Raw genomic sequence first — 54,625 nt, 5'->3', positions numbered from 1 at the left:
GTGTGGGGGTGTGCGCCGGAACGCGTGACCGCCGCTGAATGTATCTGCACGGACGCCCAGCGCAACAGGCCATTCGAGGGAGATTTCTTGAGACCACGATCCGGGCAAACGCCGCACAGGGGAAGGTAGTTGGACCATCCCCCCGGGCCCAAAAGTGCCAACCCGACAATTGGTGCACCAATTTTCGGCACGAGATTTGCGCGATGTGTCGCGAATTCATATGCGCCCGGCACGGGCGGGGGCGGGCGGCGCTCGCCACTTTAGCGTTCCCGTGACACGCGACCGCCCCGGAACACGCGGTTCCGGGGCGGCGGGGGCACCTGGACGGTGCGTTTTCGGACGTGCTCGCCGGACGCGCCGGGAGCGCGCGACGGCGCGCGCCCCCGGCGGGGGTCAGCAGCCGCCGGCGACGGCCGGGATGATCGAGACGCCCGCGCCGTCCGGCGTCGGCGTGGCCAGGCCCTCGGCGAACCGCACGTCGTCGTCGTTCACGTAGACGTTCACGAAGCGCCGCAGCTTGCCCTGGTCGTCCAGCACGCGCCCCGCGATGCCCTGGTGGCTGCGGTCGAGGTCGGCGAGGACCTCCTCCAGCGTGCCGCCCTCGGCGGTCACCTCGGACGCGCCGCCGGTGTACGTGCGCAGGATCGTGGGGATACGGACGGTGACGCTCATGCCAGCCCAGCCTCTCGGAAGGCGTCCAGGTTCGGACGGATGGTCGCGGTAGGACCGGTGGTCGGGGCCACCGCGTCCAGGGTCTTCAGGCCGTCGCCGGTGTTCACGACGACGGTGGTCAGCGAGGGGTCGAGCGCGCCCGCCTCGATCAGCTTGCGGGTCACGCCGAGCGTCACGCCGCCCGCCGTCTCCGTGAAGATGCCCTCGGTCCTGGCCAGCAGCTTGATGGCGTCCACGATCTCGGCGTCCGTGACGTCCTCGACCGCGCCGCCCGTCCGCCGCGCGATGTCCAGGACGTACGGGCCGTCCGCCGGGTTGCCGATGGCGAGGGACTTGGCGATCGTGTCGGGCCGCACCGGCCGCACCACGTCGTGGCCCTCGCGCCAGGCGCGCGAGACCGGGGAGCAGCCCGCGGCCTGGGCGCCGAAGATCCGGTAGGGCCGGTCCTCGACCAGGCCCGTCTCGATCAGCTCCCTGAGCCCCTTGTCGATCTTGGTCAGCTGGGAGCCGGAGGCGATCGGGATGACGATCTGGTCCGGCAGCCGCCAGCCGAGCTGCTCGCAGATCTCGAACGCCAGGGTCTTCGAGCCCTCGGCGTAGTACGGCCGCAGGTTGACGTTGGTGAAGCCCCAGCCCTCTCCGGCCGGGTCGCCGATCAGTTCGCTACAGAAACGATTCACGTCGTCGTAGTTGCCCTCGATGGCCACGACGTCGCCGCCGTAGACCGCCGCCATGACGACCTTGCCCTCCTCCAGGTCGTGCGGGATGAACACGCAGGACCGCAGGCCGGCGCGGGCGGCGGCCGCGCCGACGGCGCCCGCCAGGTTGCCGGTGGAGGAGCAGGAGAGCGTGGTGAAGCCGAAGGCGCGGGCGGCCTCGACGGCGTTCGCGACGACGCGGTCCTTGAAGGAGTGCGTCGGGTTGCCCGAGTCGTCCTTCACGTACAGGCCGCCGGTCACGCCCAGCTCGGTGGCGAGCCGGTCGGCCTTCACGAGCTGGGTGAAGCCGGGGTTCAGGTTGGGCTTGTCGGCGACGTCCGCGGGCACGGGCAGCAGCGGAGCGTAACGCCAGATGCTCTTCGGCCCGGCCTCGATGCGGCGGCGCAGGCCCTCGGGGTCCCCCGTGGGGAGGTCGTAGGCGATCTCCAGGGGGCCGAAACAGGACTCACAGGCGAAGCTCGGGCTGAGCGGGAAACGCTCGCCGCACTCGCGGCAGGAGAGCGCCACGGCGGGGCCGAGATCGACAGTGGCGGCGGGTGACTGGTCGGCTGCGGTCAGCACGGACATGGGTGCGGGAGCCCCTTCTCCTCATCTTCCCCGGGCGTCTCTCGCCACAGGACGGAATTGGCACCTTCCCCACCGGGAGCCCCGCGTACGGACACGGAACCGGCGGAAGGGTTGCCGGGGCTTCAACGGGCCGTTCCCTCTGCCCCTCTGGATGAGCGGTATGCGATTGTCTGCGCGGGGCCCCGATATCCGGAGGACACCTGCGCTGTCCGCGATCGTAACGGACGGCACCGACAATGGCTCGGGCCGTCCGGTCCGCGAGACACAGGGCAAAATCAGGTGGCCGAGCGGGTTGGGGCACCCCAGGAAGGGGCAGATACGGCCATACGGAGTAAAAGTGGCCGAACGCGAACAGGAGCGACATTCGTGCTGGTAGAGGCAGAGGAATGGCTGCACCGCCGATCCTGGACCGCCGCTGACCGCCCGCTGCCGCAGCTGTTGCACGCGAAGCGGACAGCGGGCGCGGCAGGGAGCATCAGCGTGGTCCTCCCCGCGCTGAACGAGGAGGGGACCGTCGGTGCCATCGTGGAAGCACTCCGGCGCGACCTCATGGAGGACGTGCCCCTGATCGACGAGCTGCTCGTGGTGGACTCCGGGTCCACCGACCGCACCTCCGAGGTCGCGGCCGCGGCGGGCGCGAAGGTCGTCCACCGCGACGAGATCCTGCCGCGCATACCCACCGTGCCCGGCAAGGGCGAGGTGCTCTGGCGCTCGCTGCTCGCGGCGAGCGGCGAGATCGTCGCCTTCGTGGACGCCGACCTGAAGGACTTCGACTCGCGGTTCGTCTCCGGCATCCTCGGCCCGCTGCTCACCGAGCCCGACGTGCAGCTGGTCAAGGCGATGTACGACCGGCCGCTCGGCGACAAACCGAACGGCGCCCACCAGGGCGGCCGCGTCACCGAGCTGGTCGCCCGCCCGCTGCTGAACCTGCACTGGCCGCAGCTGGCCGGTGTGGTGCAGCCGCTCGGCGGGGAGTACGCGGCGCGCAGGTCGCTGCTGGAACAGCTGCCGTTCCCCGTCGGGTACGGCGTCGAGCTGGGCCTGCTGATCGACACGCTGCACGTCGCGGGCCTCGACGCGGTCGGCCAGGTCGACGTCGGGGTGCGCAAGCACCGCCACCAGGACGGGCAGGCGCTCGGCCGCATGGCCACCGCCATCATGCGGACGGCGCAGAGCAGGCTGCCCGGCACGGTCCTGCCCCGGCGGGTGGGGCTCACCCAGTTCGAGCGGACGGAGGCGGGCGGCTTCAGCCCGCGGACGCACCCGATCGACGCGGACGAGCGCCCGCCGATGTGCGGGGTCCCGGAGTACGCGGCGCGGCAGGCGGCCTGACCCGGGCCGTACGCGCGCGCCGCCGCGCGGGCGGTGTGACGGGTGACACGTTTCACCGGCCGCGCGGTCGGACAGCATTTCGCGACGGGGGCAGCGCCGCCCCCGGGAACCGGACGGACCGCCCGCCCGTCACGGCAGGCCGCCGAAGAGCCGTCACGCTCCGCAGCGGACGGCGCCGTACAGTCGGTCGCGCCCGCCGGTCCGCTTCCCACCGGCACAGTCCGCCCGGCAGTCGGCACAGTCCGCCCGACAGCCGGCACAGTCCGCCCGACCAGGGAGTCCCGATGACCACCGAGCAGGTCCTCGTCGCATCGAACCGGGGCCCGGTGAGCTACAGCGTGGCCGACGACGGTTCCCTCGGCGCGCGGCGCGGCGGCGGCGGTCTCGTCTCGGGCCTCAGCGCCCTCGGCCCCGAGGCGGGCACCTGGGTCTGCGCGGCACTCGGCGACGGCGACCGCGCCGCGGCGGCGCGGGACGGCGGACGGCTCCCTCTGGCGGACACCGGCGGCCAGGCCGTGCGGATGCTGGACATCCCGGCCGACACGTTCGACGCCGCGTACAACGGCGTCGCCAACTCCGTGCTGTGGTTCGTGCACCACCTGCTGTACCAGACCCCGCTTGAGCCGGTCTTCGACACCGGCTTCGAGCGGCAGTGGTCCGGCTTCGAGGCGTACAGCGCCGCCTTCGCCGACGCGCTCGCCGCCGACGCGGAGCCGGGCGCGGCCGTGCTCGTGCAGGACTACCACCTCTCGCTCGTCCCCGGGCTGCTGCGCGAGCGGCGCCCCGACCTGCGGATCGGCCACTTCTCGCACACCCCCTGGGCGCCGCCGGACCTCTTCCGGCTGCTGCCCGACGCGATCGGGCGGCAGGTGCTGCTGGGCATCCTGGGCGCGGACCGGGCGGCGTTCCTGACGCGGCGCTGGGCCGACGCGTTCGCCGCCTGCTGCGCGGACCTGCTGGGCGCGGCGGTCGGCGACGGCACGGTGACGTACGAGGGCCGCACGACGCGGCTCGGCGTGCACGGCCTCGGCGCCGACGCGGACTTCCTGCGGGAACGCGCCTTCCGCCCCGACGTGGACGAACGGCTCGCGGCGCTGCGCGCGCAGGTCGGCGACCGGCGGACGGTGGTGCGCGTGGACCGTACCGAGCTGTCGAAGAACATCGTGCGCGGCCTGCACGCGTTCCGGCGGCTGCTCACGGACCGGCCGGAGTGGCGCGGGCGCGTGTCGCACGTGGCGTTCGCCTACCCGTCGCGGCAGGACCTGGCGGTCTACCGCGACTACACGGCGGAGGTGGCGCGCGTCGCGGACGGGATCAACGCGGAGTTCGGCGCGGGCGACTGGACGCCGGTGGTGCTCCACGTGAAGGACGACTTCGCCCGCTCGCTCGCCGCCTACCGCATGGCGGACGTCGCGCTGGTGAACCCGATCCGCGACGGCATGAACCTCGTCGCCAAGGAGGTCCCCGTCGTCTCCGAGCAGGGCGTGGCGCTGGTCCTGTCCCGCGAGGCGGGGGCGGCGGCGGAGCTGGGCGAGGACGCGCTGCTGGTCAACCCGTACGACATCGCGGGGACGGCCGACGCCCTGCACCGCGCGCTGACGATGGCGCCCGACGAACGCGAGGCGAGGACGAAGCGGCTGGCGGACGCGGCGACCGCGCTGCCGCCGTCCGCCTGGTTCCTGGACCAGCTGGCGGCCCTGCGCGAGGACTAGGCCGTGTCGTCCGGATCGTGGCGGATCGGTCCGCGTCGTCGGACGCCGTGCGTCGCGAGGCGCCGGATCGCCACGCGTACCGGGCGCGTGCCAGGCAAAATCCGAACGACACGGCCTGGACTCGGCCTGGACACGGTCTGGGGAACGCCGACGGCCTGGCCGTGCAGCACACGCACCACGAGGAGCTTCGCGTGGACCACCGGGACGTCGACGCCGCTGTGGCGGAGATGCTGCGCGTGCTGGGCCCCCATACCGCCGAGGACTGGACGGTCCCGGCGGGGCCGCTCGACTGGACCTGCCGGCAGACAGCGGCACACATCGGCCACGATCTGCTCGCGTACGCAGGCCAGTTGGCGGCACAGCCCACCGACGCCTACCTTCCCTTCGACCTGGGCGTCCGCCCCGCCGCCTCGCCGGCCGAGGTGCTCCGCGTCGTCACCGCCTGCGGCGGACTGCTCAGCAGCGCCCTGGCCACCGCCGACCCGGCCCTGAGGGCCTGGCACTGGGGCCCGTGCGACCCCGAGGGGTTCGCGGCGATGGGCGTCGCCGAAACCCTCCTGCACACCCACGACATCACGCGGGGACTGTCCGTGGACTGGCTGCCGCCGGCACCGCTGAGCGCGGCAGTACTCCGCCGTCTCCTCCCCGCCGCCCCGCACGGAGACCCCACACAGGTGCTCCTCTGGTGCACCGGCCGCGGAGACCTCGACGGCCGCCCCCGCCCCGCCTCATGGCGATGGGAAGCGGCACGACCGGACTGATCGGGCCGTCTCCCGGCGCGCGTTCCCGGTCACAGGACCAGACCCTGGCCCAGGCCGTGTCGTTCGGATCGTTGCCTGGCGCGCGCCCGGTACGCGTGGCGATCCGGAGCCTCGCGACGCACGGCGCCCGACGACGCGGACCGATCCGCCAAGACCCGAACGACACGGCCTAACCGCACAGCGCGTGGTCGGTGAGGCGGCGGGTCGCCGTGTTGCGTGCCTCCTGGCCCTCCGCGTCGGCGAAGCTCAGCGTGTACGTCCCCACCGCGACGGCCGCGCTCCCGTCGTCCGTCACCCCGCCGTCCGACGCCGTGCCGAACGACGTGCCGCCGTGGAACCACACGCCGTCCGCGCAGCCGCGCGCCGGGCGCCACGCGATGCCGAGCCCGTACCGCGTGCCGGACACCGCAGAGAAACCGGGCGCGGGAACGGTCTCCCGCATCGCCGCCAGCTCGCGCGGGCCGAGGAGCGTGCCGTCCAGCAGGGCGCGGTGGAAGGCGGTCATGTCGGCGGCGGTGCTGATGATCCCGCCGTCCGCGCCGCCGTCGACCATCAGCGTCGTGTCGGTCAGCTCCTCCTGCCCGGGGAACTGGAGGTAGGCCGTCGCGGTCGGCTCCGGGACGTACGCGGAGGTGGCGGCCGTGATGGTGTGGCGCAGGCCGAGCGGGGCGATGATCCGCTCGTGCACCTCCTGGGCCCAGGGGTGGCCGGTGGCCTTCTCGACGATCATCCCGGCGAGGATGTAGTTGGTGTTGGAGTACGCCCAGCGCGTCTCGCCCGTTTCCGGGAGCCAGCCGGGGGCGCGCATCATGGCGAGTGCGACCTGCTCCTCGGGCGTGCGGCCCCGGAAGCGGTCGGCGAGGTACGCCTCGGGGGTGAGGTCGGCGGGGTCGGCGTAGAGGATGTCGGTGTAGTTGGTGATGCCGCTGGTGTGCCGGAGGAGGTCGCGGACGGTGACGCGTGAGCCGTCGTTGCCGTTGCCGGTGACGACGCCTGGCAGCCACCGTTCGACCGTGTCGGTCAGCGCGAGGCGCCCCTCGCCGGCGAGCTGGAGGACCACGGCGGCGGTGAACGTCTTGGTGTCGCTGCCGATGCGGTAGTACGCGTCGTGCGGGACCGGGCGCGGGTCGTCCAGGTCCGTGACGCCCGCGGCGGCGCTGCGTGCGCGGCCCGAGGTACCGGTGGCGGCGGCGACGAGGCCGGTGGCCCCGGCGTCCCGCACCGCCTCGGCGTCCCGTTGCAGCCTGCCGCCGTGGCCGTGGCCGTGCTCGTCGGCGGCGCCGGGGCTCGCGCCGCCGGCGAGGGCGAGGGCGCCGAGGGCCACCGCCGCCGCCAGGGTGGCCCGTACCGCCGTGTTCTTCCGTGCTCCGTTCATGCGACCGACGCTACGGAGCGTGCACGCCGCCGCACCATCCGGCTGACCGGAGACTCCGGGGTAGGCGTTCCCCTACCCCAGCCGCTCCGACAGGGCGGTGAGGAACGCGGCGACGCCCGCCGGTCCGTCGAGTTCCAGGTCGGTGACGCTCGCCAGCCGCGCCACCTCGTGGCTGCCGCTGCACACCCGCACCCCGGGGATGCCCACGGCCCGCAGCCGCGCGACGGACTCGAAGGCGGGCAGGTCGCCCAGGTCGTCGCCCGCGTAGAGGACCGACTCGGCGCCGGAGGCGCGGGCCAGGTCGGTGAGGGCCGTGCCCTTGTCCATGCCGGGCGGGCGCAGTTCGAGGACCATGCGGCCGGGTTCGAGGGCGAGGCCGTGCTCGTCGGCGAGGCGGGCGAGGGGGGCCTTCAGCGTGGCGAACGCGCCCTCGGGGTCGGGGGCGCGGCGGGTGTGCACGGCCAGCGCGATGCCCTTGTCCTCGACGTACGAGCCGGTGCGCTCGGCCCAGGAGGTCAGCTCCTCGCGGACGGCGGCGATGCCGGGGGGCGGCGGGGGGGTGCGCAGTTCGCCGGTGGCGGCCTCCCAGCGCTCGGCGCCGTAGGCCCCCAGGACGGTGAGCCCGGACAGTTCGGGGTGGCCGTCGAAGCCGCCCAGGCGTACGGCGACGTCGGCGGGGCGGCCGGTGATGATGGCGACGACGGCGACGCGCGCCGCGATCCTGGCGAGCGCGGGCACGGCGTCGGGGTGGGCGCGCGCCTGCTCGGGGTCGGGCACGATCGGCGCGAGGGTGCCGTCGAAGTCGAAGGCGAGGAGGGCGCGGTCGGGGCGGTCGAGCAGCGCGGCGAGCCCGGTGCGTCCCTCGGCGGTGGCGGGTTCGGGGAGGTTGCCCATGTACATGACTGTAACGGCGGGGTCAGCGGCGGGCGCGGCGGGCGTCCCGCAGACGGCGCAGCCGGTTGACGGTCACCGGGTCGTGGGCGAGGGCGCGGGGGTCGTCCAGCAGGGCGTTGAGCAGCTGGTAGTAGCGGGTGGGGGTGAGGTCGAGGCGTTCGCGGATGGCGCGTTCCTTCGGGCCAGGGCCGCTCCAGGCGCGCCGTTCGACGGCGAGGACGGCGCGTTCCCGCGCGGTCAGCTCACCGGGCCGCGCCGTCTCCCCGTCCGCCTCCGTGCTCACCCCGTCAGTCTAGGCGGGGGGTACGACAGCGCGGCGGCGTGTGTGGGCGGGCGTGGGACGGGCAGTGCTCCCTCACGTCCGCACCGGTCCAGCCGCCGAGGAGCCCCCGCATGACCGAACGTTCCTTCACCGCCGACGAGATCGCGTCCCAGCCCGACTGCTGGCGCCGCGCCGCCCGCGACGCGCGCGCGGCCGTGGACGGCGGCTTCGGCCCGGCGGCGCTGCCGCGCCCCGGCGAGCGGGTCGCGGTGACGGGCTGCGGCACGTCGTGGTTCATGGCCCAGGCGTACGCGGCGCTGCGCGAGGCGGCGGAGCAGGGCGAGACGGACGCGTTCCCCGCGTCCGCGTTCCCCCGCGCGCGGCGGTACGACCGCGTGGTCGCCCTCACCCGTTCCGGGACGACGACGGAGATCCTCGAACTGCTGGCCCGCCTGCGCGACGCCCACCCCGCCACTCCCCTGCTCGCCCTGACGGCCGACCCCACGTCCCCGGTGCTGCGGGAGGCGCAGCACGTCGCCGTGCTCGACTACGCCGAGGAGCGGTCCGTCGTCCAGACGCGCTTCGCGACGAGCGCCCTCGCCTTCCTGCGGGCCGCGCTGGAGACGGGCGGCCCGCTGCCCGCGGGCGTGGCGACCGTCGAACGCGCGGCGGCGGACGCGGCGACGGCCCTCGCCGTTCCGCTGCCCGCGGGGCTGACGGCGGCGGAGCAGTGGACGTTCCTCGGCTCGGGTTGGGCGTACGGGCTGGCGTGCGAGGCGGCGCTGAAGCTGCGGGAGGCGGCGGGCGCGTGGACGGAGAGCCATCCGCTGCTGGAGTACCGGCACGGTCCTGTGTCGATCGCGGCGCCAGGCCGCGCGGTGTGGCTGCTGGGCGGCCCGGCGGGGGGCGGCGGCGACGGCGGCGCCGGGATCGCCGCCGAGGCGGCCGCGGCCGGCGCGTACACCGAGACGGGCGTCCTCGACCCGATGGCCGAGCTGGTACGGGCCCAGCGGCTCGCCGTCGCGGTGGCGCGGGCGCGCGGGCTCGACCCGGACCGGCCGCGGAACCTGACGCGTTCGGTCGTCCTCCCGTGAACGGCCGGGCGCGGCACGCCGTTCCGCAACCCCGTAGTGGACTAGACCTTTTCCCTGGTCGCGGGCGAGACTTACGCGTGTGACTCTCCAGGAGAACGACGACGACACCTACGTGGTCGCCCTCGACGTGGGCGGCACCACGATCAAGGCCGCCCTCTACGGCGCCGGGCACCGCCCGCTGCACGAGGTCCGCAGACCCACCGGCGGCCCCGAGGGCGCGGTGGAGGGCATCCTCGGCCTGGCGGAGGAGCTGTACGAGGCGGGCACCGCCAGGTTCGGCCGCCCGCCCGCGGCGGCGGGCGTCTGCGTGCCCGGCATCGTGGACGCCCGCGCGGGCGTCGCCGCGTACTCGGCCAACCTCGGCTGGCGCGACCTGCCGCTGCGCCGCCTCCTGTCCGAGCGCCTGCGCGGCCTGCCCGTCGCCATCGACCACGACATGCGGACGGCGGGCCTCGCCGAGGCGCGGATCGGCGCGGCGGCGGGCAGGTCCCGTTTCCTCTTCGTCGCGCTCGGCACCGGGATCGCCGGTGCCATCGGCATCGACGGCGTGATCGAGCCGGGCGCGAACGGCGGGGCGGGCGAGATCGGGCACATCGTGGTCCGCCCCGGCGGCCCCGCGTGCGGCTGCGGCCTGTACGGCTGTCTGGAGACGGTCGCCTCCGCCACCGCCGTGGGCCGCGCGTGGGCGGCCGCCTCGGGCGACCGCGAGGCCACCGCCGCGCACGCCGCGCGCGCCGTCGCGGCGGGCGACCCCCGGGCCATCGCCGTGTGGCAGGCGTCCGTGGACGCGCTCGCGGACGGCCTGCTGGTGGCCGTGCGGCTCCTCGACCCGGGCACGGTCGTCGTCGGCGGCGGGCTCGCCGAGTCGGGCGAGCTGCTGCTCGGCCCGCTGCGGGAGGCGCTGGCCGCCCGGGTCACGTTCCAGCGCATGCCAGACGTCCTCCCGGCGGCGCTGGGAGACGCCGCCGGCTGCCTGGGCGCGGGGCTCCTCGCCCAGGACGCACGCCGGCTCCCCACATCGACGGAGGTCCCCCAGCCATGACGAGCCCCACCCGTACCGTGCTCACCGGAGCGCGGGTCGTCCGTCCGTCCGGGGTCGTGCCGGACGGCCGCGTCACCGTCGAGGGCACGCGCTTCGCCGCCGAGCCGCCGGACGCGCCCGACGCCCCCGACGCCCCCGGTACGCCCGCCCTCGACCTGACCGGCCACTGGATCGTGCCCGGCTTCGTGGACCAGCACGTGCACGGCGGCGGCGGCGCCTCGTTCTCCGCCGGGACCGCCGAGGAGGCCCTGCGCGTCGTCGCGACGCACCGCGCGCACGGTACGACGACGATGGTCGCCTCCACCGTCACCGGCGAGCTGGGCGACCTGGCCGCGCAGGCGGGCACGCTGTCCGAGCTGGTCGAGCAGGGCGAGCTGGCCGGGCTGCACTTCGAGGGCCCGTTCATCTCCCCGCACCGCTGCGGCGCGCACGACCCGGCGCTGCTGCGCGACCCGGCCCCCGCCGACATCCGCAAGCTGCTCGACGCGGCGCGCGGCACCGCCCGCATGGTCACGCTCGCGCCCGAACTGCCCGGCGGCACCGACTCGGTGCGCATGCTGCGGGACGGCGGCGTCGTCGCGGCCGTGGGGCACACGGAGGCGTCGTACGAGCAGGTGCGCGCCGCGATCGACGCGGGCGCCTCGGTGGCCACGCACCTGTTCAACGCGATGCCGGTCCTCGGCCACCGCGCGCCGGGCCCGGTCGCGGCGCTGCTTGAGGACGAGCGGGTGACCGTCGAGCTGGTGAACGACGGCACGCACCTGCACCCGTCCGTCGTCGGCCTCGCGTTCCGCTCGGCGGGCGCGGGGCGCGTCGCGCTGATCACCGACGCGATGGGCGCGACCGGCATGGGCGACGGCGCGTACTTCCTGGGGCCGCTGGCGGTGGAGGTGCGGGACGGTGTGGCACGGCTCGCCGAGGGCGGCGCGATCGCGGGCTCGACGCTGACGCTGGACGAGGCGTTCCGCCGGTCGGTGCTGGTGAACGGCCTGTCCGTGCCCGACGTCTCGCGCGCCCTGTCCGGCACCCCGGCGCGGCTGCTGGGGCTCGCCGACCGGGTCGGGGCCATCGAGGAGGGCAAGGACGCGGACCTCGTGGTCCTGGCGGACGGGACGTTCGACGTCGTGGGCGTCATGCGGCGCGGGGAGTGGGTGGTCCGGCCGTGACGCTGGTGCCCAGCGCCCGGTTACTCGGTGCGGCGCGCGCGGGCGGGCGCGCGCTCCCGGCGTTCAATGTGATCACGCTGGAGCACGCCGAGGCGGTCGTGGAGGCCGCCGAGGCGGCGGGCGCGCCCCTGCTGCTCCAGGTCTCGCAGAACGCGGTCGCGCACCACGGCGGCCGTCTCGCGCCCCTGGCCGCCGCGCTGACGGCCCTGGCGCGCGACACCCCCGTACCGCTGGGCCTGCACCTGGACCATGTGACGGACCGCGAGCTGTTACGGGAGGCGCCGGGGGCGGGCTTCGGCTCGGTGATGTACGACGGGTCGCGGCTGCCGTACGCGGCGAACGTCGCGGCGACGGCGGACGCGGTCGCCTTCGGGCACGCGCACGGGCTGCTGGTCGAGTCGGAGCTGGGCCGCGTCGGCGGCAAGCCGGGGGACGCGCACCTGCCGGGCGTGCGGACCGATCCGGGGGAGGCGGCGTCGTTCGTCCGGGCGACGCGGGTGGACGCGCTGGCGGTGGCGGTCGGCAGCAGCCACGCGATGACGGAACGGTCCGCCGTCCTCGACCATCCGCTGATCGGGCGGCTGCGGGCGGCGGCGGGGGTGCCGCTGGTGCTGCACGGCTCGTCGGGCGTGCCGGACGAGGAGCTGCGCCGGGCGGTGGCGGCCGGGATGACCAAGATCAACTTCGGGACGGCGCTCAACACCGCTCTGACCGCCGCCGTACGCGCCCGGCTGGCCGCCACGCCGCCCGGCCGGGTGGACCCGCGTCCCTGGCTCGCCGAGGGCCGCGCGGCGATGCGGGCGGCGGTGGAACACCTCCTCGGCGTCCTGGCGACGGCCCGCCACGGTACGGTCACCCGCGGCTGAGGCGGGGACGGCGGGGCGTCAGCCCTCCTTCTCCTCGGTGAGCCGCATCTGGTCGATCAGCACGTCGCAGGAGCCGGAGCAGGTCAGCTGAATGGTGTTCTCGCCCTCGACGAGGTTGACGTTGTTGTACGTCTTCACCCAGCTCGTCTCCCAGTCGTCGCTGTTCGGGTTCCAGTCCTTGAAGTCGATCGGGTCCTGGCGCGGCTCGCCGTTGACCGAGAAGGCCATCGTCTGGCCGTCCGTGACCACCGAGTAGCCGATGTAGAAGTAGTACTGCTCCAGCGGTTCGCCCTCGATGTCGAACGTCCAGGTGACCGTGGAGTTCTGGGCGTTGCGTACGGCGATGTAGTCGCCGCCGTCGGAGCGTGCGCCCGTCACCGTGTTCTCGACGGCCGCGCCGCCGCCCGGCTGGAGGTCGCCGACCGCCGCGACGGGCAGCTCGGCCTCGTCCTCGGTCTCCTCGTCGGTCGGCTCCTCGCTCGGGTCGTCGCCGCCCGCGTCGTCGCCGCCGGCAGTGTCCTGCGTCGGGGTCGGGTCGTCGGCGGCCGTGTCGTCGTCGCCGCCGCTGCTGAAGACGATGGCCGCCGTCACACCGAGCACCACGGCGACCACGACCGCGACGGCGCCGATCAGCAGCCCGTTGCGCCGCGCGTCACCGCCCGGGGGCCTGCGCCGGTCCGGCGGGCCCTGGCGGTGGCCGCCGCCGCCCGCGCCGGGCATGCCCTGCGTCTCGGGGGCGGCGTAGCGGGCGTCGGGGGACGCCGCCGCGCCGGGCTGGCGGTGCCCCTGGGCCCCGCCGTACGTCTGCTGGCCGCCGTAGGCGCGCTCGCCGACCGGCCGGACCTGGTTGTAGGACGGCTGGCGCGGTCCCTGCTGCCGCGGGGCCTCGCCGTCGGCGGGCCGGTAGAGGTAGGCGAACGGGTCGTCGCCCTCGTCGGGCGTTCCCGCGCCGGTGTGCCCCGAGCTCATCGACTACCGTTCCTTCGGTGACAGGTGTACGGCCGCGAGCCTACCGCGTTCGGGTGACAGAGCGGCCCGTGCGGGCGGCGGCGCGGGAGCCCCGTGCACGGCTCGCGGACGGGCGCCGGGGCGCGCGTCAGCCCGCGCGCCTGCGGCCCGCCGACCGGGACCGCTTCTCGATGTACATGCGCTGGTCGGCGGACTTCAGGATGTCGTCCACGCTGGTGCCGCAGGCGGCCCAGCCGATGCCGAAACTGGCCCCCACCCGCACCACGCGGCCCTCGATCCGCATCTGCGGGATGATCGCGTTCCGCAGCCGTACGGCGAGGTCGGAGGCGTCCGCGGCGCCGAGGCCGTCCGCGAGGACGACGAACTCGTCACCGCCGAGCCTGGCCACCGTGTCGTTGTCCCGCACGCCCTCCTCCAGGCGGCGCGCCACCTCGACCAGCACGGCGTCGCCGCAGACATGGCCGAACCGGTCGTTGATGGACTTGAAGCCGTCCAGGTCGCAGAAGAGGACGGCGAGGCCCTTCCCGTCCGCGCCCGGCGCGTCGGGGGGCACGACGTGCTCGTGGTGGTCGTACGGGCGCCCCTGCGGCGTCCCCAGTCCCCTGAACGGGTCTCCCGGCCGCCCGGCCGCCTTGCCGAACCGCTCGGGCGGCGTCTCGCACACGCGGTCGGCGAGCCGGGCGCGCAGCTCGGCGCTGTTGGGCAGGCCGGTCAGCGAGTCGTGGCTCGCCCGGTGGGCGAGCGCCAGCTCGTGGCGCTTGCGCTCCTCGATGTCCTCGACGTGCGTGAGCTGGACCTGCGGGCCGTCCGCCGCGTCGGCGACGACCGAGTTCCTGAGGTTCACCCACACGTACGTGCCGTTGCGGCGCGCGAGCCGCAGCTCGGCGCGGCCGCCCTCGGCGGAGGTGCGCAGCAGGACGCCGGTGTCCTCGGGGTGCACGAGGTCGGCGAAGCTGTAGCGCCGCAGGACGGTGGCCGGGCGGTCCAGCAGGCGGCACAGCGCGTCGTTGACGCGGATCAGGCGGCCGGGGTTGTCGCTGCCGACCTCGGCGATGGCCATGCCGCTCGGCGCGTACTCGAACGCCTGCCGGAAGCTCTCCTCGCTCGCGCGCAGCGCCTGCTGCTCCCGTTCGAGACGGACGAGGGCGCGCTGCATGTTGCCGCGCAGGCGGGCGTTGCTGATGGCTATCGCGGCCTGGGAGGCGTACAGCTCCAGGGCCTCGCAGCCCCAGGCGCCCGGCCTGCGGCCGTTGCGCGGGCGGTCGACCTCCAGGACGGCCAGCAGTTCGCCGTCGGAGGCGTACATGGGCGCGAACAGGCGGTCCATCGGGTGCCACTCGTCGGGGTAGCGCGGCGCGGGCCCGGTGGTGTGCCACTGCGGCACGTCGTCGTGGTCGAGGACCCAGCCCTCGGTGTACGGGATGAAACGAAGGCCGCCCCAGCGTTCCCCCATCGCCAGGCGGCGTTCCCACGACCCGCGGGAGCCGGTGCGCCCGGCGAGCGCCGCCTCGGCGCGCTCGTCGCCGGCGACGGCGGCCACGAGCAGGTCGCCGTCGGGTCTGACGACGTTGACGGAGGCCAGCTCGAAGCCGAGCGCGGTGACGGCCCCGTCGGCGATGGTCTGGAGGGTGTCCGCCATGCTGCGGGCGGTGGCGAGCTGGGCGACGACCTGGTGCAGCTCCCGCAGCGACGCGAGGCGCACGTACGGCTCGGTCTCCGTTTCCATCACTCCCCCGGATGCGCGAAATGCACGTGCAGATACACAGGCCACTGAATCACAGGGAGCTGCCCACTAGGTACACAGGGTCAGCAATTAGTTGCCTACTGTGATTCTTGTCACACTAAGAGAGGGATCGGTCGCGGGACGTAGGACGTGGTGAGACGCTGTCCGGTTCTCCGGTCCGATGCGCGGGGGACGGCGGTCCGGTTAGCGTTGCTGGCGTGTCCTCCACTCCCCGCCCAGCTCCCCACCCAGCCCCCGCGCCCCTCGACGGGGTGACGGGCGAACGGTTCCGCGGCGCGATGGCGCGGCTGGCCTCGGGCGTGGTCCTGGTGACGGCGCACGACGACGAGGACGGGCCGCGCGGCGCCCCCGCCGGGATGACGGCGACCGCGTTCCTGTCCGTCTCGCTCGCCCCGCCGCTCGTCCTCGTCAGCGTCCGCACCGGCTCGCGCATGGACGAGCTGCTGGAACGGCAGCCGCTGTGGGCCGCCGCGGTCCTCGGTGAGGGGCAGCGCGCGACGGCCGCGCGCTTCGCGATGAAGGGGCGGCTGAGCGATCGCCTGCTCTTCCAGGACGTCCCGCACACGCTCGGCGGCGTCACGGGCGCCCCGCTGGTGGCGGGCGCGCTGGCCACGGTCGAGTGCCGCACGGCGCAGCGCGTCGCGGCGGGGGACCACACGCTGGTCGTCGGCCATGTGCTGACGGCCGACGTGCCGCCGCAGCCGGGCGGCCCGCTGCTCTACTACCGCGCCGCGTACCGGGCGCTGCCCTGACGGGGCGCGTGCCGCGCGGCGCGCTCCCCCCGTACGCGCCTCACTCCCAGTCGCCCCGGCGCCCGCGCCCCCGCTTCACATCGGCCCGGTGGTGCTTGGCCCGCAGGCGCCGCTCGACGACGCCGCGCGGCGTCCTGCGGGCGCGGCGCTCGGGCGGGGGCGGCGCGGTCGCCTCGGCGAGCAGCGCGGCCATGCGCCGGGCGGCGGTGTCGCGATTGCGCCACTGCGAGCGGTGCTCGCTGGCGTATACGACCAGCACGCCGCCGTGCAGCCGCCCGGCGAGCCGTTCGAGGGCGCGTTCCCGCCACACGTCGGGGAGCGCGCGGGTGGCGGCGAGGTCGAAGCGCAGCTCGACCTGGCTGTCGGTGGTGTTCACATGCTGCCCGCCCGGCCCCGACGAGCGGGAGAAACGCCAGTGCAGCTCGGACTCGGGCAGGCTGACGGCGCCGCGGATGGGATAGGGACCGGACATGCGTTCCATGATCCTGCGGCGCGGCCGGCCCCGCATACCGGTTTTCCGCCCCGCCCGGCTTTTTCACCTCCGCGCCAGGAACCCGGGCAGGTGTTGCCTTCGTTGGGGTCGGTAAGAGTAACGTCATCGCAAAGACGATCCTGAGCGAAACGGAACAAGGGGAGCAAACATGGGTGTGAGCCTGTCCAAGGGCGGCAACGTCTCGCTGACCAAGGAGGCTCCTGGTCTGACGGCCGTCACGGTGGGCCTCGGCTGGGACGTCCGCACCACCACCGGCGCGGACTTCGACCTGGACGCGAGCGCCCTCGGCGTGAACCCGGGCGGCAAGATCGTCTCGGACCAGCACTTCGTCTTCTACAACAACCTCAAGACCCCGGACGGCACCATCGAGCACACCGGTGACAACCTGACCGGCCAGGGCGAGGGCGACGACGAGCAGATCAAGGTCAACCTGGCGGCGCTCCCCGCCGACGTGGACAAGGTCGTCTTCCCGGTCTCCATCCACGACGCGGACAACCGCGGCCAGAACTTCGGCCAGGTGCGCAACGCGTTCATCCGCGTGCTGAACCAGGCCGGCGGCGCCGAGATCGCCCGTTACGACCTGACCGAGGACGCCTCCACCGAGACGGCCATGGTCTTCGGCGAGCTGTACCGCAGCGGCACGGACTGGAAGTTCCGCGCCGTCGGCCAGGGCTACGCCTCCGGCCTCGCGGGCATCGCCCAGGACTTCGGCGTCAACGTCTGACGGTCTTCCCGGCCCTGCCCAGGGCGCGCCCCCGCCCTCCTGCGGCCACCGCAGGGGGGCGGCCCGTCCCCGGCGGGCCCGCCGCTCGGCCGGTCCTCGTGCTCACTCCACGCGGACCCCCAGCTGGGCGGCGAAGTGCGGCGCGAGGTCGAGCAGTTGGGACGGGCTGATCACCGCGCCCGACAGGCGGTCCCAACCGCGTGTGATCTCCAGCGCCGCGGCCCCCCGCAGGTCCACGTCACGCAGCGTCGCCGCGTTCAGGTCGGCGCCGCGCACCTCGCAGTCCGTGAACGCGACCCGTTCGAGCCGCGCGCCCCCGAAGTCCGGCTCGACCAGCAGGCAGTTCTCGAAGACCACATCGGTCAGCGCGGCCTGCCGCAGGTTCAGGAAGTCGATCTTCCCGCCGCGCACCCGCACGCGCGTCAGCGTCGCCCCGCTGAGCTGGAGGCCGCCGAGCCTGGCGTCCCGTATCTCGACGTCCCGCAGCTGCGCCTCGCTCAGATCGGCGCCGACGCCCCGCACCTCCTCCAGCGCGCTGTCCACCAGCCGCGCGCGCTTCAGGACCGCCTCGTCCAGCACGCAGCGCCGCAGCGCGCAGTCCAGGAAGTGCGCGCCCCGCGCCCCGGCGCCGCTGAGATCAAGGCCCTCGAACGCGACACCGTCGTAGTCCCCCTCCGTCTCCAGCGCACCGCCGTCGAACGGCCGCAGCTCCGGCAGGGAGAACTGCGGCGCCTTCGGGCCCGCCACCGGTTTCGACTTCCGCGCTTCCACCATGCGGCCATCGTGCCGTACGCCACTGACAGTCACCGGAACGGCGCCGCTTGACCTCAAGCGGGCTTGAGCTTCTAGCGTGGGGCCGCCACGCCCCGCCCTCCCCGTACCGGAAGAGAGCCGCCCATGCGCGCCGTCCGCCTCCACGCCTTCGGTCCCGCCGCGAACCTCCGCGCCGAGACCGTCGAGGACCCGGCCCCCGCCCCCGGCCAGGTCCGCGTCGCCGTCGAGGCGGCCGGGGTCCACCTGATCGACACCGTGCTGCGCGCGGGCCCGCGGGGCGCAGGGGCGTCCCCCCTGCCGTTCCCCGAGCTGCCGACGATCCCCGGCCGCGAGGTCGCCGGCACGGTCGACGCGCTCGGCGACGGCACCGACCCGTCCTGGCTCGGCCGCCGCGTCGCCGCCCACCTGGGCATGGTCCCCGGCGGCTACGCCGAGGCCGCCGTCACCACGCCCGACCGCCTCCACCCCCTGCCCGACGGGCTCCCCGCCGACCACGCCGTGGCGCTCGTCGGAACCGGCCGGATGACGGTCGGCGTCCTGCGCTTCACCGACCTCACGCCCGCCGACATCGTCCTCGTCCTGGCCGCCGCCGGGGGCATCGGCGCGCTGCTCACGCAGTACGCGAAGCACCGCGGCGCGACCGTCGTCGGCGCGGCGGGCGGCCGGGCGAAGGCGGACGCGGTGGCCGCCCTCGGCGCCGACCTGGCCGTCGACTACACCGACCCCGCCTGGGCGGACCGGGTGCGCGCGGCGTACGGCGAGCGGCCCGTCAGCGTGCTGTTCGAGGGCGTCGGCGGCGGCCTCGCGGCGACGGCGGCCGGGCTCGTCGCCCCCGCCGGGACGCACCTGTCCTACGGCAACGCGTCGGGCGGGCCCGAGGACGCCCCAGGACCGGCCGACATCGTCCGCCGCCCGGCCGTCGGCCCGGCACTGCTCGAACGCATCGGCGGCCCGCGGAACATGCGCCTGCTGGAGGAGGAGGCCATGGCGCTCGCCGCCGACGGCACGTTCACGCCACTCGTCACCCGCTTCCCGCTGGCGGAGGCCGCCCGTGCCCACGAGGCGCTGGAGGGCAGGGCGACCACCGGCAAGGTCGTGCTGGTGACGGACCACTTCAGAGACTGAGCGGCAAGGACTGAGCGGCGGGGCGCGCCTCAGACCCGTACGGCCTCGATCAGCACCAGCCCCTCCGGGTGCTGCAACGGCGCCCGCACGCCGACCGCCTCCAGCACCCGCCCCGGCAGCGTCACCCCGCCGTCCGCCCACCAGGCCAGGTCCTGCTGACGCCGCCCCCGCACGGCGTCCCCGGGCGCGAGCGGCGTCAGCCGGTAGTCGGCGTCCGGGTCGAGCCCCGGCAGGCTGACGCGTCCGGGCGGGGACTGCACGGTCGTCGCCATCTGCGCCAGCGCGTAGACGGCGCGCGAACGGTCGTCCGCCACCACCCCGTGCACCCACAGCGCCGGGTCCGGGTGGTCGCCGCGCACGACCGCGCCGCTGTGCAGCAGCCCCCGCAGCCGCTTGTACAGCGCGATCCACTCGCCGAGCGCCGCCTTGTCCCCGGCGGTCGCCCGCGTCAGGTCCCACTCGATGCCGAAGTGGCCGAAAAGCGCCGTCCCGGCGCGGAAGGCCAGCGTGTGCGTGCGGCCCGTGGTGTGCGCCTCGGGCGCGCCGACGTGCGCGCCGAGCAGTTCGGGGGGCAGCAGCAGGCCGGTCCAGCGCTGGATGAGCTGCCGCTCCAGGGCGTCGATGCAGTCGCTCGTCCAGACGCGGTCGGTGCGCTCCAGGATGCCGAGGTCCACGCGTCCGCCACCGGAGGAGCAGGATTCGATCTCCAGGCGGGGGTGCCGGGCGCGCAGTTCGTCCAGGAGGCGGTAGACGGCCTCGGTGTGCGCGTGGACGCCGGCCTGCCCGGTGGGGCTGTGCCCGGCCTCCACGAGGTCGCGGTTGTGGTCCCACTTGATGTACGTGAGGTCGTACTCGGTGACGAGCGCGTCGAGCCGTTCCAGCAGGTACGCCCAGCACTCCGGGTGGGCCAGGTCGAGGACCTGCTGGTGGCGCGACTCGGGCGGGACGCGGCCGCCGGTGGAGAGTATCCAGTCGGGGTGCTCGCGGTAGAGGTCGGAGTCGGCGTTGACCATCTCCGGCTCGAACCAGAGGCCGAATTCGAGGCCGAGCCCGCGCACGTACTCGGCGAGCGGGTGCAGCCCGTCCGGCCAGACCGCCGCGTCCACGAACCAGTCGCCGAGGCCCGCGTGGTCGTCGCGGCGCCCGCGGAACCAGCCGTCGTCCAGCACGTACCGCTCCGCGCCGACCTCGGCGGCGGCGTCGGCGAGCTGCTTGAGGCGGTCGACGCCGTGGTCGAAGTAGACGGCCTCCCAGACGTTGAGCGTGACGGGCCGGGGCGAACGGGGGTGGGTGTCGCGGCCGCGCAGGTGGCCGTGGAAGCGTGCGGCGAGTTCGTCGAGCCCGGTGCGGCCGTAGCTGCCGTACACCCAGGGCGTGCTGTACGAGTCCCCGGCGCCGAGGGCGACTTCGCCGGCGAGCAGCAGTTCGCCGCCCGCGAGGAGCGAGACGCCGAGGTTGGTGCGCTCGGCGAGGGACCGCGCATTGCCGCTCCACGCGACGTGCAGGCCCCACACCTCGCCGTGCCGGAAGCCGAAGTCCCGCTCCCCGGCGGCGTGGACGGTGACGGCGTCGGTGCCGGTGCGGCCCCTGCGGTTCTCGCGCAGGTGCGAGCCGATGGTGAACGCGTGCCGCTGCGGGGTGCGTTCGCGCAGGTGGCGGCCGGTGAGGTCGAGCAGTTCCGTGGCCCGGTCGGGGACGGGCAGCGCGAGGAGGACGCCGGAGAGGGTGAACGGGGCGGCGTCGTCGGCGGCGGCGGTGCTGGTGACGGTGGCGCGCTGGCGTACGAGGCCGGAGTCCGTCAGTTCGATCTCCAGGCGCAGCGCGAGGGCGGCCGTGGTGTCCTCGGCGGTGACGACCGCGCGCCGCTCGGCCGCGTCGAGCGCGGTGACCGTGAAGGCGGTGGAGAAGTCGGCTCCGGCGCGGTGGCCGGTGAGCCCGGGGGTGCCGAGCCAGCCGGCGGAGTGCTCGGGGAGGACGGCGACGGGGACGACCTCGTCCAGCGTGTTGGACGGCATCTGCGGGACGCCCGCGCGGACGAGCGCGGCGAGGGCGTCCTGCGGCAGCTCGCCGAGGTCCTGCCCCCAGTGGGCGATCCGGGGCAGGCCGGTGCCCGTGGCGTCGAGCACGAGGCTGGTTCCCGAGGACCGGAAGTGGAGGAACGTCCCGTCGCGCATCTGTGATCCTTTGATCGATCGTGTTCGGTCTTGCGCGTTCATTCTGGTCAGCGCGGCCCCCGCGCCGTCAAGGGGCCGGAGACCCCCTCGCCTCACCCCCGCGCGCGCACCGCCCCGACGACCTCCCCCGCCCGCGCGGGCGGCACACCGACCGCCACCAGATGCGTGACGGCGGCGAGCGACGCGTCGTCGTCGAGCTGCCCCCGGTCGATGCTCTCCCACAGCGAGAAGAGCACGTCGCGCAGCACGGCGGCCATCACGGGCGGCGACAGGTGCCGGGCGAAGCGGCCCTCCGCCTGCCCCCGCGCGAGCACCGCCCGCCCCTGCTCGAACGCGGGCGCGAGCAGTTCGCCGAACCGTTCCTCCCCCAGGTGATGGCGGCCGAGCGACAGCAGCATGCGGTACCGGTCGCCGACCCGCCACATCTGGAGGGCGAAGCGCGCCAGCGCCTCCTCCGGGCCGTCCCCGTCGCGGCGGGACGCGGCGACGGCCTCGACGATCGCGGCCGAGGCGTCGTCGGCCAGCGCGTCGAGCAGGGCGTCGCGGCCGGGGAAGTGGCCGTACAGCGTGCGGCGGGCTACGTCGGCGGCCTGCGCGATCTCGTCCAGCGTCGCGTCGGGGCGGGCGCCCAGTTCGCGGCGGGCTACCTCCAGGATGCGGGCGCGGTTCGAGACGGCGTGGCTGCGCCTGGGGGCGGCGGGCTGGGTCATGGCGGCGGGGGCTTCCGTACGAGGGGGCAGGCAGGCTCACGGCCATATTTGCACATCGCAGTGCAAGTATCTAACCTGCACATGGATGTGCAATGAAGCGTGCCGCCCCCTCCCGACCCCGCACCCAAGGACCGGACCATGCCCCTCGTCGCTTCCACCCCCGTGGACCGGATGACCGGCCCCTACGCACGGCGCCGGTGGGCGCTGCTCGTCCTCTGCCTCAGCCTGCTGATCGTCGTCATGGCGAACACGTCGCTGATCGTCGCCGCCCCCGACATGACCCTCGACCTGGGCCTGGACAGCAGCGAACTCCAGTGGGTCATCGACGGCTACACCGTCCCGTACGCCGCGCTGATGCTGGTCCTGGGCGCGGTCGGCGACAAGTACAGCCGCCGCGGCGGACTGCTCGCCGGACTCGTCGTCTTCGCCGCGGGCTCCGTCCTGGGCAGCCTGGCCGGCAGCACGGGCCTCGTCATCACCGCCCGCGTGGTCATGGGCGTCGGCGCGGCCACGATCATGCCCGCCACGCTCTCACTGCTCGTCGCCACCTTCCCCCGCGCCGAGCGCGCCCGCGCCATCACCGCCTGGACCGCCACCTCCGGCCTGGCCATCGCGGCGGGCCCGCTGGTCGCGGGCTGGCTGCTGGAGAGCCACGCGTGGGGCTCGACGTTCCTGATCAACGTGCCGGTGGCGGCCGTCGCGTTCGCCGCCGCGCTGCTGGTCGTCCCGCCGTCGCGGGCCGCCGACCCCGGCCGCCTCGACCTCGTCGGCGGCCTGCTGTCGATCGTCACGGTCGGCGCGCTCGTCTACGCGATCATCGAGGGCCCGCACTTCGGCTGGGGCACGGGACCGGTCACGGCGGCCGCCGTCGCGGGCGCCGGCCTGGTCGCGTTCGTCCTGTGGGAGCTGCGGCACCCGCGCCCGCTGGTGTCGATGCGCCTGTTCCGCGACCGGGGCTTCACCGGCTCGATGCTGGCCGTCCTCCTCTTCTTCCTCGGCACCTTCGGCGCGATCTACTACGCGACGCAGCACCTCCAGTTCGTCCTCGGCTACGCGCCGCTGGAGACCGGCGTACGCCTGCTGCCGCTGGCGGGCGCGGTGTTCGCGGGCGCGGCGCTCACGGGCGTGCTGACGCCCCGGCTCGGCGTGCGGATCATGGTCGGCGCCGGCATGGCCATCGGCACGGTGGGCGTCCTGCTGCTCACCGGCATCGACACCGGCTCGGGCTACGGCGACTTCCTCGCGCCGTTCCTGCTGCTCGGCTTCGCCATCGGCCTCAGCATCTCGCCGTGCACGGACACCATCATGGGCCTCTTCCCCGAGAGCGAACTCGGCGTCGGCGGCGGCCTGAACGACACCGCGCTCGAACTCGGCGGCGCCCTCGGCATCGCCGTCCTCGGCTCGCTCCTGGCCACCTCGTACCGCGACGACCTCACATCGGCGGTGGGCGACCGGCTCCCGCCCGAGGCGCTGGACACGGCGCAGGACTCCATCGGCGGCGCCCTCGCCGTCGCACAGCGGGTCGCCGAGGACCCGTCGGCGGGCCCGGAGGCGGCGGGTCAGCTCGTCGCGGCGGCGCACGACGCGTTCGCCACGGCCGTCTCGCACACCAGCCTCGTCAACGGCATCATCATGGCCGCCGGAACGGTCGCGGTGCTCCTCGTCCTCCCGCGCCGCTCCCGGGGCTGACGTGGCTGACGGGCCGCGTCAGCCCGGCACGGCACGCGGCAGCCCGGCCACCGCGACCGCCCGCCGGAACCGCACGTCCCAGTCCCACCACACCCCCGCCGTCAGCCCGCCCGCGACCTGGAGTCCGGGCGGCTCGACGGAGGCCCACAGGTACGGGTCGCCGCCCTCCTCGCCCGCGAACCAGCGGGCGGCGTCCGGCAGATCGGCCCGCCAGCCGGGGAGGGCGCGGTAGATGCGGTCGAGGCCGTCCCAGTGGGCGTCGGTGAAGTGGCGCCAGTCGAGGCAGTAGACGCGGTCCACCGACATCCACTGCGCGGCGAGCGCCCCGGCGGGCGCCTCGTCACCGGTGCCGGGGGGCAGTTCATCGTCGTTGTCGTAAAACCACTCACGCCCATCCACCGGCCCAGTGTCCACGACAGGCAACCCACCCGACACCGGGGGCTCACCCCCCGGACAGCGCCCCCCACCGGGACGGGGAGGAACCGGTCCTCTCGGGCGTGCGGGGAGGAGGGTGCGCCACCGGCGATCCGACGGCATCGTGGGTCCTGTTGGAGTGATGGTGGTCCATATGCAGAGACCGTCCGGGGTGGAGACGGTCCCGAACGTCCACACGAGGTCATCGGCCCCAACGATCCGCCCCGGCAACCGGATGGTCCGAGCAGTCCGCGCCCGCAACACCTGAACGTTCAGCGCATCCCCGTGATCCCGCAGACTCAGCCACCACGGCCGCCGCGAACGCGCCACCGCGATCAACACATCCACCACCGGCACCGCACCCGCCCACCCCCACCGCCCCAACTCCGCACACGCCCACACCCGGGCCTCGCCCGCCTCACCACCAGTGAAAAGCCGAGCAGCATGCGGCATCACGACTCCTCCACCGGCACAGCAGCCCACAGGTCGGCGACAGCATCCTCCACAGCCGACTCGGCCACCTCCCGCCGGAACACCGCAGCCACCGCAGGAAACAACCGATCCACGACCGGCCGCAACTCCGACGCACTCCCCAACCCAGCCAACCGCACCACCAACTCGTGAGGAACGACCTCCGGCCAGTAGTGCATCCCACCCCACGAGTCCGACGGGTGCGCAACCAACGGCACCAACCGCTCGCTAACCCGGCACGTGAAGCACGCCTGATACGTCCACCCCGGCCCCGAACCCGACGCCACCAGAGCAACCGCCACCAACTCACCCGTGGTGGCCTCGCAGTACATGCAACGCGGCAACAGACTCACCCCTCCTCACCACCCTCCGGCTCCTCGGGCTTCGGTTCCGGGCGAGGCAGGACAGGCCCCTCCAGCCCGGTGATGACGGTGATGTGGGGGTTCTCCTCCCGCACCGGCGCCACCGTCAAGTAACGCGGGAGGGGACGCGGCATCTCATCCACAGCGCCCCCCGAACACCCGCCCCAGCGCCAGGTACAGCACTTCCGGGTCAGTCAGGCAGTCACCGGTGGGCGGCACGACCAGCCACCGCACCTCACCATCACCGACCCACGGACCCCCGACCCGATCGGCGGCCGGGACAGCGAGGCAGTACCCCCGCCCGAGCGCCAACGCACCGGGCGGCCACCCACGGTCGTTCGCCGCCCCCGGCGGCACCAGCCAGTACATGACCCCATGCGCCGGGTCCTCGATCACCGGCCCCGTGATCCCGGCCAGCCGCAGCCGGTGAAACGCGTACAACCCCTGGAAAGACGGCACCCGCACCGCGTCGAACACCTCCCCCAACGGCCGGATACGCACCTGGCCGGGGGGAGGCAAGCGCAGGATTGGCGTGGCGAAGGTCATGGTCTGCTCCTTGGGTGGAGGGGAGACCAGTGACGCTACTTACGGTCGTCGAGTGGTGACAGGCATGCGGGGTGGCCGTCCGGGACAGTGCATGGGCGCCGGGGGCACGTTGCGTAGTCCTTCAGAAGACACCGAGGAGCAAGGCCAGTTCGCGGTGGTCATGGGACATGGCCCGTGCGCGTTTGTCGCGCACCTCGCGGAACACGTCGGCGGCGAGCCGCTGGTGCCGGAGCCACTCCGGTGAGGTGCGCGACAACCCGAGCAGGATCGTCAGCGCCTTGTCGCCGGACCGCAGGGCCGCGTGTGCCTGCGCGACCGTCAGCATGTGCCGCCGTCCGAAGGGCGCGTTCGCGGGTGGCGGGGGCATCTTGGCGGCGAGCGCGAGGGCCATCCCGGGGTTGTCGGTGGTCATGTGGTTCTCGATCGCCTGGTACGCGACCGTGCGCCAGTCGAACCGGCCCCAAGCCGCCTGGCTGACCGCCTGCTTGCCACCCAGCGCGATCCCCGCCGCACGGGCCAGACGCAGCATCTCCCGCGCCTCCTGCGGCCTGTTGTTGCGGGCCGCCGCCGATGAGCCGTGGACCAGCAGCTTGCCCCACGCGCCGAGCGACGCACGCGAGGCGCGCGACAGCCGGGGTTCGGTGCCGTCGGCCGTCGTGACCGACACGGCCTCGGCCTCGTCCAGCCGTCCCTGCCGGATCAGCGACCACCCCTGCTGGTAGACCGCCGCCGCCACCCCGCCCTGGTCACCCGCCCGCACCGCGTCCTGCACAGCGTCCCGCAACGCCATCTGCGCCAGATCGTAGGCGCGGACCTGCACGAGGTACCGGCCCGCCATCTGGAGCACGCACGCCCGCAACCGCAGCGCGTCGGCCTCCTGCGGGCCGCTGTCGAAGTGGCGGACGGCGAGGTGGGCGGACCGTACGAGCGCGGGCAGCCGCTCGGCGACCGTGCCGTAGTCGTCCCGGTAGTACGTCTCCGCGAGCAGGTCCACGGCCTGCCACATCGCGCCCAGATCAGGGTCGCCGCTCTCCACGGTGTCCGCCGGGTCGAGGGCCCCCGTCGCCGTCACCGGCGGGGCGATGACCTGGCGCAGGGCGAGGAGCGCGTGGTTGTCCCCGTCGTCGTCCCGCTGGTCGCGGTGCGGAGCGGAGGCGTCGAGGAGCTGGGAGGTACGGACGCCGAGGGCCCGCGCGAGCGTGTGATACGTCTCCAGGCGCGCCGTACCACCGCGTTCGATCTTCTTCACCACGCCGAGACTGAGTCCCGCCCGCTCGGCGAGCTGCTGCTGGGTGAAGCCGAGACCGAGCCGGATGCCACGCAACCGGTTCCCCGGCGGGCTGTCGGTGTCGCCATGCATGACGGTCCCCGTCCGCTACTGGTCAGCGAGTCACTTTCCAGCATAGAACGGCGATTTGGCACGGCTGGATACTGTCATCTCCCCCCGGGCATCGACCTCGGCAGAGGCCGCCCGCCGCAGGGAAGAACCGAAGTGTCGCTGACGCCCGCTCCGTTGACGGGCGCGGAGTTCGCCGGACGGCCGGCGCGGGCGCCCCGGCCCGGTGGGAAGACTTACTGAGCGCCCCGGAAGAAGCTTCCGGGGTGCTTGTCGTTCCGGGTCAGGCGGCCGTGAGGACGCCGACGTGTTGTGCGAGATCCCGCAGGTCATCCCGGTAGGCAGGGCGTGGGCGTTTGAGCAACCTCTGCACCGCGTCACGCGCGAGGGGGCTGTACTGGATTTCCTCGGGTGACGCCTCCCTGATCTTCTTGAGCATGTGGACGGTCGCGTAGTCGTCGCCGACCAGCCGGTTGGCATGCATGACCTCGACCAGGTAGCGAGTCGTGCGCTCCAGGGGCAACACGCCGCCGGGCGCCGGTACTTCGACGTTGTCGGCCAGGCGCAGGGCCTCCGCCGCGTCGCCCTCTTCCGCTGCCAGGTGGACGGAGTGCATGGTGACGTTGGTCGGGCCGAACGCGGTGTGCCAGTCGTTGCGGTCGTGTCCGATCCGGGCGGCGACGACATTGGCTTCCCGTAGCAAGTCCCAGGCGGCCGGGGCGTTGTTGCCCCGTACGGCGGCGACGGCGCCCACCAGGTGGAGCGCGCCGTAGGCGGACAGGTGGTCGGGCTCCGCGTCGTCCGAGGGCCGGATGTGTTCGATCGTCGCGCGTGCGAGGTCCAGGGACTCGTGGACGTCGCCCGAGGAGACAAGGATGCCCGCGACGTTCCATGCCGCCGCGCCGATCAGCGCCGGGTCGCTCGTCTCGTCGGCCAGTTGCATGGCCCGGTCAGCCGCCAGCAGGCCGAGCTTTCGCTCGCCGACACGTCGCAGGTACACCTGGTGGAGGTGCAGCAGGGACACCAGTTCCCGCACCGCCGCGGTCTCCGCCGGTCCTCGGGATGTCCGGACGGTGAGGTACGCCTCGGCCAGCAGGCCGGGCAGCAGGCCGCCGACCGGCCCGTACCGCTCCTTGTGCGTCTCGTAGATCTTCCACACCTCGGTCACACGCTCGGCCAGCTCCGGTACGGACAACGGATCGCCCGGCAGATCGGCGGTGAGCACGCTCGGGGGCGTGTTCAGTGCGCGACGGATGGCGGGTACGGCGGGGTGTTCGGCGCCGCCCGCGACCGCCAGGGAGACGGACGGTCCGATGAGGTCGCCGAGGTCGCTGACCCCGAGGACGCGTCCGATGTCGAGGAGGAGGGACAGCCGATCCACGGGAATGAGACCTCGCTCGACTTTGGACACCCAGTCCTCGGTCCGGCCGATGAGACCCCCGAGGACCGCCTGGCTCTTGCCGGCGCGCTGGCGGAAATACTCGATTCGCTGACCGATGGTCAGCTCGGGTACCTGATGCATGGGAACGCCTTTTGGGTTGGCACTCATCGCCAGAGTAAGGCCGCCGCCACAGAGACCGGCCGAGATGCTGAAGGCACCAATCCCTTCGGGGGCACTCCACGCGGCCCCCATGCTCTTCCCGGGGCACAGCCATTGCGCTGAACGCATGAGAACAACCCTGGTCCCGGGACAGAGGGAATGACGCCCCACCGGCTGGCAGTCATCAGAGGGGCATCAATGAGGGACGCGACCGTGGCACTCCCAGCCGGTGACACAAACGTCCTGCGGTCAGATGGTTGACGCCCAGGCGGGCAGGATGGCGGTGTGATCTGGAGGAACCTGGGTGAGCGCACCGTGTACGAGAATCCGTGGCTGCGGGTGAATCTCGCCGATGTGGAGCTGCCGGACGGGCGGCATCTCGACCACTATGTGATCCGGCAGCGGCCTGTCGCCTTGGCCACCGCCGTCAACGAGGCCGGTGAGGTCCTTCTGCTGTGGCGGCACCGGTTCATCACCGACACCTGGGGCTGGGAGATCCCCGCGGGCGTGGTCGAAGACGGCGAGAGCATCGAGGACGCCGCCGCCCGCGAAATGCTCGAAGAGACCGGCTGGCGCCCCACCGGCCCGCTCCATCGCCTCCTCACTGTCGAGCCCTCCAACGGCCTCAGCGATGCCCGCCACCACATCTACTGGGCCCGAGGCGCCGAGCACCTCGGCCATCCCCAGGACGACTTCGAGTCCACCCGCCGCGCCTGGCTTCCCCTCAAGGCCATCCCCGACCTCATCACCCAAGGCCACATCCCCGCCGCCAACACCGCAGCCGCCCTCCTCCTGCTCCACCACCTCAACCCCTGAAGGCCCCCATGGCAATGCTGTCCGTCACCGGCCACATGGATCTCGCCGACGAGACCGTTCCCCTCGTCCGCACCGCGCTACGGGAACTGCTCGCGGCATACGAGCCGGGGGAACTCGTCGGTGTCTCGTGCATCGCCGCCGGGGCGGACAGCCTGTTCGCCGAAGCAGTCCTGGAACGCGGCGGACGGCTGGTCGTCGTCACATCGTCGCGGGACTACCGGGACCGCAAGGTCAAGCCGCAGCACGCCGACCAGTACGACCGACTGATCGGGGCCGCCTCGGAGGTGGTCGTCATGCCGTTCGACACGGCCGGTCGGGAGGCGTACGAGGCCGCCGGGAAGGAACTCCTGCGCCGCGCCGACCGGTTCGTCGCCGTCCAAGCACGCGACACCGGACTCGACGTACACGTCATCTGGCCCCAGGCGCCACCCGCGCCTGAGCACACGCAGGCGTTGTCGTACCCCCGGTGTAACGTCCGGGGTGAGCGTCGAAGGAGGTGCGGTGGGTGGCTGCGACAGGTGAGGCCGTCGTGGCGGTGTCCCGGCGAGTCGAGGCATCAGCGGGGGACGTCTTCCGGGCCCTGGCCGATCCCGGGCGGCACCGGGACTTCGACGGGTCGGGGATGCTGCGCGGCGGTGACTTCGCCGCCGCGATCTCGGGCGTCGGCGATGTCTTCGTGATGCGGATGCACGCCGAGCGCCACGGCGACTACGAGATGCGCAACCATCTCGTCACGTACGAGCCGGACCGCCGCATCGGCTGGGAGCCGACGCCGGGGCGCGGCCACCCCGACGCCACGGCGCCGGAGAACGCCTGGGGCCACCGGTGGATCTTCGACCTGGCCCCGGACGGGCCGGGGGCGACAGTCGTGACCGAGACGTTCGACGGCTCACGCCTGCCGGAGGACAAACGCGCGGAAGTGGACAGCGGACGCGCCTGGTGGCAGGAGCAGATGACGAGCACCCTGGAACGCCTCGCCGACCTGTGCGCCGCCCGGTGAACGCCGAACTCGCCGCCCTCAAAGGCGCTTTGGACCGCCAGCGCGAGCACGTCCTCGGCATCCTCGACGGGCTCTCGGACGAGAACCTGCGGCGGCCGGTGCTGCCGAGCGGCTGGAGCTGCCTGGGGCTGGTGCGCCACCTCACCATGGACGTCGAACGCTTCTGGTTCCCCGGCGTCATCGCGGGCGACCCGGACGTGGCCGGGCAGCTCGCGGCGGGCGCCGAGGCGCACTGGTCCGTACCCGAGGGGATGACCGCCGGGAAGGTCTTCGACGGCTACCGGGCGGCCATCGCCCGCGCGGACGCCGTACTCGCCACCGCCGCGCCCGAACAGGAGCCCGCCGCCTGGCCCGTGGAGATCTGGCCGGTCTGGCGGCTGCCCGACGTGCGGCACGTCCTGCTCCACGTGATCGTCGAAGTCGCTTGCCACTGCGGCCATCTGGACGCGGCACGCGAACTGATCGACGGCACCACCTGGCTCGGCGGCAGCCCCTACGCCGACTGAGCGCGGTGACCCGGCAAGGTTCCGCCGGGGCCCCTGCGGGGCGGGCGGCGGTGATCTTCCGCGAGACCTCCGCCCTCCACGGCGTCCCCACCAGCCCGCGCGACGACGCACACCGCGCCGTCGCACGGACGGCTTGGTCGTCCACCCGCAGGTAGGCCGTCAGCAGGCCCGCCTCACGCGCAGGGAACACGTCGTCCGCCGGGCGATCCCCCACGTGCAGCACCTCGCCCGGCGCGGCCCCGGCGAGGTCGGCGACCCGGCGGAGGAACCACGGCAGGCCGTGAGATCGCCCCTCCGCCCGGCAGGCCGCCGCGGCGCGCGTTACGCGCGGGGGGCCGCGCCGCGTAGCAGGGTGTCGATGACGCGGGCTGCGAGCGCGTCCGGGTCGGCGCCGTCGGCGGCGTCGCGCAGGGACTCCCCGATGAGCGCGTAGTAGACCCGGCGTACCCAGTCGAGGTCGGCCGCCTCGTCGATGAGCTTGTCCGCCCGCGCCCGCTCCAGCACGGCGACGCAGCGGCGGGCGATGGCCTCGTGGAGCGCGGCGGCCTCGCCGCCCGCGTCGGCCGGCTGCTCCAGCGCGAACGCCCAGGCGCTCTTGACCTGGAGGACGTTGGCGGTGATCCGGTGCATCGCCACCAGCGGCGGCGCGGTGTCCGGCCTGCCGTCGTCCACGGCCTGGACGAGCTGGCGGGCCGCCGACGACGCCAGTGCCTCGATCAGCGCCTGCCGGTTGGCGAACCGCCGGTGGATCGTCGTCCTGGCCACCCCGGCGGCCGCCGCGATCTGCTCCATGGACGCGCCGGGGTCCTCGGCGAGCACCCGCTCGGCCGCCTCCAGCACCGCGCGCACGCTGCGTTCCGCGTCCGCCCGCAACGGCCGCGCCACCGTCTCACTCATCACGCCTCCCACTCGACCGCCCGCCGGTTCACCCGGTTTCCGCGACAGATCCTACAGCTCCGATGCATTCCCGCCACTAACTGCATCGCTACTGTTGCGTTTCTAGAGATTACCGGTACTGTCTCATCCCAGTTAGCGCCCAGCGCCGATCGACCGAAGGGAAAGCCATGCCCCGCACCGCGCTCATCACCGGAGCCTCGTCCGGCCTCGGCGCCGAGTTCGCCGCCCAGCTCGCCGCCCAGGGCCACGACGTCGTCCTGGTCGCACGGTCGGCCGACCGGCTCGCCGCCCTCGCCGAACGCCTGACCGCCGAGCACGGCGTACGCGCCCACGTCCTCGTGCAGGACCTCGCCGAGCCGGACGCCGCCCACCGCGTCGCCGGCGAGCTGGCCGGCCGCGGCCTGAGCGTGGACCTGCTGGTCAACAACGCGGGCTTCGGCACCTGCGGCCGCTTCGAGGAGATCCCGGCGGCCAGGGACCACGACCAGCTGATGGTCAACGTCGTCGCGCTCGTGGACCTCACCCACCAGCTGCTGCCCGGCATGCTGGCGCGCGGCCACGGCGCGGTCGTCAACGTCGCCTCCAACGCCGGTTTCCAGCCGTCCCCCTACTTCGCCGTCTACGGGGCGGCCAAGGCGTTCGTCCTCAACTTCGGCCTCGCCCTGCGCCAGGAGTACCGGCGGCGCGGCATCCGCGTGCTCACGCTGTGCCCCGGCCCCGTCGAGACCGCGTTCTTCGACACCATCGGCACCCGCAAGGCCGCCGTCACCGGCTCCATGACCACCCCCGAGCCCGTCGTACGCGCCACGCTCCGCGCGCTGGACCGCGACCGCGCCTGGATCGTCCCCGGCTTCGGCAACGCCCTGGGCGCCCACCTGACGCCCCGCCGCCCCCGCACCCTGGTCGCCGCCCTCGCCGAACGCGTCACCCGCAAGGTCCTCACCCCTCCGGCCGCCACCCCGGCCCCGCAGCAGGAGCACGCCGCGTGAGATCCGTCCCCGCCCCCGTCGGCGCCGCCTCGGCGATGCTGCTCGTCGGCACCTCGACGGCCGTCTCCGCCACCATCGCCGACTACCCCGTCCTCGCCGGGCAGGCCCTGCGCTACGCGCTCGCCGCCGCGATCCTGCTCGCCGTCGTGCGCCACCAGCGCCTGCCCCGCGTCCGCCTGACACCGCGCGACATCCTGCTGCTGGCGGCGCTGGCCGCCACCGGCCTGGCCGGGTTCAACCTCTTCCTCGTCGAGGCCACCCGCCACGCCGGACCCGCCATGATCGCCACCGTCGTCGGCGCCGTCCCCCTCGTGCTCGCCCTCGTCGGGCCGCTCGCGGAACGCCGCCGCCCCGCCGCCAGGACCGTCGGCGCCGCGACCGTCGTCGCGCTCGGCGCGGCCGTCGCCGCGGGCCTCGGCTCGGGCAGCCCGGCCGGCCTCCTGCTGTCGCTCGGCGCGCTCGCCGGGGAGGTCGCCTTCTCCCTGCTCGCCGTCCCGCTGCTGCCCAGGCTCGGCCCCCTGCGGGTCGCCGCCTACCCCGCCGCGCTGTCCGTCCCCCTGCTGCTGGCCGCGAGCCTCGCGCTGGACGGCACCGCCTCCCTGCGCGCGCCCACCCTCGGCGAGGGCGCCGCGTTCGTCTACCTCGGCGCGATCGTCACCGCCGCCGCGTTCTTCCTCTGGTACGACGCGCTGCGCCGCCTCGGCGCGGACCGCGCCGGGCTCTTCGCCGGGCTCGTGCCCATCGGCGCGCTGCTCACCACCGTCGTGCTCGGCCTCGGCGGGGCAGGGCCCGCCGACGTCGCGGGCGCGCTGATCGTCGCGGCGGGCGTCGCCCTCGGGCTGCGGCAGCCGACGGCCCCGCGCCGGGCCCTGCGGCTCGTCGGGACGGCCGACAAGTCCTGATCCCGACCCCCCGGGGAGCAGCGGGTCGCCTATCGTGCCGTCCATGTCCCCAGACCGCCTCGCTGTCCTCCTCGTCGGCTACTTTCCCGGCGACGAGAAGGACTTCGCCGCCCGCATGGACGCCGCCGCGGATCAGCTCACCGCGCGCGGCGCCCACGTCACCGGCCGGATCGTGCAGCGCCGCGGCGTCTCGCACGGCGGGGTGCGGAAGATGGCGCTGCCCCTCTCCCCCAGGACGGTCCTCGGCCCAGGCAAGGTCCGCGAGGCGGCGGACCTCCGCGAGCGAACGGGCGCACAACTCGCCATCTTCGTCGCACCGTCGGCGCTGACCGAACGACAGCGCTCCGCCCTGACCGAGGCCCTCGGCTGCCCGGTCGTCACCCTCGCCGAGGCCCTGGAGCGGCACTTCGGCCGATGACCTGCGGGGCCGTCCGGCCCGGGGACAAGCGCGTGCGTGCGGACAGACGGCACGACCGGCGTCACCGCCCGGGGACGGCTTCCCGGGCAGCGCTCAGTACTCCGAGGAGACCGAGGAGTACGCGGCGGGGTTCCACGCCCGCACACTCGCACCGCGCGTACAGCAGCCCCAGGTCTGGGACGACCTCACCGGCACGGCCGCGAACGTCCTGCCGACGGACCGAATCCCCCGATCCCTCCGGACGTCAGCCGATGACCCGCTCGTCCGTGTAGGCGAGGATGCGGGCGATGTCCCACGCGTGGTGCGCCGCGTCGTGGGCGTTGTTCAGCGCGACGTCCTCGGCGGACTGCCCGCCCCGCGCCACGTGTTCGAGCACGATCCCCGTGTCCAGCGCCGCCGACACCGACTCCGCCCACGCGGCGACCGCCCACCGCAGCGACCACAGCGCGCCCGCCAGCGGCACCTCGTCGTAGCGCCGCACCCGCGCCAGCAGATCCTGGTCGTAGCCCGGGACGTGCCGCGCGTCCGACAGCCGCGCGGCGGCGAGCCGTTCGGCCCAGTTACGGAGGTTGTCGGTGACGTGGCTGACGTACGCGGTGACGTTCCACGCGAGCCCGGGGAGCCGTTCGTCCCCCCGCCGCCCCTCGGTCAGCCCGGCGTACCGCGCGGGCAGCGCCGTCACCAGCTCGACGGCCCCGCGCGGCGTCAGCGACCACGCGAACCCGCAGTCACGGCACGGATCGCCGTACAGGCGCGCTCCCCAGAGTTCCACGGCGTTCCACCCTATGCCGTGCGACCATGCGGCATGCTCATACTCGTCTTCCTCTTCCCCTTACCGATCTTCGCCGCCGGTTCCCTCCTCGGCCTGATCACGCACGCGGTACGGCGGTTGCGCGAGGGCGGGCGGCCACGCCTCGCCAGCCCGTTCCCCCTGGCGATGGGGGCGGTCCTGACCGCGTGCGGGGCGGGGATGCTCCGGACGTGGGCGGAGTACGAGTACGCCTACAGCTTCCGCCCCGTCCACCTCTGCGCCAACTACACGGACCACCACGGCGAACCCGAACGCGAGACGACGATCCCGCTCAGCGTGGTCTGCGACGGCGTCGAACTCATACCGGCATGGGTGAACCCCACCTTCTTCGGCCTGCTGGCCTTCGCCGCGATCACCATGACCGCCGCCGTCGTCATCGGGGTACGCCGCGCGGCGGCCCCCTGACCCCGGCAGACCCGCGCGGCGACGGCACGCGTGCGAGCATGCCGCATGGTCACCCTCCTCGACAGCCTCACCATGCTGGCGCTCCCCGCCACCGTCGTCGCTCTCGCCCTGCTCACGGCACACACCGTGCGACGGTTACGCGAAGGCGGCCGGCCCCGCCTCGCGAGCCCCCGCCCCCTGGCCCTGGTGTGCTGCCTGTCCGTGTGCGCGGCGCTCCTGTTCCGCCTGTACGCGGAGTTGGAGTACGCCACCTCGTTCAAGGACCCGCAGGACATCTGCATCTTCAGCGTGGGCGCCAACGTCCGCCCCCAGACGCAGACCCGCTTCCCGCTCAGCACGGTGTGCCAGGGCGTGGAGGTGGTGCCCTCCTGGGTGAACCCCACCCTCTACGCGCTGCTGACCCCGGCGGCGGTCACCCTGACCGCCGCCGTCCTCGTCGTCACGGCCCGCCGCCTCCGCGCCGCCCCCACTGCTGCCTCCTGACACCCCCGCCCCCGCCCCCGCGCGGCCGACCCGTTTCCCTCGCCTGCCCGGTGGCGCCGAGGTGGGTGACGGCCCGGACGGGACGGTCCGTTCAGCGGGGCAGCCACCAACGCGCCTTGTAGATCCCGCCGTCCACCAGCCTCCGGCTGCCTGCGGGCCGGTGCAGGCTCACCGTCGTGGTCCACCACGACTCCCCCAGGCCCGCCTCCGGCACGTTGCTGAGGACCTGCCCGGTGCGCGGGTCGTCGCCGACGGCCTTCACGGACCTCCGGGAGATCTCGGCCGCGCCGGGGAAGTCCTGCACGAACGCCCGGCGCGCGATGTCGTACTGGTGCACCGCGGCGTTCGTCGTCACCCACAGGCGGCCCGGCCGCCCCAGCACGGGGGCGAGGTCGTGCCCACCGGCCGTCGCCCCCGGGGTGGCCACGGGCAGCGGCACCGCGAACCGCCGCCGCAGGCCAGGGCGCACCCGCGTGCCCGTGACCTCGTAGGCCACCAGTTCGTCGTCGCCCAGAGCCCACAGCACCCGGCGGTCCTGGTCCCAGTGCAGCCCGTGCGCGCCCTTCAGCTCCGCGTCGGTGTACCGCGTGGCGTACGGGCCGAGCGAGGCGGCGAACAGCCGGACCAGGGCGCCCGTGCTGCACGCGACCGCGACGTTGCCGTCCGGCAGGATCTCGGCGGTGTGGGGGTTGAGCAGGTCGTCCCCGGCGCCGAGGCCGCCCGCCCAGTACCGCCGTCCCGTCGGGTACTCGACGGCGGCCGCGAAGCCGAAGGACGCCGTGGTCAGCACGAACGTCCGGCCTCCGAGGCGCCGTGCCTTGGCCTCGTCGGGGTAGACCCAGCTCGTGTCGGGGTCGAGGTCGCGGTAGCGCGGGTCGCCCAGCGGGGAGAACGCCCACAGCACGGCGGACGGGCCGGCCGCCGGGTCCCACACGTCCACGCGGGGATCGAGCACCAGCAGCCGCCTGCTCGCCTGCTCGGCGACCACCACGGGGGCCGTGCTCCGGTGGTGGGCGGCGGCCTGCCCGGCGGCCCCGAGCGTGAGCCCCGCACCGGCCGCCGCGGCCCCGAGCAGCACGCCGCGGCGTGACCGGAGGGGAGAGTCGTAAGACATGGATCGCCCTTCGTCCGACGGCCGTCCGGCCGCCTGTGGGGAACGACGCGACCGGAATCTGCCATGCGGCACAAGAGGGAGAAAGTGCCCGCGCGGGAACGTCCGGTGAACGCTGATGTCCTGAGAACGCCGAGGTGCGCGCCGGGAAACGGAAGGACCCCCTCACCGGCGGGCGAGGGGGTCCTTCCGTACGAGCCGCCTGTCGGATTCGAACCGACGACCTGCTGTTTACAAGACAGCTGCTCTGGCCGGCTGAGCTAAGGCGGCAGGGCCGTGAAGCCGCTCCAGGGTACACGGCCGCGCCCGCTCACAGAGCGGGATATCCGCAGACCGGGGCCCCCGTCTCACCCTCCGTGACCGGTACGCGGCATTCTTCCGTTAACACGGTTTTCTTTTACCGCCAGGTACTGACAGACCGGCCCCCCGCGAGTTAGGTTGCGGTAGCCGTCCATACATATGGGCGTAACACCTTCCTACTCGGATCGTCCGGCACGTTCCTGCCGGTAGAAGGAGACAGCAGAACAATGGCGACGGTCAGCTACGACAAGGCCACCCGCATCTACCCCGGCGGCGACAAGCCCGCCGTGGACCAGCTGGACATCCAGATCGCCGACGGCGAGTTCCTGGTGCTGGTCGGCCCCTCCGGCTGTGGCAAGTCCACCTCCCTGCGCATGCTCGCGGGTCTTGAGGACGTCAACGGAGGCTCCATCCACATCGGTGACCGCGATGTCACCCACCTGCCGCCGAAGGACCGGGACATCGCCATGGTGTTCCAGAACTACGCGCTCTACCCCCACATGACCGTCGCGCAGAACATGGGCTTCGCGCTCAAGATCGCGGGCGTCAACAAGACGGACATCCGCACCAAGGTCGAAGAGGCCGCGAAGATCCTCGACCTCACCGAGTACCTCGACCGCAAGCCGAAGGCCCTCTCCGGCGGCCAGCGGCAGCGCGTCGCGATGGGCCGCGCCATCGTGCGTGAGCCCCAGGTGTTCCTCATGGACGAGCCGCTGTCCAACCTGGACGCCAAGCTCCGCGTCCAGACCCGTACGCAGATCGCCGGCCTCCAGCGCCGCCTGGGCGTCACCACGGTCTACGTCACCCACGACCAGGTCGAGGCCATGACCATGGGCGACCGCGTCGCGGTCCTCAAGGACGGCATCCTCCAGCAGATCGACTCCCCGCGCCGCATGTACGACAAGCCGGCCAACCTCTTCGTCGCCGGCTTCATCGGCTCCCCGGCCATGAACCTGGTCGAGGTCCCGATCACCGATGGCGGCGTGAAGTTCGGCAACAGCGTCGTCCCGGTCGAGCGCACCGCCCTCTCCGAGGCCCAGGCCAAGGGCGACACCCACGTCGTCGTCGGCTGCCGCCCCGAGCACTTCGCCGTCGTCACCGGCAACGGCGAGGCCGCCTCGCTGGAGAAGGCCGACGACAAGAAGGAGGCGGGCCTGGCCGTCACCGTCAACGTGGTCGAGGAGACCGGCGCCGACGGCTACATCTTCGGCACCGCGAAGATCGGCGGGGAGGACAAGGACCTGGTCATCCGCGTGGACAGCCGTGACGTCCCCGAGCGCGGCACGACCGTCAACGTCGTCCCCCGCCCCGGCGAGACCCACGTGTTCGCCAAGAGCACCGGTGAGCGCCTGAGCGCCTGACCCACACCGGGCAGACCGCACCACCGCACGGACCCACGGGCCGTCCCTCCGCACACACGGCGGAGGGGCGGCCCTCCGTACGTCAACACGCGGGGCCGGGTTCCCGGCAGTTCATCACCCGTGAGAGTGACCGAGTGTCACCGAAACACTTCTCCTCGCTACCATCGACGGGCCAGTCGTTGTTCCCGACAGTCCCCGACGGCCCGCCGTCACCGCTTCGCGAGGAGTACCACCCAGTGAACCAGGCACTCCGCCACATCGGCCGAACTCTCGCCATCGCCCTGCCCGTTGTCCTGGTGCTGTCCGGGACCCTCGCCGTCTCCCGCGTCCCGTGGGTCGGCGGCCCGGCGGGCGACCAGATGCTCACCGCGTCCTCCGAGGAGGAGCAGCAGGAGCTGACGCCCGAGGCCGCCCTCCAGGAGCGCCTGCTGGTCACCCTCCGGCAGGACGACCCGACCGCCGCCCTCACCGCGCTCCAGGAAGCCGTCGACCGCGACCCCGGACTGGCCCCGCACTGCGGCGAGATCGCCCAGGCGCTCGGCGAGGCCGCCGTCGAGAAGTACGGCAGCACGCGCCGCGCCCAGCAGCACGCCCGCCCGGTGTGCGACACCTCCTACGCCTCGGGCGTCGCCGCCGCCAACTGACCCCGTAGGCTGCGGGCATGCCCCAGAGCCCGCTCGACGCCCCGCAGCCCACGCAGGCCGTGATCCTGGCCGGCGGTCAGGGCTCGCGCCTGCGCCCCTACACGGACGACCGGCCCAAGCCGATGGTGGAGATCCCCGGCACCGGCGTCCCGATCATCGGGCACCAGCTCACCTGGCTCGCCCAGGAGGGGGTCACGGACGCGGTGATCTCCTGCGGACATCTCGCCGAGGTCCTCCAGGAGTGGCTGGCCACCGCCGACCTCCCGCTGCGCGTCACCACGGTCATCGAGTCGGAGCCCCTCGGCCGTGGCGGCGGCCTCAAGTACGCCGCCGCCGCGCTGCCCCGCCAGGACGAGCCCTGGTACGCGACCAACGGCGACATCTGGACCCGTTTCTCCCTCCGCGAGATGGCCGGCTTCCACGGCGAACGCGACGCCCTCGCCACCCTCGCCCTCGCCCGTCCCCGCATGCCCTGGGGCGCCGTGGACATCGACGACTTCGGGCACGTCCTCGACTTCATCGAGGCGCCCCCGTCCCCGTACCCGATCAACGCGGGCGTGTACGTCTTCGCCGCCGAGTTCACCAAGCTGCTGCCGGACCGGGGCGACCACGAGCGCACCACGTTCCCCCGCCTCGCCCGCGAACGCCGCCTGGCCGGCTTCGCCATCCCGCAGGGCGCGTACTGGCGGGCCATCGACACCGCCAAGGACCTCACGGAGGCGGCCCGGGAGCTGGCGCGCGGCTGAGACCGTCCCGCGCCACCGGCCCCCGGGCCGCCGTTCCCCATCCGCCCGTCGCGCGGCCCGCCCTGCGAGGAGCCGGGCCGCGCGCGGGACGCTCAGGCCGCCCCGCTGCCCTCGCCGGGCCGCTGCCGCAGCTCGTCCACGACACCGCGTTCGAGGATGGCCTGGTTGTCCAGCAGCGTGCCCACCGCCACACCGTCCTGCTCCTCGACCTGGACCTCCTGGTAGCCGAGGAGGTCGTACGTCTCCGGGTCGAAGAGGTACGTGCACCGGACGCCGGTGTCCTGGTCAAGGCGCCCCACGCCGACGGTCGTGCGCCCCGCCGCGTCCTCGATCCCCTCCAGCATCGCCACGCCAGGGACCTGGCCGAGCGCCTCGTACAGCCCCGCCGCGAGTCCGGGCGGCAGCAACTCCTGGTACGCCAGGCTGCCGATGCCGTTGAAGACCCGCTGCTCCAGCGCCTCGCCGGTCATCCCGTCCTCCTCGCCGAACTCGTGGTAGACCAGATCCCGCAGGGCCCCGGCGTCGGTGGGGAGTTCCGTGAGGTACTCGTAGGTGGCCGCTTCGAGGTACGGCTCCGGGATCTCGACCTCGACCGGAGCGCCGTCACCCTCGGTGTTCACGGGGTCGTAGGGGTCGATCGACCAGCCGGTCGTGCCGTTTGTGGAGATCCAGTTCTCCGTCTCGTACGGCTCGGCGGGCCTGCCCATGGGACGTCCGAGGTCGGTCCAGAGGACCCGGAGGGGGGGATGTGTGATCCCCGGCCCGTCGGTCCGCACCATCCAGCCGCCGTCCTCCGTGGCTTCGGCGACCACCGTCCCGTTCTCCTCGTAGTACTCCGCCCACTCCTCCTCCGTCATGGGCCGGAACGTACTCACCGTCCGCTGGTAGATGAACTGGTCGGCGCGCGGCACCGGCAGTTCCCCGGCGCGCACGGACACCTGCCGGAGGAACTGCGCCGGGCTCGCCGCCATGGGCGTCCCGATGACGTCGCCCGCCCCGTCGCCGTCCCGCGCCGTGTACGTCACGGCGCCCGCCACCAGGGCCGCCGCCACCGGCAGCGCCACCCACAGCGCGCGCCGCCGCTTCGGCCGCGCCGGTACGGCGGCAGGCTCGGCGGCCCGCTCCTGCTCGCGTTCGATCTCGCTCATCACAAACTCCTGAAGCACGCGGCTTCGGTCCCCGGAAAGGACCGGAACGCCGGGTGCCGGGAGCAGCCGCGACAGTTCGCCCGGGTCCGGCGCGTCGTCCTGGCGCTTCATCCGCTCGTCCCCTCACTGGACCGGACCGCCCGGTGCAGGCGGTCACTGTGGAGTTGTCCGGGTCGCGCGGCGCGTTCCCGTGCCATTTCCTCGTCGGCGAACCGCCGCAGCCGCGACCGGGCGCGGAACAGGCGCGTGCGGACCGTCCCTTCGCGGATACCGAGCGCCACCGCGGCCTCGGCGTGCGAGAGTTCGGACCACACGCACAGCATGAACACCTCGCGGTCCCCCGGCCGCAGCCGCTCCAGGGCGCGCCGCGCCGCCGCGACCCGTTCGGCGTCGGCCATGCGCCCGACCACCTCGTCCGAGAAGTCGGGCTCGCTCCCGCCCGTGGGCAGACGGGACAGCGCGGCCTCGTAACGGCGCCGGGCGCGCGTCGTGTTGCGCAGCACGTTGACGGCGATGCCCATCAACCACGGGCGCAGGCCGACCCCTTCGTCCCGCACGCGGTCGCGCAGCCGCCACGCTTCGAGGAACGTGAGGGAGACGACGTCCTCCGCGAGCGCGCGGTCGCCGGTCCACCGGGCCGCGTACCCGTGGATCAACCGCGCGTGCGCGTCGAACAGTTCACGGAACGCCTCGGGGTCGCCGTCCCGCACCCGGGCGTGCATCGTATGGTCCACTCCCCGGCTTGTCCGCGCGCGGGGGCCACGTTACCCCGCGCGCGACATGACCCGGGTCACATCATGAGGTGCCCAGTACCTCACCTAACCGAGCAGCCCGCCGATAGGGCCGAGGCTGCTCCGCTCACCCCCGTCCTCCGCCGGAGCGTCCTGCTCGGCGGAGTCGCCCGCGTCGCCGCCCGTCTCCGGCGCGGGGGCGGGCTCCTCGGGGACGTAGCTCTCGGTCGGCGGCGAGGACCGCTGCGGCGCGGGCACCGTCTGCTGCGCGGGCGGTGCCTCCTGCGCGGGCGACTGCGACGCGCCGCCCGTCTCGCCGGTCCCGGCCGACGGGCCGGTCGTGGCGCCCGACTCGGTGCCCTCGGGGGACGCGGAACCGCCCGTGCCCGGCTCCTCGGCGGAGTCCGCCCCGGCCGAGGGGCTGCTGGAAGCACCCTCGCGGCGCGCCTCCTCTTCCTCCTCGGTGAGCGGCTGTCCCGGCAGGTGGTTGCGCGGCGGCTGCCCCGGCTCCGGCGCATCGGGGAACGCGGCGGACCGCACCGCGCTGCCCAGCATCGAGCCGAGCAGCAGGGCGACGCCGAGCAGCAGCGCCGCCGTCAGCGTGCCGCGCCGCAGCACCCGGCGGCGCAGCTCCGACAGCGGGGCTCGCGGCCCCAGCGTGCGCCACGCCTCCGTCGCCAGGCGGGAGTCCAGCGAGTAGACGGGCGCGCCCGCGATGATCAGCGGGCTCCAGGCGGCGCACAGGATGATGTCGGGGGTGTCGTACGCCGGGCCGTTCCGCCAGCTGACGGTGACCAGCAGCGCCAGTGAGAGCAGCGCCCCGAGCGAGGCGGCGAGGCGCTGCCACAGGCCGAAGACGGTGAGGACGCCGACGATGATCTGCGTGAACGCGACGGTCAGGCCCGCGCCGATCGGGTGCGCGAGCGCCCAGTCGTGCAGCGGCGCGGCGACGGTCCACGGCTCCAGCGTGGCCAGCCAGGCGTAGAGCGAGCCGCGCTCGCCGCCGTCGAAGTAGACGGGGTCGGTGAGCTTGCCCATGCCCGCGTAGATGGCGATGAAGCCGAGCAGGACGCGCAGCGGCAGCAGCACGACGCCCAGGCTCATCCGGCTGGCGCGGCGGCCCGGCGCGTACGCCTGGCGGCGGTCGGCCGCGCGCGGCCCGGCGGGCCCGGCGGGGGTACGGCCCACCTCGACGGTCTGCTCGGTGCCGCGCGGCGGGGTCGGCGCGGCCGTCCTGCCCGTACCGGGCCGGGAGCGCTGCGCGGGCGGTCCCGCGACGGCGGCGGAGAGCAGGCGCGTGCTCTCCGGCGGGAGCGGGGCGCGCGGGGAGATCAGGGTCTTGCGGGGCGTGACACGCGGAAGCACCTGGGTCGCGCCCGAGACACCGGCGTCGCGCACCGCCTGGACGAGTGTGCTCGCCGCCGGGTCGCCAGGCGAGCTGCGGCCCGTCCAGACGACGGGACGGCGGCGGCCCGCCGTGGGGACCCGGGCCAGCCGGGTGGGGTCGCCGACCGCTCCGCTGACCGGGGACGGACCGGGGAGCTGCACCCGGAAACTGACGTGGTTCACGACGACCTGCGCGGGGTCGCACGGCACCTTGACCATGCTCAGCACCGGCTCGTCCGTCGCGGGGCCGCGGTGTGTTCTGGTGTCCACACTCATCTAACTGAGTGACACGCCTGAGGACACTGCCTTGACCGCAAAAGTCTGTCTGTGACCCGTCAAACCGCGACCCGTCGGACGACCCCGGGCGGGGGCGGGCGGCGCCCGCTCCCCGCCCGGCACGCGTCAGGCGCGGCGGCGCGCCGCCTCGTACAGCACGATCCCGGCCGCCACACCGGCGTTGAGCGACTCGGCGCCGCCCGGCATCGGGATGCGCACGCGCACGTCGCACGTCTCGCCGACGAGCCGCGACAGGCCCTTGCCCTCGCTGCCCACGACCACCACGACAGGGCCGTCGAGCCCCGGCGCGTCCGCCAGCTCGGCCTCGCCGTCCGCCGCGAGCCCGACGACGGTGAGGCCCGCCTTCTGGTAACTCTGCAACGCGCGCGTCAGGTTGGTGGCGCGCGCGACGGGCGTACGGGCCGCGGTCCCCGCCGACGTCTTCCACGCCCCGGCCGTCATCCCGGCCGCCCGCCGCTCAGGCACGACCACGCCGTGCCCGCCGAACGCGCTGGCGGACCGCACGACGGCACCGAGGTTGCGTGGGTCGGTGACGCCGTCGAGCGCGACGATCAGCGCCGCCTGGCCCGCGTCGTCCGCGGCGCCGAGCAGGTCGTCCGGGTGCGCGTACTCGTAGGCCGGGATCTGGAGCACGAGCCCTTGGTGCGACAGCCCGTTGGTCATGCGGTCCAGCTCGGCCCGCGGCGCCTCCATCAGGTGCACGTCGCCGCGCTCCATGGCCAGCTTGACGGCCTCGGTGACACGGTCGTCCGTGTCGAGGAACTGCTGGACGTACAGCGTGTTCGCCGGTACGCCGCCGCGCAGCGCCTCGACCACCGGGTTGCGGCCGACGACCAGTTCGGCCGGCGTCCTGCCGCCGCGCCGCGCGCCGCCGCCCGAACGCCCCTGCTGCCTGCGGGCCTTGGCGTCCTTGGCCTGCGCGGCGCGCTGCTTGGCGTGGCCGGTGCGCATCTCGGCGGGCGGGGTCGGACCCTTGCCCTGGAGCCCCTTGCGGCGCTGGCCGCCGCTGCCGATCTGCGGGCCCTTCTTGTTGCTGGTACGGCGGTTGGGGCGGGCGCTGTTGCCTGGCATGTCTGTGTGTGTCCTAACTGAGTTCCCAGCGGGGGCCGCTGGGCGTGTCCTCGATGACCAGGCCGGCGGACTGGAGTTCATCACGGATGGCGTCTGCGGTGCCGTAGTCCCGCCGTTCGCGGGCGGCCTGCCGCTGGGCGAGCACGAGCCGCGCCAGCGTGTCCACCACGCCGGTCAGCTCCTCGCCGCGCCCGGCGCCCGTACCGTTCCAGGCCGGGTCGAGCGGGTCGAGCCCGAGCACGCCGAGCATCGCGCGCACCTGGCCCGCGAGGGCGGCGGCCGACTCCTTGTCGCCCTCGGCGAGCGCCGCGTTGCCCTGCCTGACGGTGGTGTGGACGGCGGCCATCGCCTGCGGCACGCCGAGGTCCTCGTCCATGGCGGCGGCGAAGTCGGACGGCACCTCGGTCGCGGGCGCGACCGGGCCGACCTGCTCGGCCGCGCGCGTCAGGAAGCCCTCGATCCGGCCGAACGCCGCCTCGGCGTCGGCGAGCGCCGCCTCGCTGTACTCGATGGTCGAGCGGTAGTGCGGCGTGCCGAGGTAGTACCGCAGCACGATCGGCCGCCACCGCCTCGCCATCTCGGTCACCAGCACGGAGTTGCCGAGCGACTTGCTCATCTTCTCGCCCGCCATGGTCACCCACGCGTTGTGCACCCAGTAGCGCGCGAACTCGTCGCCGAACGCCCGGGACTGCGCGATCTCGTTCTCGTGGTGCGGGAAGACCAGGTCGATGCCGCCGCCGTGGATGTCGATGACCGGGCCGAGGTACTTGTGCGCCATCGCCGAGCACTCCAGGTGCCAGCCGGGGCGGCCCGGCCCCCAGGGGGTGTCCCAGCTGGGCTCGCCCGGCTTGGCGGCCTTCCACAGGGCGAAGTCGCGCGGGTCCCGTTTGCCGGTCTCGCCCTCGCCCTCGGGCTGGAGCAGGTGGTCGAGGTCCTGGTTGGACAGCTGGAGGTAGCCGGGGAAGGAGCGGACGTCGAAGTACACGTTGCCGTCCGCCGCGTACGCGTGGCCGCGCTCGATCAGCGCGGCCATCATGGCGGTCATCTCCGGGATGTGGCCCGTGGCGCGCGGCTGGTACGTGGGCGGCAGGCAGCCGAGCAGCGCGTACGCGGTGTCGAAGGCGCGCTCGTTCTCGTAGCCGAGGGCCCACCAGGCGCGGCGCTGCTCGGCGCTCTTGACGATGATCTTGTCGTCGATGTCCGTGACGTTGCGCACGAACGTGACGTCGTACCCCTGGTGCGCGAACCAGCGGCGCATGATGTCGAAGCTGACCCCCGACCGCACGTGCCCGATGTGCGGGGCCGCCTGCACCGTCGCGCCGCACAGGTAGATCGAGACGCAGCCCGGCAGGGCCGGGGTGAAGTCACGGATCTGCCGGGCGCTGGTGTCATACAGGCGAATGGTCACGCCTCAAGAGTAGTGGGCGCCGGGGCGCCGGTGGGACGCCCGCGGCACCGGTTGTCAGACGATCCCCTGCCCGTTGATCCGGGTCGGCGTGACGCGCACGACGACCCGGGGATCGTCCTGCGCGGACGCCGGGTTGAACTCGGCGTAGGACTTGCCCGTGTACTTGCGGGACAGGGTGTCGATCAGCTCCTCGGCGCCCTCGGTGGCCAGCGTCACGGTGCCGCGGATCTCGGCGTACGCGTACGGGTTCTCCGGCGGGAGGACGGTGACGGTCGCGCGCGGGTCGCGGCGCAGGTTCCGCTCCTTGCGGCGGCCGACCGTGGTGGAGACGAGGAGGTCGTCCCCGTCCCGGGCGACCCACACGGGGCTCACCTGCGGCGACCCGTCGGGCTGGATGGTGGCGATGGTGACGACCGTCGGCTGGTCGAGCGCCGACCTGAGGGGTTCGGGGAGTGCGAGGGACACGGCTGTGCCTTCCTGTACGTGCGTGTGCTGGCTTCGTCCGCTACGCCGTATACCCGGTGGGCGGCGCCTCGTGCGCGCCGCCGCGCCGCCGGCCCGGCGGAACGCTCAACTCGATGGAACGATGAGCGCGGTCGCGACGGCGGCGAGGCCCTCGCCCCTGCCGGTGAGGCCGAGCCCGTCGGTGGTCGTGCCCGAGACGGAGACCGGCGCGCCCGCGGCGGCCGACAGCGCGGCCTGCGCCTCCGCCCTGCGCGTGCCGATCTTGGGGCGGACGCCGATGACCTGGATCGCGACGTTGCCGATGGTGAACCCGGCCGCCGTGACGATGCGGGCGGCCTCGGCGAGCAGCGCCGTCCCGGCGGCGCCGGCCCACTCGGGCCTGTCGGTGCCGAAGTGCGCGCCGAGGTCGCCGAGCCCGGCGGCGGAGAACAGGGCGTCGCAGGCGGCGTGCGCGGCGACGTCGCCGTCCGAGTGCCCGGCGAGCCCGTACGCGGCGTCCGGCCAGCGCAGCCCGGCGCACCACAGGGCGCGGCCCGCCTCGAACGCGTGCACGTCCGTGCCGATCCCGGTGCGCGGCAGCACGGGGTGAGCTGGGCTGTCGGTCATGACGGGGGCCTCCGGCGGGCGAGGACGGCCTCGGCGAGCACGAGGTCGAGGGGACGGGTGACCTTGAACGCCTCCTCGTGCCCCGGCACGAGGACGACGGGGACGCCGAGCCGTTCGACGAGCCCGGCGCAGTCGGTGGCGTCGCCGCCGGCGGCGTGCGCGGCGTGGGCCTCGGCCAGCGTGGCGCGGTCGAAGCCCTGCGGCGTCTGGACCGCGCGCAGCAGCGCCCGGTCGGGCGTCGCCACGACGGGCTCCGGCTCGCCCGCGACGGCGGGCACGGCGATCTGCTTGACCGTGTCGGTGACGGGCAGCGCGGGCACGACGGCGGGCGCCCCGGCGCGCACGGCCTCCACCACGGCGTCCACCGTGGTGACGGGCACCAGCGGCCTCGCCGCGTCGTGGACGAGGACGACGCCGACGTCCTCGGGCAGCGCGGCGAGGCCGAGGCGCACGGACTCCTGCCGTGTGGCGCCCCCCGCGACGACGAGCTGCGTCACGCCGGGCGGCGCGGGGTGCTCGTCGAGCAGGGAGCGGGTCTTGCCGACGCCGTCGGGCGGCGCCACGACGACGACCAGGGAGACGGCGCGGGCGCGCGCCATGGCGCGCACGGCGTGGACGAGCATCGGCGTCCCGCCCAGCTCGCGCAGGGCCTTGGGGGTGCCGCCGCCGAGGCGGAGGCCCAGGCCTGCGGCCGGGATGACGGCTGCGGTGCGCGGAATCGCGCCGGACGGGGGTGTGATCTCTGACATTGCCCAGGTATGCAGGTTTGTTCGCGGGGCGGTGGTGGGTATGGCCTCAGCGTGCCGGACGCGGCCCGATCGGACCCTTCCGTGACGTCCCGGTCGAGTCGGCCCTGAGGGACCGGCACACGGCGGCAGCGAGAGCATCACCGCCGATGGCAGTGAGGCATTCCGGTGCTTTTTCCGGCCGGAACACCTCCGCCGCACGCCGTGTTTTCACCTGGCACGGCCTTACATGCCACAGCGCCCGCGTGGCACCGGGAATGCCTTTCGGGCGCTGCGGCAATGCGGGAGAACGCTGAACGTGAGACGCGTCCGGTGTGTCGTCGTGCGTTGTTCGGAAAAGATGCACGCGCACGTCACCCGGTCGGGCACTCATTTCCAGCGGACGCCATTCTGGAGTGGGAGGACGGTGATCTCCGGTCGATGATCACAGGATGATCTCGCGATCATCGGCGACGGTCCGGTGATCCCGCTGGATCACGCGATCGAGTACCGCTCCGCGGACGTTTTCGACGCGCCCGCCGATCGGACCCCGATACACGTCCGGGCGCTGCCCGATCCGGCGTGAACTCCGTTTCCAGGGCTTTCGCTCTCAGGAAGCGAGAACCTCGTCCAGAAGGGACTCGGCCTTGTCCTCGTTGGTGGCCTCGGCGAGCGCCAGCTCGCTGACCAGGATCTGCCGGGCCTTGGCGAGCATCCGCTTCTCGCCCGCGGACAGGCCGCGCTCACGCTCACGGCGCCACAGGTCGCGGACGACCTCGGCCACCTTGATGACATCGCCGGACGCGAGCTTTTCGAGATTCGCCTTGTACCGGCGGGACCAGTTGGTCGGCTCCTCGGCGTACGGCGCGCGGAGCACCTCGAAGACCCGGTCCAGACCGTCCTGCCCAACCACATCGCGCACACCGACGAGCTCGGCGTTTTCCGCCGGCACGCGCACTTCCAGGTCACCCTGGGCGACCTTCAGCACCAAGTAGATCTTGTCCACGCCTTTGATCGGGCGGGTTTCGATGGCCTCGATCGTCGCGGCCCCGTGATGGGGATAGACCACGGTGTCGCCAACCTTGAACGTCATGTGACAGGTACCCCTTCCGTGGCTCTCCATGCTAACACGGGAAGGGAGCCCTTTGAATGACGTTTTCGCAGGTCAGACCATATCTCGGGGGTTGACAAGGGCACCCGCGGCATGCTGCGGGGCGGTCTCGGCGGCGGGTATGCGCAGGTCGGAGGGCGGTTCGGCGGTCCGCGCAGTTCGCGCCGCTATGCACGGGAGCGCGTGAAGAAGTTCCGTCACCCATGGAAAGCCGTCCGTTTTGTCCCGGTTGACAGAATGCCTTCGCGTACGTGTGCAAGGCTCGAAGAATTGATCACCTGGACGGCGTCGGAAAGCGGCCAATTACCGGACACTCCCTGCGGGTGGGCCGGATGCGGCACGCCGGGGAGCGGTCGGTACGCTGACCCCCTGAGAGATCATCCTGACCCTCCGAGGAGAGTGCCGCCGCCGTGAGCAGCAGCCTTCGACGCGGCGTGGCCGCCGCCTTCTTCGCGTTCTCGATCGCCGGGCTGACGGCCTGCGGTGCCGGGCACGACGCCGACACCGGCAAGATCCGCCCGGACAACGCGTCCGCCCATGTGGAGGACATCAAGGTCCAGAACGTCAACGTCATCCTGCCCGACCCGGACGAGGGACCGGCCGCCGTCTCCGCGCGGCTGTTCAACGACGGCGACGAGGACCAGGTCCTCGAATCCGTCGAGCTGCCGGACTCCGGCACGTCCGCCGAGCTGACGCCCGCCGAGGGCGAGGGCCGCGTGGTCGTCCCGGCGCACGGCTCGGTGGCGCTCGGCGGCGAGGGCAACCCGGCCGTCGTCATCCAGGACCCGAGCGGCTCCGACGTCGCGCTCGGCAACGCGCAGCGCGTCGTCTTCGTGCTGAGCGACACCGGCGACATCGAGCTGCGCGCGACCGTCGTGTCCGACGGCGAGGCGTACGAGCACTACGCCGACTGGGGCCCCTCCCCCGCCGCCTCCGAGGAGTCGGGCGACATCCCCGGGGTGGACCCGGACGCCGGGCCGAACGAGGAGGCCGAGGCAGGCGACGAGGCCGGGGAGACCGGCGAGACCGGTGAGCCCGCCGAGGAGGACCAGGCCGAGGGCACCGACGACGCGAACGGCGACGAGCCGGTCACCGGTGAGTCGGACGGCCCCGCCGTCGGCGACTGAGGCACCAACGGTCAGCAGTCTGCGGTACAGGGGTGAGGGGCGGGTCCGTCGTGACGGACCCGCCCCTCACCCGTACGCCCCGGGCGTCCTTACGGCTCGAACTTGTAGCCGAGGCCCCGGACCGTCACCAGGTAGCGCGGCGCGCCCGGGTCCGGCTCGATCTTGGCGCGCAGCCGCTTGACGTGGACGTCGAGCGTCTTCGTGTCGCCGACGTAGTCCGCGCCCCAGACGCGGTCGATCAGCTGCATACGGGTGAGGACGCGCCCGGCGTTGCGCAGCAGCATCGCCAGCAGGTCGAACTCCTTCAGCGGCAGGTCGACCTTCCGCCCGGAGACCGTGACGACGTGCCGGTCCACGTCCATCCTGACCGGGCCGGCCTCCAGGGCGGCGGGGCTCTCCTCCTCCGACTCGCCGCGGCGGCGCAGGACGGCGCGGATGCGCGCGACCAGCTCGCGGGACGAGAAGGGCTTGGTCACATAGTCGTCCGCGCCTATCTCAAGACCGACGACCTTGTCGATCTCGCTGTCCTTGGCGGTGACCATGATGACGGGGACGTTGGAACGGCCGCGCAGCTGCCGGCAGACCTCGGTGCCGGGCAGTCCCGGCAGCATGAGGTCGAGCAGGACGAGGTCGGCGCCGTTGCGCTCGAACTCGTCCAGCCCGTCGGGCCCGGTCGCCGCGACGGCGACCTCGAAGCCCTCCTTGCGGAGCATGTACGACAGGGCGTCGCTGAAGGACTCCTCGTCCTCGACGACGAGCACTCTGGTCACGGGAGGGCCTCCCGGGCGGGATCGTTGGTGCGGGTGGCGTGCGGCTGTGGGTCCACGTCCGCGGCGACGTCCGTGTCGGCGCTGTCGGGGAACTCCGCCGGTTCGTGGAGTGTGCCGCCGAGTCCGTCGCGTTCACGGCGGGCCGCGAGGCGGCGTTCCTGCGCGCTGCCGGGGTCCGGCAGGCGAAGCGTGAAGGTGGAGCCCTGGCCCTCGGCGCTCCACACGATGACCTCCCCGCCGTGCGAGGCGGCCACGTGCTTGACGATGGCGAGGCCGAGGCCGGTGCCGCCGGTGGCGCGGGAGCGCGCCGGGTCCACGCGGTAGAAGCGCTCGAAGATGCGCTCCCTGTCGTGCTCGGTGATCCCTATCCCCTGGTCGGTGACGGCGATCTCGACGAGTTCGCCCTGGCGGCCGGGGGCGCGGGAGCCGGCGATGGCGACCCGGGTGTGGGGCGGGCTGTAGTTGACCGCGTTCTCGACCAGGTTGCCGAGGGCCGCGGCGAGCTGGCCGCGGTTGCCCCAGACGGTGAGGCCGGCGGTGCCGCCCGAGGCGACGGTGATGCCCTTGCTGACCGCCTGCTGGCGGCAGCGGTCCATGGCCTCGGTGACCAGTTCCTCGACCGGGACCAGCTCGGCGGTGGCGAGCATGTCGTTGTCCTGGACGCGGGAGAGGTCGATCAGCTCCTGGATGAGGTTGGTGAGGCGCGTCGCCTCGTTCTGCATGCGGCCGGCGAAGCGGACGACGGCCTCCGGGTCGTCGGCGGCGTCGAGCACCGCCTCGGACAGCAGGGACAGCGCCCCGGCCGGGGTCTTCAGCTCGTGACTGACGTTCGCCACGAAGTCGCGGCGCACCGCCTCGATGCGGCGGGCCTCGGTCAGGTCCTCGACGAGCAGGAGGACCAGCCGCGCGCCCAGCGGCGCCGAGCGCGCCGAGACCGCGAGCACGTCGGGGCGGCCGGCCCGGGTCTGCCGGGGCAGGTCCAGCTCCACCTGGCGGATCTCGCCGTCACGGCGCGTGTCCCTGGCCATCCTGAGCATGGGCTCGACGGCGAGGCGGCCGCCGCGGACCAGGCCCAGGGCGTACGCCGCCGAGCTGGCCTTGACGACGCCGTCCCCCTCGTCCAGCACGACGGCCGAGGAGCGGAGCACCGACAGGACCGTGTCGACGCCGGGCGGAAGGGTGGCTTCCGCCTGCTGGGTGTCGCGCGGCGGACGCGTACGCTCGCGCTCGCTGAGCCGGAATGCCAGCATGGCGATGACGCCGGTGCACAGACCGGCGATCGCCGCCACTGCGGCGACCGCCGCGTTCACGTCCATATGCTCAGGTTATGCGCGGTGTGGCGGTGAACCACAGGGCCGGACGGAGATGCTCGTCCGGACGCCGGTGAGAGTTCACTTTGGCGACAACGACGGTTCACTTGGCGGGGCGGGAACGGCCGCTTTCCGGCCGGAGTGTGGGGGCCGGGCCCGCGGGGGCGAGCTGGACCCGAGAGTGTGAGCGAAGCAGCCCGGTGGGCTCGGAAGGGACGGAACGGTCAAATGCGTGACGCGTATCACGAGGAACTCGACGCGGTCAGCGACAGCCTGGTGGAGATGGCGAGGTTCGTCGGCTCGGCGATCGGCCGGGCGACGACGTCGATGCTGGACGCCGACCTGAAGCTGGCGGAGAGCGTCATCGCCGCGGACAGCAAGGTCGACGAGATGCACCGCGACCTGGAGAACGCGGCGATAGCCCTGCTCGCGCGCCAGCAGCCGGTCGCGACGGACCTGCGGATCGTCGTCACCAGCCTGCGGATGAGCGCCGACCTGGAGCGGTGCGGCGACCTGGCCCAGCACGTGGCCAAGGTGGCGCGGCTGCGCTTCCCCGACTCGGCCGTCCCGCGCGACCTGTCGGCGACCATCCTGGAGATGGGGCAGCTGGCGCAGCGGCTGATGGCGAAGGCGACCGAGGTGCTGATCACCAAGGACGTGGACCTGGCCATGCAGCTGGAGCAGGACGACGACGAGATGGACTCGCTGCACCGGACGCTCTTCAGCCACCTGCTGGACGAGCGGTGGAAGCACGGCATCGAGACGGCGGTGGACGTGACGCTGCTCGGCCGGTACTACGAGCGGTTCGCCGACCACGCGGTGTCGATCGCGCGGCGGATGGTGTACCTGGTGACGGGTGAGCACGCGGACGAGTTCTCGCCGGAGCCCGACCCGACGGTCTGAGCCGCCGGTGCGACCGCGCGCCCCGTCGCGCGCGGTTGACGGCGGGGGGCCGTGGCGGCGTCCAATGGGACGCGGGACGGGCCCGTTCCGGTCCCGCCGCTCCGCCGTGTCCATTTCCGCCGTGTCCGTTTCCGAGGAGGGTCCCATGGCTGCGTCACCGGCCTCACCCGCGCCGATCCCCGTGCCCGCGCCCGTCACGCCGAAGGACCGCCGTCCGCTGCCGCTGCTGAGCGGCTGCGGCTGCGCGTCGGGGTGCGGCTGCGGGTGCCAGTCGGGCTCTGGATGTCAGTGCGGGGGCAACTGCGGCTGAGCCGTGGCGGAGCCGGCCCTGTCCTGCGCGTCCGCGGGGCGCGCGGGCGCGGCCGGCTCCGCCCAGGGCAGCTCGGCGACGAGGGTGAACGTTCCTGCCGAGGCGCCGTGGCGCAGGGTGCCGCCGTCGAGCGCGACCCGTTCCTCCAGGCCCGTCAGCCCCGCCCCGGCGCCGGGGATGGGGCGGTCGCCGCGGCCGGTGAGCCCGTTGCGCACGGCGACGGTCAGGCCGCGGTCGCGGCCGCCGGAGAGGGTGACGGTGACGGGCGCGCCCGGCGCGTGCTTGCGCGCGTTGGTCAGGCCCTCCTGCACGACGCGGTAGACCGTGCGCTGCACCGGGCCGCGCAGCCGCGCCGCGCCCGCGTCGTCGTCGCGGACGACGGTGACGCGCTGCCCGGCGCGTTCGGCCTCGGCGACGAGGGCGTGCAGGTCGGCGACGCCGGGCTGCGGGCCCTCGGTGCCCTGAGCGCTGCCGCGCAGGACGGTGAGGACGTCGCGCAGCTCTTCGAGCGCCTGGTGCGCGGTGTCGCGGATGAGCTGGGCGCTGGAGCTGATCTCCGCGTCCGACAGCGGGGCCGCGCCGGACTGTTTGGCGTCCGTGCGGTAGGCGAGGGCCCCCGCGTGGACGGACAGCAGCGAGATCCGGTGGGCGAGGACGTCGTGCATCTCGCGGGCGATGGCCTCGCGCTCGGCCCTGCGGACGTCGGCGAGGTGGCGCGCGTGCTCGGCGCGCTCGCGCTGGGCGTCCGCCCGCAGGCGGGTGACGAGCTGCCGCTTGGCCCGGACGGCGGCGCCCCACGCGTAGAAGAAGAGGTAGTAGGCGAGGATGAAGGAGATCGTCGTCCAGTCGGGAGCGCGATCGCCCGCGGTGAGGATGCTGTAGGGCAGGCCCAGCGCGATGTGCGCGGCCAGGACGGCCCAGGCCGTACGGCGGTGGACGCGCAGTCCCAGGTTGAGGATGACGACGGCCAGCGCGCCGAAGACAGTGGTCGAGACGGCGGCGATGGGTATCAGCGCGATCGCCAGGGCGAGCGGATAGCGGCGGCGCCACCACAGGGCGATACAGGCCAGGGCACCGAGCGGGGCGTCCATGGCCACGAGCCAGTGCGGCAGGAAGTCCACCTCAGGCATCGTGAACAGCGTGAGGACCCACAGGGCGACGGCCCACGCGAACAGCGCGCAGTCCACGAGCCAGTCACGGCCCGTGCGCCGTACGTGCTGCCCCGGGACGTGACCTCCGTCGTGCAGCAGCGCGCTGGGCAGCATCCAGTCGCGGGGCGCCAGCGTGTCGGTCATACCGTCGAGCCTAAGCGGTCGGCGACGGCACACGGCAGAATTTCCAGCACCCGCACCCCCCGGACCAGCGACAACGCCCCCGTCCCCGGAGGGTGGCGCGGCAGATTTGTTCGGAACGGTTTCTTCTCGCTGAGGCGAACAAATTCTGGGATGTGTTCGGTCCGGTTAGGCGAACAGTGGGCAGGCCATCCCGGGCGAGCGTCTACCAGGCGATGGACGAGGCCATACGCGAGCTCCGGGACCGCTTCGGCGGCCTGCCCACGCCTGCCGAGGCCGAGGACATCTGGT

At 73.7% G+C, this 54,625-nt stretch carries 55 protein-coding genes, 1 tRNA gene, 1 pseudogene and 1 riboswitch (1 of these 58 running past the window's edge); of the genes and pseudogenes, 26 read left to right on the top strand and 31 right to left on the bottom strand.

Annotated elements, in window-relative coordinates; all coding sequences use genetic code 11:
* Window positions 1–393 precede the first annotated feature (393 nt).
* Both ACL02R_RS04825 and thrC read right to left on the bottom strand, forming a co-directional pair.
* Window positions 394–672 (bottom strand): MoaD/ThiS family protein, encoded by a 279-nt coding sequence (locus ACL02R_RS04825; RefSeq protein WP_412795580.1) that lies wholly within the window; start codon window positions 670–672, stop codon window positions 394–396.
* Entirely contained in the window at window positions 669–1,958 is a 1,290-nt protein-coding gene (gene thrC / locus ACL02R_RS04820) for a threonine synthase (protein WP_412795579.1), read from the bottom strand. The genes ACL02R_RS04825 and thrC overlap by 4 nt, the downstream gene beginning before the upstream one ends.
* Window positions 1,959–1,976: 18 nt before the next feature.
* Window positions 1,977–2,116, bottom strand: a riboswitch (SAM riboswitch).
* Window positions 2,117–2,324: 208 nt separating this feature from the next.
* On the opposite strand from thrC, the gene ACL02R_RS04815 reads away from it, so the two are divergent.
* The 3 genes from ACL02R_RS04815 (at window position 2,325) to ACL02R_RS04805 (ending at window position 5,763) form a co-directional block, all read left to right on the top strand.
* Window positions 2,325–3,290 (top strand): glucosyl-3-phosphoglycerate synthase, encoded by a 966-nt coding sequence (locus ACL02R_RS04815; RefSeq protein ID WP_412795578.1) that lies wholly within the window; start codon window positions 2,325–2,327, stop codon window positions 3,288–3,290.
* Window positions 3,291–3,574: 284 nt separating this feature from the next.
* The gene (locus tag ACL02R_RS04810) at window positions 3,575–5,002 is read left to right on the top strand and encodes an alpha,alpha-trehalose-phosphate synthase (UDP-forming) (protein WP_412795577.1); all 1,428 of its coding nucleotides are present in this window, start codon (window positions 3,575–3,577) and stop codon (window positions 5,000–5,002) included.
* A gap of 191 nt (window positions 5,003–5,193) precedes the next feature.
* A complete protein-coding gene (locus tag ACL02R_RS04805) occupies window positions 5,194–5,763 on the top strand; it encodes a maleylpyruvate isomerase N-terminal domain-containing protein (RefSeq protein WP_412795576.1) in 570 nt (189 codons plus the stop codon).
* 169 nt (window positions 5,764–5,932) lie between these two features.
* On the opposite strand, the gene ACL02R_RS04800 is transcribed toward ACL02R_RS04805, so the two are convergent.
* From ACL02R_RS04800 to ACL02R_RS04790, 3 genes are all read right to left on the bottom strand, one after another.
* Entirely contained in the window at window positions 5,933–7,138 is a 1,206-nt protein-coding gene (locus ACL02R_RS04800) for a serine hydrolase domain-containing protein (RefSeq protein ID WP_412795575.1), read from the bottom strand.
* Window positions 7,139–7,210: 72 nt separating this feature from the next.
* The gene (gene otsB / locus ACL02R_RS04795) at window positions 7,211–8,032 is read right to left on the bottom strand and encodes a trehalose-phosphatase (RefSeq protein ID WP_412795574.1); all 822 of its coding nucleotides are present in this window, start codon (window positions 8,030–8,032) and stop codon (window positions 7,211–7,213) included.
* A gap of 22 nt (window positions 8,033–8,054) precedes the next feature.
* A complete protein-coding gene (locus tag ACL02R_RS04790) occupies window positions 8,055–8,315 on the bottom strand; it encodes a DUF3263 domain-containing protein (RefSeq protein WP_412795573.1) in 261 nt (86 codons plus the stop codon).
* A 110-nt stretch (window positions 8,316–8,425) separates the two neighbouring features.
* Between ACL02R_RS04790 and ACL02R_RS04785 the strand changes: the two genes are divergently transcribed.
* The 4 genes from ACL02R_RS04785 (at window position 8,426) to ACL02R_RS04770 (ending at window position 12,462) form a co-directional block, all read left to right on the top strand.
* Entirely contained in the window at window positions 8,426–9,388 is a 963-nt protein-coding gene (locus ACL02R_RS04785; RefSeq protein WP_412795572.1) for an SIS domain-containing protein, read from the top strand.
* 79 nt (window positions 9,389–9,467) lie between these two features.
* A complete protein-coding gene (locus tag ACL02R_RS04780; protein ID WP_412795571.1) occupies window positions 9,468–10,430 on the top strand; it encodes an ROK family protein in 963 nt (320 codons plus the stop codon).
* A complete protein-coding gene (gene nagA / locus ACL02R_RS04775) occupies window positions 10,427–11,596 on the top strand; it encodes an N-acetylglucosamine-6-phosphate deacetylase (RefSeq protein WP_412795570.1) in 1,170 nt (389 codons plus the stop codon). Before ACL02R_RS04780 ends, nagA begins: the two co-directional genes overlap by 4 nt.
* Window positions 11,593–12,462, top strand: a complete 870-nt coding sequence (locus tag ACL02R_RS04770; protein WP_412795569.1) for a class II fructose-bisphosphate aldolase — start codon at window positions 11,593–11,595, stop codon at window positions 12,460–12,462. The genes nagA and ACL02R_RS04770 overlap by 4 nt, the downstream gene beginning before the upstream one ends.
* Window positions 12,463–12,480: 18 nt before the next feature.
* Here ACL02R_RS04770 and ACL02R_RS04765 read toward each other — a convergent pair whose 3' ends face one another.
* A complete protein-coding gene (locus tag ACL02R_RS04765; protein WP_412795568.1) occupies window positions 12,481–13,431 on the bottom strand; it encodes a carbohydrate-binding protein in 951 nt (316 codons plus the stop codon).
* Between the two features lie 127 nt (window positions 13,432–13,558).
* The gene (cdgB, locus tag ACL02R_RS04760) at window positions 13,559–15,157 is read right to left on the bottom strand and encodes a diguanylate cyclase CdgB (RefSeq protein WP_412795567.1); all 1,599 of its coding nucleotides are present in this window, start codon (window positions 15,155–15,157) and stop codon (window positions 13,559–13,561) included.
* Window positions 15,158–15,453: 296 nt separating this feature from the next.
* On the opposite strand from cdgB, the gene ACL02R_RS04755 reads away from it, so the two are divergent.
* Entirely contained in the window at window positions 15,454–15,927 is a 474-nt protein-coding gene (locus ACL02R_RS04755) for a flavin reductase family protein (RefSeq protein WP_412795706.1), read from the top strand.
* A 40-nt stretch (window positions 15,928–15,967) separates the two neighbouring features.
* Here ACL02R_RS04755 and arfB read toward each other — a convergent pair whose 3' ends face one another.
* The gene (gene arfB / locus ACL02R_RS04750; RefSeq protein WP_398848254.1) at window positions 15,968–16,399 is read right to left on the bottom strand and encodes an alternative ribosome rescue aminoacyl-tRNA hydrolase ArfB; all 432 of its coding nucleotides are present in this window, start codon (window positions 16,397–16,399) and stop codon (window positions 15,968–15,970) included.
* A 169-nt stretch (window positions 16,400–16,568) separates the two neighbouring features.
* Here arfB and ACL02R_RS04745 point away from each other — a divergent pair, with 169 nt between their 5' ends.
* Entirely contained in the window at window positions 16,569–17,144 is a 576-nt protein-coding gene (locus ACL02R_RS04745) for a TerD family protein (RefSeq protein ID WP_362961344.1), read from the top strand.
* A 102-nt stretch (window positions 17,145–17,246) separates the two neighbouring features.
* Here the strand turns inward: ACL02R_RS04745 and ACL02R_RS04740 are convergent, their stop codons facing one another.
* Window positions 17,247–17,918: a pentapeptide repeat-containing protein gene (locus ACL02R_RS04740; protein WP_412795566.1), complete on the bottom strand. Its 672-nt coding sequence runs from the start codon at window positions 17,916–17,918 to the stop codon at window positions 17,247–17,249.
* Between the two features lie 123 nt (window positions 17,919–18,041).
* Here ACL02R_RS04740 and ACL02R_RS04735 point away from each other — a divergent pair, with 123 nt between their 5' ends.
* Window positions 18,042–19,043: a zinc-binding dehydrogenase gene (locus ACL02R_RS04735; RefSeq protein WP_412795565.1), complete on the top strand. Its 1,002-nt coding sequence runs from the start codon at window positions 18,042–18,044 to the stop codon at window positions 19,041–19,043.
* Window positions 19,044–19,072: 29 nt separating this feature from the next.
* On the opposite strand, the gene ACL02R_RS04730 is transcribed toward ACL02R_RS04735, so the two are convergent.
* Both ACL02R_RS04730 and ACL02R_RS04725 read right to left on the bottom strand, forming a co-directional pair.
* Entirely contained in the window at window positions 19,073–21,217 is a 2,145-nt protein-coding gene (locus ACL02R_RS04730) for an alpha-galactosidase (RefSeq protein ID WP_412795564.1), read from the bottom strand.
* A 92-nt stretch (window positions 21,218–21,309) separates the two neighbouring features.
* On the bottom strand, window positions 21,310–21,927 hold the full coding sequence (locus ACL02R_RS04725) for a TetR/AcrR family transcriptional regulator (RefSeq protein ID WP_412795563.1): 618 nt from the start codon (window positions 21,925–21,927) through the stop codon (window positions 21,310–21,312).
* A gap of 138 nt (window positions 21,928–22,065) precedes the next feature.
* Between ACL02R_RS04725 and ACL02R_RS04720 the strand changes: the two genes are divergently transcribed.
* Entirely contained in the window at window positions 22,066–23,616 is a 1,551-nt protein-coding gene (locus tag ACL02R_RS04720; RefSeq protein WP_412795562.1) for an MFS transporter, read from the top strand.
* An 18-nt stretch (window positions 23,617–23,634) separates the two neighbouring features.
* Here the strand turns inward: ACL02R_RS04720 and ACL02R_RS04715 are convergent, their stop codons facing one another.
* The 4 genes from ACL02R_RS04715 to ACL02R_RS04700 form a co-directional block, all read right to left on the bottom strand.
* Window positions 23,635–24,015: a hypothetical protein gene (locus tag ACL02R_RS04715; RefSeq protein WP_412795561.1), complete on the bottom strand. Its 381-nt coding sequence runs from the start codon at window positions 24,013–24,015 to the stop codon at window positions 23,635–23,637.
* 983 nt (window positions 24,016–24,998) lie between these two features.
* Entirely contained in the window at window positions 24,999–25,409 is a 411-nt protein-coding gene (locus tag ACL02R_RS04710; protein ID WP_412795560.1) for a hypothetical protein, read from the bottom strand.
* Window positions 25,410–25,530: 121 nt separating this feature from the next.
* Window positions 25,531–26,769: a helix-turn-helix domain-containing protein gene (locus tag ACL02R_RS04705; protein WP_412795559.1), complete on the bottom strand. Its 1,239-nt coding sequence runs from the start codon at window positions 26,767–26,769 to the stop codon at window positions 25,531–25,533.
* Window positions 26,770–27,028: 259 nt separating this feature from the next.
* Window positions 27,029–28,267, bottom strand: coding sequence for a helix-turn-helix domain-containing protein (locus ACL02R_RS04700; protein ID WP_412795558.1), 1,239 nt, complete (start codon window positions 28,265–28,267; stop codon window positions 27,029–27,031).
* Window positions 28,268–28,570: 303 nt separating this feature from the next.
* Here ACL02R_RS04700 and ACL02R_RS04695 point away from each other — a divergent pair, with 303 nt between their 5' ends.
* The 4 genes and pseudogenes from ACL02R_RS04695 (at window position 28,571) to ACL02R_RS04680 (ending at window position 30,607) form a co-directional block, all read left to right on the top strand.
* Window positions 28,571–29,101: an NUDIX hydrolase gene (locus ACL02R_RS04695; protein WP_412795557.1), complete on the top strand. Its 531-nt coding sequence runs from the start codon at window positions 28,571–28,573 to the stop codon at window positions 29,099–29,101.
* Between the two features lie 8 nt (window positions 29,102–29,109).
* Window positions 29,110–29,520: pseudogene (locus ACL02R_RS04690) on the top strand (hypothetical protein); the annotation flags it as partial.
* A gap of 86 nt (window positions 29,521–29,606) precedes the next feature.
* Entirely contained in the window at window positions 29,607–30,101 is a 495-nt protein-coding gene (locus ACL02R_RS04685; protein WP_412795556.1) for an SRPBCC family protein, read from the top strand.
* On the top strand, window positions 30,098–30,607 hold the full coding sequence (locus ACL02R_RS04680; RefSeq protein WP_412795555.1) for a DinB family protein: 510 nt from the start codon (window positions 30,098–30,100) through the stop codon (window positions 30,605–30,607). Before ACL02R_RS04685 ends, ACL02R_RS04680 begins: the two co-directional genes overlap by 4 nt.
* A gap of 321 nt (window positions 30,608–30,928) precedes the next feature.
* Here the strand turns inward: ACL02R_RS04680 and ACL02R_RS04675 are convergent, their stop codons facing one another.
* Entirely contained in the window at window positions 30,929–31,504 is a 576-nt protein-coding gene (locus tag ACL02R_RS04675) for a TetR/AcrR family transcriptional regulator (protein WP_412795554.1), read from the bottom strand.
* 167 nt (window positions 31,505–31,671) lie between these two features.
* Between ACL02R_RS04675 and ACL02R_RS04670 the strand changes: the two genes are divergently transcribed.
* The 3 genes from ACL02R_RS04670 to ACL02R_RS04660 are packed head-to-tail and all read left to right on the top strand — an operon-like array spanning window position 31,672 to window position 33,813.
* A complete protein-coding gene (locus tag ACL02R_RS04670; protein ID WP_412795553.1) occupies window positions 31,672–32,493 on the top strand; it encodes an SDR family NAD(P)-dependent oxidoreductase in 822 nt (273 codons plus the stop codon).
* Window positions 32,490–33,395 (top strand): EamA family transporter, encoded by a 906-nt coding sequence (locus tag ACL02R_RS04665; RefSeq protein WP_412795552.1) that lies wholly within the window; start codon window positions 32,490–32,492, stop codon window positions 33,393–33,395. Before ACL02R_RS04670 ends, ACL02R_RS04665 begins: the two co-directional genes overlap by 4 nt.
* A 43-nt stretch (window positions 33,396–33,438) precedes the next feature.
* Window positions 33,439–33,813 carry a hypothetical protein gene (locus tag ACL02R_RS04660; protein ID WP_412795551.1) on the top strand — a complete coding sequence of 125 codons (375 nt, stop codon included), beginning with the start codon at window positions 33,439–33,441 and terminating at the stop codon, window positions 33,811–33,813.
* 244 nt (window positions 33,814–34,057) lie between these two features.
* Here ACL02R_RS04660 and ACL02R_RS04655 read toward each other — a convergent pair whose 3' ends face one another.
* Complete coding sequence (locus ACL02R_RS04655) at window positions 34,058–34,585, bottom strand: hypothetical protein (protein ID WP_412795550.1); 528 nt, start codon at window positions 34,583–34,585, stop codon at window positions 34,058–34,060.
* Window positions 34,586–34,618: 33 nt separating this feature from the next.
* On the opposite strand from ACL02R_RS04655, the gene ACL02R_RS04650 reads away from it, so the two are divergent.
* A complete protein-coding gene (locus ACL02R_RS04650; protein WP_412795549.1) occupies window positions 34,619–35,029 on the top strand; it encodes a hypothetical protein in 411 nt (136 codons plus the stop codon).
* 45 nt (window positions 35,030–35,074) lie between these two features.
* Window positions 35,075–35,512, top strand: coding sequence for a hypothetical protein (locus ACL02R_RS04645; RefSeq protein ID WP_412795548.1), 438 nt, complete (start codon window positions 35,075–35,077; stop codon window positions 35,510–35,512).
* 91 nt (window positions 35,513–35,603) lie between these two features.
* Here the strand turns inward: ACL02R_RS04645 and ACL02R_RS04640 are convergent, their stop codons facing one another.
* Together ACL02R_RS04640 and ACL02R_RS04635 are read right to left on the bottom strand one after the other, a co-directional pair.
* A complete protein-coding gene (locus ACL02R_RS04640; protein WP_412795547.1) occupies window positions 35,604–36,626 on the bottom strand; it encodes a DUF6528 family protein in 1,023 nt (340 codons plus the stop codon).
* Between the two features lie 193 nt (window positions 36,627–36,819).
* Window positions 36,820–36,893: transfer RNA gene (locus tag ACL02R_RS04635), tRNA-Thr, on the bottom strand.
* 257 nt (window positions 36,894–37,150) lie between these two features.
* Here ACL02R_RS04635 and ACL02R_RS04630 point away from each other — a divergent pair.
* The 3 genes from ACL02R_RS04630 to ACL02R_RS04620 all read left to right on the top strand — a co-directional run bounded on the left by ACL02R_RS04630 (window position 37,151) and on the right by ACL02R_RS04620 (window position 39,674).
* Window positions 37,151–38,284: an ABC transporter ATP-binding protein gene (locus ACL02R_RS04630; RefSeq protein ID WP_412795546.1), complete on the top strand. Its 1,134-nt coding sequence runs from the start codon at window positions 37,151–37,153 to the stop codon at window positions 38,282–38,284.
* A gap of 236 nt (window positions 38,285–38,520) precedes the next feature.
* On the top strand, window positions 38,521–38,928 hold the full coding sequence (locus ACL02R_RS04625) for a hypothetical protein (RefSeq protein WP_412795545.1): 408 nt from the start codon (window positions 38,521–38,523) through the stop codon (window positions 38,926–38,928).
* 17 nt (window positions 38,929–38,945) lie between these two features.
* Window positions 38,946–39,674 carry a nucleotidyltransferase family protein gene (locus tag ACL02R_RS04620; protein ID WP_412795544.1) on the top strand — a complete coding sequence of 243 codons (729 nt, stop codon included), beginning with the start codon at window positions 38,946–38,948 and terminating at the stop codon, window positions 39,672–39,674.
* A gap of 92 nt (window positions 39,675–39,766) precedes the next feature.
* On the opposite strand, the gene ACL02R_RS04615 is transcribed toward ACL02R_RS04620, so the two are convergent.
* The 9 genes from ACL02R_RS04615 to ACL02R_RS04575 form a co-directional block, all read right to left on the bottom strand.
* The gene (locus ACL02R_RS04615) at window positions 39,767–40,822 is read right to left on the bottom strand and encodes a CU044_5270 family protein (RefSeq protein WP_412795543.1); all 1,056 of its coding nucleotides are present in this window, start codon (window positions 40,820–40,822) and stop codon (window positions 39,767–39,769) included.
* Window positions 40,823–40,929: 107 nt separating this feature from the next.
* Window positions 40,930–41,544: an RNA polymerase sigma factor gene (locus ACL02R_RS04610; RefSeq protein WP_412795542.1), complete on the bottom strand. Its 615-nt coding sequence runs from the start codon at window positions 41,542–41,544 to the stop codon at window positions 40,930–40,932.
* A 96-nt stretch (window positions 41,545–41,640) separates the two neighbouring features.
* Complete coding sequence (locus ACL02R_RS04605) at window positions 41,641–43,215, bottom strand: DoxX family membrane protein (RefSeq protein WP_412795541.1); 1,575 nt, start codon at window positions 43,213–43,215, stop codon at window positions 41,641–41,643.
* A 126-nt stretch (window positions 43,216–43,341) separates the two neighbouring features.
* Entirely contained in the window at window positions 43,342–44,307 is a 966-nt protein-coding gene (gene rlmB, locus ACL02R_RS04600; RefSeq protein WP_412795540.1) for a 23S rRNA (guanosine(2251)-2'-O)-methyltransferase RlmB, read from the bottom strand.
* Between the two features lie 13 nt (window positions 44,308–44,320).
* Window positions 44,321–45,715, bottom strand: coding sequence for a cysteine--tRNA ligase (gene cysS, locus ACL02R_RS04595; RefSeq protein WP_412795539.1), 1,395 nt, complete (start codon window positions 45,713–45,715; stop codon window positions 44,321–44,323).
* Window positions 45,716–45,769: 54 nt separating this feature from the next.
* Window positions 45,770–46,180, bottom strand: coding sequence for a PPOX class F420-dependent oxidoreductase (locus ACL02R_RS04590; protein ID WP_412795538.1), 411 nt, complete (start codon window positions 46,178–46,180; stop codon window positions 45,770–45,772).
* 105 nt (window positions 46,181–46,285) lie between these two features.
* Window positions 46,286–46,786 (bottom strand): 2-C-methyl-D-erythritol 2,4-cyclodiphosphate synthase, encoded by a 501-nt coding sequence (gene ispF / locus ACL02R_RS04585; RefSeq protein ID WP_412795537.1) that lies wholly within the window; start codon window positions 46,784–46,786, stop codon window positions 46,286–46,288.
* Complete coding sequence (ispD, locus tag ACL02R_RS04580; protein ID WP_412795536.1) at window positions 46,783–47,535, bottom strand: 2-C-methyl-D-erythritol 4-phosphate cytidylyltransferase; 753 nt, start codon at window positions 47,533–47,535, stop codon at window positions 46,783–46,785. Before ispD ends, ispF begins: the two co-directional genes overlap by 4 nt.
* Window positions 47,536–48,121: 586 nt before the next feature.
* A complete protein-coding gene (locus ACL02R_RS04575) occupies window positions 48,122–48,604 on the bottom strand; it encodes a CarD family transcriptional regulator (RefSeq protein ID WP_129841803.1) in 483 nt (160 codons plus the stop codon).
* A 428-nt stretch (window positions 48,605–49,032) separates the two neighbouring features.
* Between ACL02R_RS04575 and ACL02R_RS04570 the strand changes: the two genes are divergently transcribed.
* Window positions 49,033–49,749, top strand: coding sequence for a DUF461 domain-containing protein (locus tag ACL02R_RS04570; RefSeq protein WP_412795535.1), 717 nt, complete (start codon window positions 49,033–49,035; stop codon window positions 49,747–49,749).
* 89 nt (window positions 49,750–49,838) lie between these two features.
* Here ACL02R_RS04570 and ACL02R_RS04565 read toward each other — a convergent pair whose 3' ends face one another.
* Both ACL02R_RS04565 and ACL02R_RS04560 read right to left on the bottom strand, forming a co-directional pair.
* Complete coding sequence (locus ACL02R_RS04565) at window positions 49,839–50,519, bottom strand: response regulator transcription factor (RefSeq protein WP_052848564.1); 681 nt, start codon at window positions 50,517–50,519, stop codon at window positions 49,839–49,841.
* On the bottom strand, window positions 50,516–51,835 hold the full coding sequence (locus ACL02R_RS04560; RefSeq protein WP_412795534.1) for a sensor histidine kinase: 1,320 nt from the start codon (window positions 51,833–51,835) through the stop codon (window positions 50,516–50,518). The genes ACL02R_RS04565 and ACL02R_RS04560 overlap by 4 nt, the downstream gene beginning before the upstream one ends.
* A 222-nt stretch (window positions 51,836–52,057) precedes the next feature.
* Here ACL02R_RS04560 and phoU point away from each other — a divergent pair, with 222 nt between their 5' ends.
* Window positions 52,058–52,732, top strand: a complete 675-nt coding sequence (phoU, locus tag ACL02R_RS04555) for a phosphate signaling complex protein PhoU (RefSeq protein WP_412795533.1) — start codon at window positions 52,058–52,060, stop codon at window positions 52,730–52,732.
* Window positions 52,733–53,017: 285 nt separating this feature from the next.
* Here phoU and ACL02R_RS04550 read toward each other — a convergent pair whose 3' ends face one another.
* Window positions 53,018–54,337 carry a histidine kinase gene (locus tag ACL02R_RS04550; protein ID WP_412795532.1) on the bottom strand — a complete coding sequence of 440 codons (1,320 nt, stop codon included), beginning with the start codon at window positions 54,335–54,337 and terminating at the stop codon, window positions 53,018–53,020.
* Window positions 54,338–54,513: 176 nt separating this feature from the next.
* Between ACL02R_RS04550 and ACL02R_RS04545 the strand changes: the two genes are divergently transcribed.
* Window positions 54,514–54,625: the 5' portion of a hypothetical protein gene (locus ACL02R_RS04545; RefSeq protein WP_412795531.1), read on the top strand. The gene runs 143 nt beyond the window's last position; only the first 112 of its 255 coding nucleotides appear in the window; its start codon is at window positions 54,514–54,516; its stop codon lies off the right edge, out of view.

Source organism: Streptomyces sp. MS19, assembly GCF_047200595.1.
In the GTDB taxonomy this organism is placed as follows: domain Bacteria; phylum Actinomycetota; class Actinomycetes; order Streptomycetales; family Streptomycetaceae; genus Streptomyces.
The sequence above is the reverse complement of the archived record's forward strand: the minus strand, read 5'-3'. Positions and strand labels throughout refer to the sequence as shown.

Excerpts from the sequence above, each read along its gene's own strand:
- phoU (WP_412795533.1), top strand. The coding sequence starts at position 52,058 with ATGCGTGACGCGTATCACGAGGAACTCGACGCGGTCAGCGACAGCCTG.
- ACL02R_RS04575 (WP_129841803.1), bottom strand. The coding sequence starts at position 48,604 with ATGACGTTCAAGGTTGGCGACACCGTGGTCTATCCCCATCACGGGGCC.
- ispF (WP_412795537.1), bottom strand. The coding sequence starts at position 46,786 with ATGACCGACAGCCCAGCTCACCCCGTGCTGCCGCGCACCGGGATCGGC.
- ACL02R_RS04640 (WP_412795547.1), bottom strand. The coding sequence starts at position 36,626 with ATGTCTTACGACTCTCCCCTCCGGTCACGCCGCGGCGTGCTGCTCGGG.
- ACL02R_RS04725 (WP_412795563.1), bottom strand. The coding sequence starts at position 21,927 with ATGACCCAGCCCGCCGCCCCCAGGCGCAGCCACGCCGTCTCGAACCGC.
- ACL02R_RS04550 (WP_412795532.1), bottom strand. The coding sequence starts at position 54,337 with ATGACCGACACGCTGGCGCCCCGCGACTGGATGCTGCCCAGCGCGCTG.
- ACL02R_RS04730 (WP_412795564.1), bottom strand. The coding sequence starts at position 21,217 with ATGCGCGACGGGACGTTCCTCCACTTCCGGTCCTCGGGAACCAGCCTC.
- ACL02R_RS04560 (WP_412795534.1), bottom strand. The coding sequence starts at position 51,835 with ATGGACGTGAACGCGGCGGTCGCCGCAGTGGCGGCGATCGCCGGTCTG.
- ACL02R_RS04825 (WP_412795580.1), bottom strand. The coding sequence starts at position 672 with ATGAGCGTCACCGTCCGTATCCCCACGATCCTGCGCACGTACACCGGC.
- ACL02R_RS04660 (WP_412795551.1), top strand. The coding sequence starts at position 33,439 with ATGTCCCCAGACCGCCTCGCTGTCCTCCTCGTCGGCTACTTTCCCGGC.
- ACL02R_RS04700 (WP_412795558.1), bottom strand. The coding sequence starts at position 28,267 with ATGCATCAGGTACCCGAGCTGACCATCGGTCAGCGAATCGAGTATTTC.
- ACL02R_RS04810 (WP_412795577.1), top strand. The coding sequence starts at position 3,575 with ATGACCACCGAGCAGGTCCTCGTCGCATCGAACCGGGGCCCGGTGAGC.
- ACL02R_RS04720 (WP_412795562.1), top strand. The coding sequence starts at position 22,066 with ATGCCCCTCGTCGCTTCCACCCCCGTGGACCGGATGACCGGCCCCTAC.
- thrC (WP_412795579.1), bottom strand. The coding sequence starts at position 1,958 with ATGTCCGTGCTGACCGCAGCCGACCAGTCACCCGCCGCCACTGTCGAT.
- ACL02R_RS04610 (WP_412795542.1), bottom strand. The coding sequence starts at position 41,544 with ATGCACGCCCGGGTGCGGGACGGCGACCCCGAGGCGTTCCGTGAACTG.
- ACL02R_RS04645 (WP_412795548.1), top strand. The coding sequence starts at position 35,075 with ATGGTCACCCTCCTCGACAGCCTCACCATGCTGGCGCTCCCCGCCACC.
- ACL02R_RS04705 (WP_412795559.1), bottom strand. The coding sequence starts at position 26,769 with ATGCATGGCGACACCGACAGCCCGCCGGGGAACCGGTTGCGTGGCATC.
- ACL02R_RS04605 (WP_412795541.1), bottom strand. The coding sequence starts at position 43,215 with ATGAGTGTGGACACCAGAACACACCGCGGCCCCGCGACGGACGAGCCG.
- nagA (WP_412795570.1), top strand. The coding sequence starts at position 10,427 with ATGACGAGCCCCACCCGTACCGTGCTCACCGGAGCGCGGGTCGTCCGT.
- ACL02R_RS04785 (WP_412795572.1), top strand. The coding sequence starts at position 8,426 with ATGACCGAACGTTCCTTCACCGCCGACGAGATCGCGTCCCAGCCCGAC.
- ACL02R_RS04615 (WP_412795543.1), bottom strand. The coding sequence starts at position 40,822 with ATGAGCGAGATCGAACGCGAGCAGGAGCGGGCCGCCGAGCCTGCCGCC.
- ispD (WP_412795536.1), bottom strand. The coding sequence starts at position 47,535 with ATGTCAGAGATCACACCCCCGTCCGGCGCGATTCCGCGCACCGCAGCC.
- ACL02R_RS04670 (WP_412795553.1), top strand. The coding sequence starts at position 31,672 with ATGCCCCGCACCGCGCTCATCACCGGAGCCTCGTCCGGCCTCGGCGCC.
- ACL02R_RS04740 (WP_412795566.1), bottom strand. The coding sequence starts at position 17,918 with ATGGTGGAAGCGCGGAAGTCGAAACCGGTGGCGGGCCCGAAGGCGCCG.
- ACL02R_RS04675 (WP_412795554.1), bottom strand. The coding sequence starts at position 31,504 with ATGAGTGAGACGGTGGCGCGGCCGTTGCGGGCGGACGCGGAACGCAGC.
- ACL02R_RS04620 (WP_412795544.1), top strand. The coding sequence starts at position 38,946 with ATGCCCCAGAGCCCGCTCGACGCCCCGCAGCCCACGCAGGCCGTGATC.
- otsB (WP_412795574.1), bottom strand. The coding sequence starts at position 8,032 with ATGGGCAACCTCCCCGAACCCGCCACCGCCGAGGGACGCACCGGGCTC.
- ACL02R_RS04745 (WP_362961344.1), top strand. The coding sequence starts at position 16,569 with ATGGGTGTGAGCCTGTCCAAGGGCGGCAACGTCTCGCTGACCAAGGAG.
- arfB (WP_398848254.1), bottom strand. The coding sequence starts at position 16,399 with ATGTCCGGTCCCTATCCCATCCGCGGCGCCGTCAGCCTGCCCGAGTCC.
- ACL02R_RS04735 (WP_412795565.1), top strand. The coding sequence starts at position 18,042 with ATGCGCGCCGTCCGCCTCCACGCCTTCGGTCCCGCCGCGAACCTCCGC.
- ACL02R_RS04755 (WP_412795706.1), top strand. The coding sequence starts at position 15,454 with ATGGCGCGGCTGGCCTCGGGCGTGGTCCTGGTGACGGCGCACGACGAC.
- rlmB (WP_412795540.1), bottom strand. The coding sequence starts at position 44,307 with ATGCCAGGCAACAGCGCCCGCCCCAACCGCCGTACCAGCAACAAGAAG.
- ACL02R_RS04765 (WP_412795568.1), bottom strand. The coding sequence starts at position 13,431 with ATGAGCTCGGGGCACACCGGCGCGGGAACGCCCGACGAGGGCGACGAC.
- cdgB (WP_412795567.1), bottom strand. The coding sequence starts at position 15,157 with ATGGAAACGGAGACCGAGCCGTACGTGCGCCTCGCGTCGCTGCGGGAG.
- ACL02R_RS04800 (WP_412795575.1), bottom strand. The coding sequence starts at position 7,138 with ATGAACGGAGCACGGAAGAACACGGCGGTACGGGCCACCCTGGCGGCG.
- ACL02R_RS04630 (WP_412795546.1), top strand. The coding sequence starts at position 37,151 with ATGGCGACGGTCAGCTACGACAAGGCCACCCGCATCTACCCCGGCGGC.
- ACL02R_RS04650 (WP_412795549.1), top strand. The coding sequence starts at position 34,619 with ATGCTCATACTCGTCTTCCTCTTCCCCTTACCGATCTTCGCCGCCGGT.
- ACL02R_RS04710 (WP_412795560.1), bottom strand. The coding sequence starts at position 25,409 with ATGACCTTCGCCACGCCAATCCTGCGCTTGCCTCCCCCCGGCCAGGTG.